At 67.3% G+C, this 56,923-nt stretch carries 51 protein-coding genes, 1 other RNA gene and 1 pseudogene (1 of these 53 cut by a window edge); 26 read left to right on the top strand and 27 right to left on the bottom strand.

Annotation, left to right across the window (positions count from 1 at the left end):
- The 5 genes in view from AB4Y92_RS22640 to AB4Y92_RS22620 are tightly spaced (at most 12 nt apart) and all read right to left on the bottom strand, a layout consistent with a single transcriptional unit that may run on beyond the window.
- Positions 1-1,876 carry the 5' portion of a type IV pilus secretin PilQ gene (locus AB4Y92_RS22640; RefSeq protein ID WP_441821706.1) on the bottom strand. The gene continues 251 nt to the left of window position 1, outside the view, so 1,876 of the gene's 2,127 nt are visible here — the first part of the coding sequence; its start codon is at positions 1,874-1,876; its stop codon lies off the left edge, out of view.
- 12 nt (positions 1,877-1,888) lie between these two features.
- Positions 1,889-2,440, bottom strand: a complete 552-nt coding sequence (locus tag AB4Y92_RS22635; RefSeq protein WP_057941765.1) for a pilus assembly protein PilP — start codon at positions 2,438-2,440, stop codon at positions 1,889-1,891.
- 1 nt (position 2,441) lies between these two features.
- On the bottom strand, positions 2,442-3,152 hold the full coding sequence (locus AB4Y92_RS22630; protein ID WP_441821705.1) for a type 4a pilus biogenesis protein PilO: 711 nt from the start codon (positions 3,150-3,152) through the stop codon (positions 2,442-2,444).
- Positions 3,149-3,988, bottom strand: coding sequence for a PilN domain-containing protein (locus tag AB4Y92_RS22625; protein WP_441821704.1), 840 nt, complete (start codon positions 3,986-3,988; stop codon positions 3,149-3,151). The genes AB4Y92_RS22630 and AB4Y92_RS22625 overlap by 4 nt, the downstream gene beginning before the upstream one ends.
- Complete coding sequence (locus AB4Y92_RS22620) at positions 3,988-5,046, bottom strand: type IV pilus assembly protein PilM (RefSeq protein WP_215056939.1); 1,059 nt, start codon at positions 5,044-5,046, stop codon at positions 3,988-3,990. The genes AB4Y92_RS22625 and AB4Y92_RS22620 overlap by 1 nt, the downstream gene beginning before the upstream one ends.
- A 578-nt stretch (positions 5,047-5,624) precedes the next feature.
- On the opposite strand from AB4Y92_RS22620, the gene AB4Y92_RS22615 reads away from it, so the two are divergent.
- From AB4Y92_RS22615 to AB4Y92_RS22605, 3 genes are all read left to right on the top strand, one after another.
- The gene (locus AB4Y92_RS22615) at positions 5,625-8,198 is read left to right on the top strand and encodes a penicillin-binding protein 1A (RefSeq protein WP_441821703.1); all 2,574 of its coding nucleotides are present in this window, start codon (positions 5,625-5,627) and stop codon (positions 8,196-8,198) included.
- A gap of 223 nt (positions 8,199-8,421) precedes the next feature.
- Entirely contained in the window at positions 8,422-9,075 is a 654-nt protein-coding gene (locus AB4Y92_RS22610) for a hypothetical protein (protein WP_441821702.1), read from the top strand.
- Positions 9,076-9,137: 62 nt separating this feature from the next.
- Positions 9,138-10,085, top strand: a complete 948-nt coding sequence (locus AB4Y92_RS22605) for a hypothetical protein (RefSeq protein WP_441821701.1) — start codon at positions 9,138-9,140, stop codon at positions 10,083-10,085.
- A gap of 138 nt (positions 10,086-10,223) precedes the next feature.
- On the opposite strand, the gene AB4Y92_RS22600 is transcribed toward AB4Y92_RS22605, so the two are convergent.
- The 8 genes from AB4Y92_RS22600 to AB4Y92_RS22565 form a co-directional block, all read right to left on the bottom strand.
- The gene (locus tag AB4Y92_RS22600) at positions 10,224-11,531 is read right to left on the bottom strand and encodes a citrate synthase (RefSeq protein WP_215056937.1); all 1,308 of its coding nucleotides are present in this window, start codon (positions 11,529-11,531) and stop codon (positions 10,224-10,226) included.
- A gap of 199 nt (positions 11,532-11,730) precedes the next feature.
- Positions 11,731-11,916: a hypothetical protein gene (locus AB4Y92_RS22595; RefSeq protein ID WP_441821700.1), complete on the bottom strand. Its 186-nt coding sequence runs from the start codon at positions 11,914-11,916 to the stop codon at positions 11,731-11,733.
- 333 nt (positions 11,917-12,249) lie between these two features.
- Positions 12,250-12,492: a type B 50S ribosomal protein L31 gene (locus AB4Y92_RS22590; protein ID WP_057941756.1), complete on the bottom strand. Its 243-nt coding sequence runs from the start codon at positions 12,490-12,492 to the stop codon at positions 12,250-12,252.
- A gap of 401 nt (positions 12,493-12,893) precedes the next feature.
- On the bottom strand, positions 12,894-13,835 hold the full coding sequence (locus AB4Y92_RS22585) for a nucleoside hydrolase (RefSeq protein ID WP_441821699.1): 942 nt from the start codon (positions 13,833-13,835) through the stop codon (positions 12,894-12,896).
- Positions 13,832-14,479: a DUF4166 domain-containing protein gene (locus AB4Y92_RS22580; RefSeq protein ID WP_441821698.1), complete on the bottom strand. Its 648-nt coding sequence runs from the start codon at positions 14,477-14,479 to the stop codon at positions 13,832-13,834. The genes AB4Y92_RS22585 and AB4Y92_RS22580 overlap by 4 nt, the downstream gene beginning before the upstream one ends.
- Positions 14,480-14,710: 231 nt before the next feature.
- A complete protein-coding gene (locus AB4Y92_RS22575; protein ID WP_441821697.1) occupies positions 14,711-15,349 on the bottom strand; it encodes a calcium-binding protein in 639 nt (212 codons plus the stop codon).
- 146 nt (positions 15,350-15,495) lie between these two features.
- Positions 15,496-17,613: an ATP-dependent DNA helicase RecG gene (gene recG, locus AB4Y92_RS22570; RefSeq protein WP_441821696.1), complete on the bottom strand. Its 2,118-nt coding sequence runs from the start codon at positions 17,611-17,613 to the stop codon at positions 15,496-15,498.
- Between the two features lie 72 nt (positions 17,614-17,685).
- Complete coding sequence (locus AB4Y92_RS22565; RefSeq protein ID WP_441821695.1) at positions 17,686-20,109, bottom strand: TonB-dependent receptor; 2,424 nt, start codon at positions 20,107-20,109, stop codon at positions 17,686-17,688.
- Between the two features lie 120 nt (positions 20,110-20,229).
- On the opposite strand from AB4Y92_RS22565, the gene AB4Y92_RS22560 reads away from it, so the two are divergent.
- Positions 20,230-20,355, top strand: a complete 126-nt coding sequence (locus AB4Y92_RS22560; RefSeq protein WP_441821713.1) for a DUF6053 domain-containing protein — start codon at positions 20,230-20,232, stop codon at positions 20,353-20,355.
- Between the two features lie 2 nt (positions 20,356-20,357).
- Here the strand turns inward: AB4Y92_RS22560 and AB4Y92_RS22555 are convergent, their stop codons facing one another.
- Positions 20,358-21,548 (bottom strand): SO2930 family diheme c-type cytochrome, encoded by a 1,191-nt coding sequence (locus tag AB4Y92_RS22555; RefSeq protein ID WP_441821694.1) that lies wholly within the window; start codon positions 21,546-21,548, stop codon positions 20,358-20,360.
- A gap of 3 nt (positions 21,549-21,551) precedes the next feature.
- Positions 21,552-22,796, bottom strand: coding sequence for a parallel beta-helix domain-containing protein (locus tag AB4Y92_RS22550; protein WP_441821693.1), 1,245 nt, complete (start codon positions 22,794-22,796; stop codon positions 21,552-21,554).
- 173 nt (positions 22,797-22,969) lie between these two features.
- Here AB4Y92_RS22550 and AB4Y92_RS22545 point away from each other — a divergent pair, with 173 nt between their 5' ends.
- The gene (locus tag AB4Y92_RS22545; protein ID WP_441821692.1) at positions 22,970-24,037 is read left to right on the top strand and encodes an AraC family transcriptional regulator; all 1,068 of its coding nucleotides are present in this window, start codon (positions 22,970-22,972) and stop codon (positions 24,035-24,037) included.
- A gap of 8 nt (positions 24,038-24,045) precedes the next feature.
- On the opposite strand, the pseudogene AB4Y92_RS22540 reads toward AB4Y92_RS22545, so the two are convergent.
- From AB4Y92_RS22540 to AB4Y92_RS22515, 6 genes and pseudogenes are all read right to left on the bottom strand, one after another.
- Positions 24,046-24,105: pseudogene (locus tag AB4Y92_RS22540) on the bottom strand (DUF6053 domain-containing protein); the annotation flags it as partial.
- Between the two features lie 82 nt (positions 24,106-24,187).
- Positions 24,188-24,571, bottom strand: coding sequence for a RidA family protein (locus AB4Y92_RS22535; protein ID WP_441821691.1), 384 nt, complete (start codon positions 24,569-24,571; stop codon positions 24,188-24,190).
- A gap of 171 nt (positions 24,572-24,742) precedes the next feature.
- Entirely contained in the window at positions 24,743-26,923 is a 2,181-nt protein-coding gene (locus AB4Y92_RS22530) for a RelA/SpoT family protein (RefSeq protein WP_441821690.1), read from the bottom strand.
- A gap of 486 nt (positions 26,924-27,409) precedes the next feature.
- Positions 27,410-27,709 carry a DNA-directed RNA polymerase subunit omega gene (gene rpoZ, locus AB4Y92_RS22525; RefSeq protein ID WP_036108756.1) on the bottom strand — a complete coding sequence of 100 codons (300 nt, stop codon included), beginning with the start codon at positions 27,707-27,709 and terminating at the stop codon, positions 27,410-27,412.
- Between the two features lie 204 nt (positions 27,710-27,913).
- On the bottom strand, positions 27,914-28,528 hold the full coding sequence (gmk, locus tag AB4Y92_RS22520; RefSeq protein ID WP_441821689.1) for a guanylate kinase: 615 nt from the start codon (positions 28,526-28,528) through the stop codon (positions 27,914-27,916).
- Positions 28,529-28,637: 109 nt separating this feature from the next.
- A complete protein-coding gene (locus tag AB4Y92_RS22515) occupies positions 28,638-29,498 on the bottom strand; it encodes a YicC/YloC family endoribonuclease (RefSeq protein WP_441821688.1) in 861 nt (286 codons plus the stop codon).
- Positions 29,499-29,566: 68 nt separating this feature from the next.
- Between AB4Y92_RS22515 and rph the strand changes: the two genes are divergently transcribed.
- Positions 29,567-30,331 carry a ribonuclease PH gene (gene rph, locus AB4Y92_RS22510; RefSeq protein ID WP_215056924.1) on the top strand — a complete coding sequence of 255 codons (765 nt, stop codon included), beginning with the start codon at positions 29,567-29,569 and terminating at the stop codon, positions 30,329-30,331.
- 248 nt (positions 30,332-30,579) lie between these two features.
- On the opposite strand, the gene AB4Y92_RS22505 is transcribed toward rph, so the two are convergent.
- Positions 30,580-30,708 (bottom strand): hypothetical protein, encoded by a 129-nt coding sequence (locus tag AB4Y92_RS22505; RefSeq protein ID WP_441821687.1) that lies wholly within the window; start codon positions 30,706-30,708, stop codon positions 30,580-30,582.
- On the opposite strand from AB4Y92_RS22505, the gene AB4Y92_RS22500 reads away from it, so the two are divergent.
- The 10 genes from AB4Y92_RS22500 to AB4Y92_RS22455 all read left to right on the top strand — a co-directional run bounded on the left by AB4Y92_RS22500 (position 30,707) and on the right by AB4Y92_RS22455 (position 39,419).
- Entirely contained in the window at positions 30,707-31,099 is a 393-nt protein-coding gene (locus tag AB4Y92_RS22500; RefSeq protein ID WP_441821686.1) for a VOC family protein, read from the top strand. The genes AB4Y92_RS22505 and AB4Y92_RS22500 overlap by 2 nt on opposite strands.
- Positions 31,096-31,689, top strand: a complete 594-nt coding sequence (rdgB, locus tag AB4Y92_RS22495) for an RdgB/HAM1 family non-canonical purine NTP pyrophosphatase (RefSeq protein ID WP_441821685.1) — start codon at positions 31,096-31,098, stop codon at positions 31,687-31,689. Before AB4Y92_RS22500 ends, rdgB begins: the two co-directional genes overlap by 4 nt.
- Complete coding sequence (locus tag AB4Y92_RS22490; RefSeq protein ID WP_441821684.1) at positions 31,686-32,261, top strand: hypothetical protein; 576 nt, start codon at positions 31,686-31,688, stop codon at positions 32,259-32,261. Before rdgB ends, AB4Y92_RS22490 begins: the two co-directional genes overlap by 4 nt.
- 53 nt (positions 32,262-32,314) lie before the next feature.
- Complete coding sequence (gene hemW, locus AB4Y92_RS22485) at positions 32,315-33,478, top strand: radical SAM family heme chaperone HemW (protein ID WP_441821683.1); 1,164 nt, start codon at positions 32,315-32,317, stop codon at positions 33,476-33,478.
- A gap of 251 nt (positions 33,479-33,729) precedes the next feature.
- Positions 33,730-36,048, top strand: a complete 2,319-nt coding sequence (locus AB4Y92_RS22480) for a DUF1631 family protein (protein ID WP_441821682.1) — start codon at positions 33,730-33,732, stop codon at positions 36,046-36,048.
- A complete protein-coding gene (locus tag AB4Y92_RS22475) occupies positions 36,045-36,395 on the top strand; it encodes a PilZ domain-containing protein (RefSeq protein WP_057941739.1) in 351 nt (116 codons plus the stop codon). The genes AB4Y92_RS22480 and AB4Y92_RS22475 overlap by 4 nt, the downstream gene beginning before the upstream one ends.
- Before the next feature lie 239 nt (positions 36,396-36,634).
- On the top strand, positions 36,635-37,996 hold the full coding sequence (pepQ, locus tag AB4Y92_RS22470) for a Xaa-Pro dipeptidase (RefSeq protein WP_441821681.1): 1,362 nt from the start codon (positions 36,635-36,637) through the stop codon (positions 37,994-37,996).
- 7 nt (positions 37,997-38,003) lie between these two features.
- Positions 38,004-38,324, top strand: a complete 321-nt coding sequence (locus AB4Y92_RS22465; protein ID WP_441821680.1) for a low molecular weight protein tyrosine phosphatase family protein — start codon at positions 38,004-38,006, stop codon at positions 38,322-38,324.
- A 75-nt stretch (positions 38,325-38,399) separates the two neighbouring features.
- Positions 38,400-38,831 carry a YybH family protein gene (locus AB4Y92_RS22460; RefSeq protein ID WP_057941736.1) on the top strand — a complete coding sequence of 144 codons (432 nt, stop codon included), beginning with the start codon at positions 38,400-38,402 and terminating at the stop codon, positions 38,829-38,831.
- A gap of 126 nt (positions 38,832-38,957) precedes the next feature.
- Complete coding sequence (locus tag AB4Y92_RS22455; RefSeq protein WP_441821679.1) at positions 38,958-39,419, top strand: nuclear transport factor 2 family protein; 462 nt, start codon at positions 38,958-38,960, stop codon at positions 39,417-39,419.
- A 6-nt stretch (positions 39,420-39,425) separates the two neighbouring features.
- Here the strand turns inward: AB4Y92_RS22455 and AB4Y92_RS22450 are convergent, their stop codons facing one another.
- Positions 39,426-40,022, bottom strand: a complete 597-nt coding sequence (locus AB4Y92_RS22450; RefSeq protein WP_441821678.1) for a short chain dehydrogenase — start codon at positions 40,020-40,022, stop codon at positions 39,426-39,428.
- A 103-nt stretch (positions 40,023-40,125) separates the two neighbouring features.
- Between AB4Y92_RS22450 and AB4Y92_RS22445 the strand changes: the two genes are divergently transcribed.
- Positions 40,126-41,022, top strand: a complete 897-nt coding sequence (locus tag AB4Y92_RS22445) for a LysR family transcriptional regulator (protein ID WP_441821677.1) — start codon at positions 40,126-40,128, stop codon at positions 41,020-41,022.
- Positions 41,023-41,251: 229 nt separating this feature from the next.
- On the opposite strand, the gene AB4Y92_RS22440 is transcribed toward AB4Y92_RS22445, so the two are convergent.
- Together AB4Y92_RS22440 and AB4Y92_RS22435 are read right to left on the bottom strand one after the other, a co-directional pair.
- Complete coding sequence (locus tag AB4Y92_RS22440; RefSeq protein WP_441821676.1) at positions 41,252-42,586, bottom strand: aminopeptidase P N-terminal domain-containing protein; 1,335 nt, start codon at positions 42,584-42,586, stop codon at positions 41,252-41,254.
- A 1-nt stretch (position 42,587) separates the two neighbouring features.
- Positions 42,588-43,136 (bottom strand): UPF0149 family protein, encoded by a 549-nt coding sequence (locus AB4Y92_RS22435; RefSeq protein ID WP_441821675.1) that lies wholly within the window; start codon positions 43,134-43,136, stop codon positions 42,588-42,590.
- Between the two features lie 409 nt (positions 43,137-43,545).
- On the opposite strand from AB4Y92_RS22435, the gene AB4Y92_RS22430 reads away from it, so the two are divergent.
- The 9 genes from AB4Y92_RS22430 to AB4Y92_RS22390 all read left to right on the top strand — a co-directional run bounded on the left by AB4Y92_RS22430 (position 43,546) and on the right by AB4Y92_RS22390 (position 54,259).
- Positions 43,546-48,162 carry an EAL domain-containing protein gene (locus tag AB4Y92_RS22430; RefSeq protein WP_441821674.1) on the top strand — a complete coding sequence of 1,539 codons (4,617 nt, stop codon included), beginning with the start codon at positions 43,546-43,548 and terminating at the stop codon, positions 48,160-48,162.
- A gap of 216 nt (positions 48,163-48,378) precedes the next feature.
- Complete coding sequence (locus AB4Y92_RS22425) at positions 48,379-48,600, top strand: TIGR02449 family protein (RefSeq protein WP_057941729.1); 222 nt, start codon at positions 48,379-48,381, stop codon at positions 48,598-48,600.
- Positions 48,601-48,637: 37 nt separating this feature from the next.
- Complete coding sequence (locus tag AB4Y92_RS22420; RefSeq protein WP_057941728.1) at positions 48,638-48,943, top strand: cell division protein ZapA; 306 nt, start codon at positions 48,638-48,640, stop codon at positions 48,941-48,943.
- A 194-nt stretch (positions 48,944-49,137) separates the two neighbouring features.
- A non-coding RNA gene (gene ssrS / locus AB4Y92_RS22415) (6S RNA) lies at positions 49,138-49,324 on the top strand.
- Positions 49,325-49,420: 96 nt separating this feature from the next.
- Positions 49,421-50,014: a 5-formyltetrahydrofolate cyclo-ligase gene (locus AB4Y92_RS22410; RefSeq protein WP_441821673.1), complete on the top strand. Its 594-nt coding sequence runs from the start codon at positions 49,421-49,423 to the stop codon at positions 50,012-50,014.
- A gap of 47 nt (positions 50,015-50,061) precedes the next feature.
- Entirely contained in the window at positions 50,062-50,532 is a 471-nt protein-coding gene (locus tag AB4Y92_RS22405) for an EVE domain-containing protein (protein WP_441821672.1), read from the top strand.
- A gap of 130 nt (positions 50,533-50,662) precedes the next feature.
- Positions 50,663-51,325 (top strand): ribose-5-phosphate isomerase RpiA, encoded by a 663-nt coding sequence (gene rpiA / locus AB4Y92_RS22400; RefSeq protein ID WP_441821671.1) that lies wholly within the window; start codon positions 50,663-50,665, stop codon positions 51,323-51,325.
- Positions 51,326-51,434: 109 nt separating this feature from the next.
- Positions 51,435-52,505 (top strand): ATP-binding protein, encoded by a 1,071-nt coding sequence (locus AB4Y92_RS22395; RefSeq protein ID WP_441821670.1) that lies wholly within the window; start codon positions 51,435-51,437, stop codon positions 52,503-52,505.
- Between the two features lie 251 nt (positions 52,506-52,756).
- Positions 52,757-54,259, top strand: a complete 1,503-nt coding sequence (locus AB4Y92_RS22390) for a DNA polymerase Y family protein (protein ID WP_441821669.1) — start codon at positions 52,757-52,759, stop codon at positions 54,257-54,259.
- A 75-nt stretch (positions 54,260-54,334) separates the two neighbouring features.
- Here AB4Y92_RS22390 and AB4Y92_RS22385 read toward each other — a convergent pair whose 3' ends face one another.
- Both AB4Y92_RS22385 and AB4Y92_RS22380 read right to left on the bottom strand, forming a co-directional pair.
- Positions 54,335-56,167, bottom strand: coding sequence for an ABC transporter ATP-binding protein (locus AB4Y92_RS22385; RefSeq protein ID WP_441821712.1), 1,833 nt, complete (start codon positions 56,165-56,167; stop codon positions 54,335-54,337).
- Positions 56,168-56,735: 568 nt separating this feature from the next.
- On the bottom strand, positions 56,736-56,923 hold a 188-nt coding region (locus AB4Y92_RS22380), incomplete at its 5' end, for a hypothetical protein (RefSeq protein ID WP_441821668.1).

Here is a 56,923-nt window from a genome sequence, read left to right as displayed (position 1 = left end):
CGATGAAGCCTTCGACCTCGTCCTTCTTGACGTTCATGTTCAGGAACACGCGGCCGTCGTTGGTGATGGTCGGGTTGACCTTCATCTCCATCAGCACGTCCTTGAACTGCACGTTCGGGATCGGAATGCTGTTGCCGCCCTGCTGCGGCGAGATGGTCACGTAGCCGACTTCCTTACCCTGGCTGATCACCGCTTCGCGCTGGTTGCTAGTGACCACGCGCGGGTTGGAAACCACTTCGCCGCGACCTTCGGTCTGCATCGCGCTGAACTCCATGTCCAGGTTCACGAACTTGCCGAGGATGGTGAACGCGAGCGCGCCGCCGGAAGTGGCTGCCTGGAGGTTGGTGTTGAGGCTGGCTGGGAACAGGAAGGCCGGGTTGGTGATGGTCTGCAGCAGCGAGCGGGCCTGATCGCGCAAGCTGGTGGCTTTGGCGTTATCGATGCCGTCGAACAATTTCGCGTCATCCGTCAGCTTATTGGCCTGTTGCGTAATCAGACCGTTCTTGGCGGCGGTGTTGCGGTAGTTGTTGATGCTCTCCAATGTACCGCTGGTGATCACATCGCCCTTCTGACCGGACACGCCGAAACGCGCGCCCAGATCGCGGGCGAAGCTTTCGTTGGCGATGACGATGCGGGCCTCGATCAGGACCTGATCGACCGGACGGTCGATGACCCGGATCAACTCCTTCATCTGCGCGACTTTCTTCGGGATGTCGCTGATCATCAGGGTGTTGGTGCGCTCATCGGCGACCAGGCGGCCACGCGGCGAGAGGAAGCCGTTTTCGTTGTTGCTACCTTCGCCACTGCTACCGCCGGCACTGCTACCGATGCCCTTGGCCTCGGTCAGCGCCTTATAAATCTGCGCGGCATTGTGGTAATTGACCTGCACGTACTCGGTGGTCAGATCGACACGGTTGTCGAGAGCGATGCGCGCATCTTCGCGATCCTGCTCGTACTTGGCGACTTCGGCCTGCGGCGCGACCCACACCACGTTGCCGCTGCGGCGTTTGTCGAGACCCTTGGCCTGCAGGACGATGTCCAGGGCCTGATCCCACGGCACGTTGACCAGGCGCAGGGTCACGTTGCCCTGCACGGTGTCGGCGGCGACGATGTTGAGGTTGGACTCTTCCGCGACCAGCTGCAGCACCGTGCGCACCGGCACGTCCTGGAAGTTGAAGGTCACCGGACGGCCGCCGTAGGTGCGGGCGACCGGGGCCGGAGCGCTGATGCTGCCGGAGGTCGGTGCCGCGCCGGACGCCGGCTTGGCGCCGCCGGCGGTGGCCGCCGCGCCTACCGCGCGATTGCCGCTCTGCGCCGTGCGCGGAACCACTTCGACGATGTAGTCGCGACCGGTCTGGTACGCCATCGTGTCGTAGGCGCCGCTGGTGTTGAGCACCAACTGCGCGCCGGTGCCGCTGGTGCGCGCGTCGATGCGCTGCACCGGCGTGGCGAAGTCGGCGACGTTGAGCGGACGCTGCAACGAAGCCGGCAGCTGCGCGTTGCCGACGTTGATCATCACCTGCGCGCCCTGGCTGCGCATGTCGGGCAATGCGCCTTCACCGCTGAAGCGCACGATCAGCTTGCCGGAGCCGCCGTCGCCGCGCTTGAAGTCGATGTTGGCGACCGAAATCGTGCCCGGCAATTGCTTGGACGGGTCGTTGCTCGGCGTCGGTGCCACGGCCGGCGCGGCCGCGATCGCGGCCGGCGGCTGGACGGCGGGTGCCGCCGGAGCCGTCTGCGGCGCCGCTTGCGCGGCGCTGATGCCGGCCAGCAGACCGACCACCAGTCCGGCCATGCGGGGCCCGGCCATGCGGGTGCCGGAGGCCATGGGGCGTCGGTCCGACGGCATGTTGTTGGCGTTGAATACGATCATCATGCTATCCCCTAATCATTGATCTTCCAGCGCCACGGAAGCCGGACGTTCCAGCCAACCGCCTGCGCCATCCGGCACCAGTTCAACCAAGTCGATGCGTTCCTCAGTCACGGCGGTCACACGACCGTCGTTCTGCCCCATGTACGCACCGGGTCGAACACGATAAGTCACTTTGTCGGGCGCCATGACCAGCGCCACGATACCGCTGCCGCGTCCGAGGGTGCCGACCATGTCGAGACCATCGAGCGGGAACTGTTCCAGCGGCTGCTTGCGTCGCGCCTTCTCCGGACGCGGACCCGATCCGGTGTCCTCGTCGGTGAAGGCGGTGCTGAACGGATCGCGCAGATCCTGCGCGGCGTACTCGAAGGTTTCGAACTGTTGCATGACCGGCAGCGGATCCAGCGGCGGCGCCGGCTTGGCCTTGATCTCGGCGACCCACTTCTCGAGATTGGGCGCCTCGCCGGGCGTGCTGGTGATGCTGCGGAAGCAACCGGTGCTGAGCAATGCCAGGCCGACCGCGCAGGCGGCGGCGAGCGAAGAGCGGTTAAGCACGAAGGAAGCGCGCATGTCAGGTGCCCTCCTTCTTGTCGCCAGCCGGCGCCGGAGCGCCGTTCGCGCCTGCAGCGCCGTCGGCCGGCTTGTTCTGCGCAGCCATCTCGTCTTCATCCAGATAGCGGTAGGTCTTGACCGTGCCGGCCAGCTCCAGGGGGCTGTTCGGGGTGATCCCGCCCAGCGCGTCCTTGTTGTTGCTGCCCTTGGGCTTCAGCGAGATGTCGTGCATGGTCATGATGACCACGCGCGGCAGCGAAGCCACGCCGCTGACGAAGGCGCCGAACTGGTGGTAGGTGCCCACCATGCGCAGCGCGATCGGCTTCTCGGCGTAGAACTCCTTCGGGACTTCCGCGCCGGGCTGGAACAGCTCGTTGGAGATGCCGGTGGCCAGCGCGGTCTGGGAGATGTCCACGATCAGGTCGGGCATCTCGGTCTTGCTGGGCAGCTGGCGCAGCATCTGCTGCAGCTGCTGTTCCATCTGGGTCAGCTGCTGCTTGAGCGGCTCCAGGTTGGCGGCCCGGCCCTGCTTGGTCTCGAAGGTGGTGCGCAGTTCGGTTTCCTTGCGCTCCAGGCCTTCCAGCTCGGTGCGCTTGTCGCTGACGAACAGCCACCAGGCCAGGCCGATGATCACGATGCCGACGACGGCGCAGAAGATGATCTGCGCCTGACGCGGCCAACCGCCGATGTTGTTGAAGTCCAAGTTCTTCATCGAAGCCTTTCTGCTCACGACGCGGCTCCTGTCTTGGTCGGGGCGGCCGGCGCGGGCTTGGCCGGGGTGGCGGCGGGCTTGGCGGCCTCGGGCGCGGGCTTGGCCGGGGCAGCGGCGGGCTGTGCGGTACCAGGCTTAGCCGTCGGCGCAGCCGCGGGAGCGGCGGCACCGGCAGGCGCGGCGGCCGGAGCGGAACCGGCCGGAGCTGTACCGCCCGCGGGCGCGGTGCCGGCTGCGGCGGCGGCCGCATCGGTCGGAGCCGCGACCGGCGCGTCCGGAATGCCGTCGCCGTCCTCGTCCTTGGGCGCGTTCGGGTTGGCCAGCTTCACCGTCAGCTTGAACTCGTACGGCAGACCCTTACCACCACCATCTTTCGCCTCGATGATGGTCAGGTCCGGCTTGCTCATCCAGCCGGAGACCTCGAGGTTGCGCATATAGGTACTGACGCGGGCGTTGGACTGAGCGCGACCTTCCAGGGTCAGCGTCTCGGCGTCCTGCTTGATCGCGGTCAGCACCGCGCCGTCGGGAATGGTGCGCACCAGCGAATCGAACAGGTGCACCATCTGCGAGCGGTTGGACTGCAGCTTCTCGATCACTTCCTTGCGCGCGAGCAGCTTGGCCTTCTTCTTGTCGAGCTCTTCGATCTCGGTGAGCTTCTTATCGACTTCCGCGATCTGCCCTTCCAGGAAGGTGTTGCGGTTCTGCTGGCCGCTGATTTCGCTGCTGTAGTAGAAAACGATCAGCACCGACAGCGCCGCGGCGGCCAGGGCCGACAAGGCGAGGATGGCGCCGAATTCCTTCTGTCGTGCTTTGCGGCGCTCGGCGCGCCACGGGAGCAGGTTGATGCGTGCCATCAGTCGAAGCTCCTCAGGGCCAGGCCGCAGGCAATCATCAGTGCGGGTGCGTCCTGCGCCAGCGCATGGGCCTGGACGCGCGGGCCCAGAGTCATGTGCGCGAGCGGATTGGCCACGGTGGTCGGTACGCCGAGCTGTTCTTCGACCATCTCGGCGATGCGCGGAATCGAGGCGCCGCCGCCGGCCAGGACGATCTGATCGACGCGGTTGAACTCGCTGCCGGCATAGAAGAACTGCAGCAGACGGCTGACCTGCTGGACCATCGCTTCCTTGAACGGCTCGAGCACCTCGGCCTGATAGCTCTCCGGCAACCCGCCCTGGCGCTTGGCCAGACCGGCTTCCTCGTAGCTCAGCCCGTAGCGGCGCATGACCTCGTCGGTCAGCTGCTTGCCGCCGAACACCTGTTCGCGGTGATACAGGCTGCGACCGTTGCGCAAGACGTTGAGCGTGGTCATGGTCGCGCCGGAGTCCACCAGCGCCACCAGTCCGTCGCGCGGACTGCTGAGCGTGTCTGCGAGCAGGGCGAAGGCGTTCTCGATCGCGAAGGCTTCCACGTCCATGACCCTGGGGGTCAGGCCGCCGAGCTCCAGCGCCGAGGCACGGACTTCGACATTCTCCGAACGCGAGGCCGCGAGCAGCACCTGGACCATGTCCGGGCTGCCCGGCATCGGGCCGAGGATTTCGAAGTCGTGGTTCACCTCGTCGATCGGATACGGCACGTAGTTGGCCGCCTCCAGCTCGATCTGCGACTCCAATTCGTCTTCGTCGAGATCGCTCGGCATGCCGATGACGCGGGTGATCACCGAAGAACCGGCGACCGCGGCGGCGGCGTGCTTCACGCGGGTCCCCGATCGAGCGACAGCGCGTTTGATCGCCTCGCCCACCGCTTCGACCTCGACAATGTTCTTTTCCACCACCGCATTGGGCGGCAGCGGTTCGACCGCATAATGCTCAACGCGGTAGCGATTGCCCACTCGTGAGAGTTGCAGCAACTTTACCGCGGTCGAGCTGATATCCACACCGACCAAGGCCGGCTGGCTTTTTGTGATGAGTCCCACAGTTATCTCCCCATGCCACAAGCGCTTACGCGCACTTCGTGTGGCCCCGGATTAGATAACGGACTTTTCACAGGCTGGCAACCACTTCTTTTGGGTTTGCCAACCCAGTCGTGCTTTTTTGACCCTTGGCGTCACGTGACCACCACCGTCAGTCCACAGGTCAAGTGCCAGATGCAACGAATCCGCCATGAGCCAGCGACATGCGATCGCAATCACGAGACGGGGCGTGCTCGCCAGGGCCCGGATGTCGCTCCAGGCCGCTGTTCACCGATCCTGCAATCGCCGCGCCGCCGCGATCCGTGCCGGCCGCTACAGTTCGCGCGGCCGCCTTAACGCGGCAATGCGCGGCCGCTCACAGGTCCGGCAACACCGTCGGCAAACCGGTGAGCCTGGGTGAGCCCCGCCCGGCGAGGCGCCGCCGCCTCGCGGCCAGGGCCGCGGCCCGACCCGCGCCCGGCCGCGACCGCCCCGGCCCGGCACAGCCCCCCGTTCCACACCGATACAAATCGGGATCGGGGTCGCGATCCGCGCTCCTCTATACTTGCCCGTCACGACCACCGACTCCGGAACCCGATTCGATGTCCCGTATTCGCCGTTGGCTGCGCTGGGCGCTCTACGCGTTCATCGGCGTGGCCCTGCTGGGCGCCATCGCGCTCGGCACCTTGTATTACCTGATCGTCCCCAAACTGCCCGACGTCGAAACCCTGCGCACGGTGGAACTGCAGGAACCGATGTACGTCTACGCCCGCGACGGCCGCCTGATGGCGCTGTTCGGCGAGACCCGGCGCTATCCGATCGCAATCGAAGACGTGCCCGAACGCCAGAAACAGGCGTTCATCGCGATCGAAGACTCGCGCTTCTACCAGCACCACGGCATCGACTACAAAGGCATCGGCCGCGCGATCTGGCTGCTGGCGACCACCGACGACAAGCGCGTGCCGGGCGGCTCGACCATCACCCAGCAGGTCGCGCGCCAGTTCTTCCTGAGCTCGGAATACAGCTACAAGCGCAAGCTCGGCGAAATGCTGCTGGCCATGCGCATGGAGCGCGAGCTGAGCAAGGACGAGATCTTCGAGCTGTACTTGAACAAGAGCTTCTTCGGCAACCGCGCCTACGGCGTGGGCGCGGCGGCGGAGTTCTACTACGGCAAGAAGATGAGCGAGCTGTCGCTCGACGAGATGGCCTCGCTCGCCGGCATTCCGAAGTTTCCCTCCAGCGGCAACCCGCTGAGCAATCCCGAGCGCGCCAAGCTGCGCCGCGACTACATCCTCGACCGCATGGCCGAGCAGCGCTTCATCACCGCCGCCGAAGCCGCCCAGGCCAAGGCCGTGCCGATGCACGCCACGCCGCACGAGCGCCCGGTCGAGGTTTACGCGCCGTACGTGGCCGAAATGGTGCGTCAGGAAATGGTCGCCCGCTACGGCGCCGAAGCGCTGACCAAGGGCTACCACGTCACCACCACCATCGACCCGACCCTGCAGATCGCCGCCGACAAGGCCATCCGCGACGGCCTGGCGGTGTACGACCGCCGCCACGGCTGGCACGGCGTGGAACAGCACTTCGACCTCGCCCCGAGCGAGGACGCCACGGCCACGCGCGTGCGCCTGCGCGGCATTCCGGCGCAGGCCAACCTGCTGCCGGCGGTGGTGTTGTCGACCAGCGGCTCGCAAGCCACCGTGGTCCTCGGCGACGGCACCGAGCTGACCCTGGACGACAAGCAGGGCTATGCCGGACGCAGCCCCGGCAGCCTGCTCAAGCGCGGCGACGTGGCCCGCATCGCGCGCCTGGAAACTCCGGCCAAGGCGGTCGCCGAAGCCAAGCCCGGCGACCCCGCCCCGGCCGCGCCGAGCGAGCCGCCGATTGTCAGCTATCGCCTGGATCAGCTGCCGCAGGCGCAGGCCGCGCTGGTGTCGCTGGAACCCAGCAACGGCGCCCTGCGCGCGCTGTCGGGCGGCTACAGCTTCGCCGGCGCCAAGTTCAACCGCGCCACCCAGGCGCGGCGCCAGCCCGGTTCGAGCTTCAAGCCGTTCGTCTACGCGGCCGCGTTCGAACGCGGCTACAACCCGGCCTCGATCGTGCTCGACGCGCCGGTGGTGTTCAAGGATCGCCGCGGCCATCTGTGGCGCCCGCAGAACGACAGCGGCAACTTCGCCGGCCCGATGCGGGTGCGCGAGGCGATGGTGCAGTCGCGCAACCTGGTCTCGGTGCGCCTGCTCGACGCGATCGGCGTGGACTTCGCGCGCAAGTACATCAGCCACTTCGGTTTCGAAGTCGAGCAACTGCCGCCGAACCTGTCGATGTCGCTGGGCACCGCCTCGCTGACGCCGCTGTCGGTCGCGCGCGGCTACGCCACCTTCGCCAACGGCGGCTTCCGCATCACCCCGTGGTTCATCGACGAGGTCAAGGACCGGGCCGGCGCGGTGGTGTTCAAGGAAAAGCCCGCCACCGCCTGCTCCGAATGCGTCGGCCGCGGCGCCACCGCCTCGGCGGCGTTGCCGGCCAACAACGTCGTCGACGGCTTCGACCTGGGCCCCTCGCCCGGCACCGACAGCGCCGACGCGAAGAAGCCCGATCCCAAGGACAAGAGCGCAAAGGACAAGGATAAGAAGCCGGCGGAACCGGCGAAGAAGCCGCTTACCCCGGCCGAAATCGCCGCCATGAACGTGGCCCCGCGCGCGATCGACGACCGCATCGCCTACCAGATCATTTCGATGCTGCGCGACGTGGTCAAACGCGGCACCGGCACCGCGGCCAAGGTGCTCGGCCGCGAAGACGTCGGCGGCAAGACCGGTTCGACCAACGACCACCGCGACGCCTGGTTCTCCGGCGTCGGCGGCCCCTACGTCACCACGGTCTGGGTCGGCCGCGACAACTACAAGTCGCTGGGCTACCGCGAATACGGAGGCAAGGCCGCGCTGCCGATCTGGATCGACTACATGCGCGTGGCGCTCAAGGATCAGCCGATCCAGCCCAACGAGCCGCCGCAGGGCATGGTCAAGGTCTCGGTGGCCGGCAACGGCGCGCTGATTCCCGACGGCGCCGGCGGCGTGATGGAGTGGGTCAAGGCGGAGGATCTGGAGCGCATGCAGACCTACACCGACTACGGCCACGAAGACGCCGCGCCCTCGGAAGAGTCCTTCGACATCTTCTGATCGCGACCGTCCGCACCCCGACGAAGGCCGCATGCCCCGCGCATGCGGCCTTTTTCTTTGCCCGCGCGCCGGCGCCGGCGCTCGTGCTTGCCCTATCTGGCGCCTGAATCCCCTGCCCCGGCCTGGACATTGCCGTGATAGACGAACGTGCTAGTTTTGGGGCTGCCGGCTTACCCGGCCGCGGCGAAAGCCCTCGCCGTGCCGTGCCAGCCCGGAGGTCGAGATGCACCAGGCCCGACAGCACGCACATCAGCATGCGCAGACCCGCATCCGCGAGCGCCGTCACCGCCTCGCCCACGAAGCCGCCCGCCTGATCGCCGAAAGCGGCATCCGCGACTACCACCTGGCCAAGCTGAAAGCCGCCGAACGCCTCGGCATTTTCGACGACGCCTCGCTGCCGCGTAACCGCGAGATCGAAGATGCGCTGCGCGAATACCAGCGCCTGTTTCAGCGCGAACACCTCGGCGGCCTGCGTCAGCGCCGCGAAGCGGCCCTGCGCGCGCTGGAGTTCTTCCGCGAATTCGAGCCGCGCCTGATCGGCCCGGTGCTCGACGGCACCGCCGACGCGCGCAGCCCGGTCGCGCTGCATCTGTACAGCGACGATCCCGAAGCGGTGCCGATGTTCCTCGAACACCACCGCATCCCGGCCGAAGCGCGCGACCGCCGCCTGCGCCTGGACCGCGAACGCAGCGAAGACTTTCCGGTCTGGGTGTTCAGCGCGGAAGAACTGACCTTCGACCTGACCGTATTGCCGCTGGACGTACTGCGTCAGGCGCCGCTGTCGAACGTCGATGAGAAACCGATGCGGCGCGCGACCGCGAGCCAGCTGCGCCAGTTGCTCGCCGACGAGGAAATTTCCGAGTTCGAACGCGGCTAGAGATTGCCGCCTCGCCCGCGCGGCCCACTCCCCGCGGGCAACATCAGCAAGCGAGCACAAGGATGCGCAGCGATCAATCGACGAAAATCCGCGCGAGCCGCGCGGCCACCGCGTTGTGCACCGCGATTGGCCTGTCGTGCCTGTCGGCGTTGAGCGCCGCCGCCATCGCCAAACCGCCTGCGAGCGCATCCGCGGCGCGCGCGAATCCCGTCACCGCCGCACCGGCCACGCTCGCCGAACTGATCGCCGCCCTGCGCGCCCGCGCCGCCGCATCGCAAGCCAGCCCCGCCGTGCGCGCCGACTATCAGGCGTTGCTGTCGGCGCAAGGATTGAGCGCGAGCCAGATGCCTTACGCCGACTACGCATATCTAAGGCTGTTGTTCGAGGCCACGCGCGACGGCGGTTACTGGAACCTGCATTGGACGATCACCGATCGCGAACCCAATTCGGACGCGATCTGGACCCAGTGGCGGGCGCTGCGTGCGGTCGGCCCCGGCCGGGTCAGCGCCAACGCGGAATGCGACGAAATCTCCGCGCTGTACGCCTTCCTGGCGCGACGCGGCGGAGTGCGCAACGTCGGCCTGTTCTGGCCGACCGGCAACCACACCGTCGCGGTCTGGAGCCTGCCGGGCGCGCCGCGTGAAGCGCGCATCGTGGTGCCGACCACGCAGATTTTTCTCAGCCAGTACGACAGCTTCGGGACCCGCGGCTTCGATCCGTGGAAGCAGCCGCGCATCTACGAGTACGGCCGTCGGGATGTGACCGACGACCTGCGCCTGCCGCCCGAACTGAGCGCTTTCTTCCTCGCCCAGGCCGCACGCTACGCCGACGCCTCGGGCCTGAGCCTGCAGCGCTTGCGCGGATTGCGCGACCGCGTGCTCGACGGCGCGATGAGCCGCGAGGAGGCCGTACAACACGCGCAGTCGCAGCGCCAACGCCTGCCGGCGGGCGCCGACCGGGATCAGTTGGCGTATGCGTATTTCATCCGGCAGATGCGCGAACCGGGATGATCGCTTGCGCTGTGTGGGCGATACGCGCCGGACTTAAGTGCCGACGCAACTCGACCGCGAACCAGTCGCGCCTCTGCCTCGCACAAAAGAAAACGCCCCGCGAACGGGGCGTTTTCAGTTATCGCGACAGCGAACGTCTCAGCGCTTGTCGGCGGCCACGTAGTCGCGCACGCCGTGACCGGTGTAGATCTGGCGCGGACGGCCGATCTTGTTCTCCGGATCGTTCTGCTGTTCCAGCCAATGCGACACCCAGCCGGCGGTGCGCGCGATGGCGAACATCACCGTGAACATTTCCACCGGGATGCCCAGCGCCTTGTAGATGATGCCCGAGTAGAAATCGACGTTCGGGTAGAGCTTGCGCTGGACGAAGTAATCGTCCTTCAGCGCCGCTTCTTCCAGCTTCATCGCCACTTCCAGCAGCGGATCGTTGACGCCGAGTTCGCCGAGCACGTCGTGGGTCATCTTGCGCACCAGCGCGGCGCGCGGGTCGTAGTTCTTGTAGACGCGGTGGCCGAAGCCCATCAGGCGGAAGCCCGATTCCTTGTCCTTGGCCTTATCGACGGCGGCCTTGACGTTCTCCGGACGGCCGATCTCGTTGAGCATCTTGAGCACGGCTTCGTTGGCGCCGCCGTGCGCCGGTCCCCACAACGCGGCGACGCCGGAAGCGACGCTGACGTAGGGGTTGGCGCCGGTCGAACCGACCAGACGCACGGTCGAGGTCGATGCGTTCTGCTCGTGATCGGCGTGCAGGATGAACAACAGGTCCATCGCCTTGGCGGCGACCGGGCTCAGCTGCAGCGGCTCGCTCGGCACTTCGAACAGCATGTGCAGGAAGCGCGTGGTGTAGTCCAGGCTGTTCTTCGGATAACGGATCGGCCAGCCGATCGAATAACGATGGCAGGCGGCGGCGATGGTCGGCACCTTGGCGATCAGGCGGATCGCGGCCAGGCGGCGCTGCTCCGGATCTTCCAGGTCCAACTCGTTGTGATAGAAGCTCGCCATCGAGCCGAGCATGCCGACCAGCATCGCCATCGGATGGGCGTCGTGGCGGAAGCCGTAGAGGAAGGTGCGGAAGGCCTCGTGCATCATCGTGTGATGCGTGACTTCGTGTTCGAACTTGCTGAACTCGGTCGCCGACGGCAGTTCGCCGTTCATCAGCAGGTACGCGACTTCGAGGAAGTTCGAGTTCTCGGCCAGCTGCTCGATCGGGTAGCCGCGATACAGCAGCACGCCTTCGTCGCCGTCGATGTAGGTGATCGCCGACTTGCAGCTGGCGGTCGCGGTGAAGCCGGGGTCGTAGGTGAACATCCCGGTTTCTTTCGGCAGCTTGGCGATATCGACGCAGGGCGCGCCGAGCACCGGATGCTGCACCGGCAGAGCGAAGTTCTTGTCGCCGGCGGTCACGGTGACCTGATCGAGGCGGGTTTTGTTGGAATCTTCGGACACGAAACACTCCTCAGTCTGCTGCCGCAGAGGGTGGCTGCGGCAGGAGGGGAACAGGGGGTCGCAAGCACGTTGCGATAGTGAATTATCGCACAACGCTCTCAGAGCCAAAGCTCGGACTTCGCCAGGGCCGGCGCCACCGGGGGCACGCAGCGTTTCGCGCCCGGGCCGGGAATCCGGGGTCGGCGGGCGCTTGCGGCGATTATTTGACCGTCTGGTTGCCGCGATGTGGCGGCAGGCGTGCCGGTGGGCGGCGGCGGGATGGTCGCAGGGCGGATTGCGGCTGGATTCGCGCGGTTTCGGGCTGGAACGGGGTCGGAATCGGGGCGGCCGCGGAAGTGGCGATGATTGCGGCGGGCGGGTTGCCGGAATGGTCGGCTTTGTTCATCGCCGGCGATCGGGATGGCGGCGATGTGGGCGCTCAGCAGGACGTGGCAGCGCTCGGTCGAAAGCTGCGCACGCGAACAGGGCGGCAGGCTTCGACCGGATCAGTGGAGATTGGCTCGCGCGCGAGCCGGGGCCGAAGCGATACCGGGCCCGTTTGATTCGAGGTGGACGCGCGCAGTCTGGCGCGGCCTGATCGGCATCGGCGTATACGCTCTCGACGACCTGCTCGAGCTAAGCCACGCAACGCCTGAAAGCGCGCAAACGCAAACGGCCGCCCTCGCGGGCAGCCGTTGTGCGTGCAGCGATGTGTTCCGAATTGCTTCGGCGACGCGAATTACTTCTGCGCGTAACGCTTGCGGAACTTATCGACGCGGCCGCTGGTGTCCATGATCTTGTGCTTGCCCGTATAGAACGGGTGCGAAGCCGAAGAGATATCGACTTTGATCAACGGATACTCAGCGCCATCGACCTTGATCGTTTCCTTGCTCGACAGGGTCGAACGGGTAAGGATCTGGAAGTCGGTGGTGACGTCCTGAAAGACGACGTCGCGGTATTCGGGATGGATGCCTGCCTTCATGGCACTCAACCTTAAGGTGTGCGGGAAAGTCGGGCAGTATAGCGGGGGTTGGGGGGTGGTGCAAGTGTGGGTTTTGGGAGCGTGGGCTTGGGGCGGCTTGCCCTGCCCGGTCGAGCTGCTGGCAGCCATCTGAACGTTCGGAGCGCCGGTAGAGCCCCTCTCCCGCTTGCGGGAGAGGGGTTGGGGTGAGGGCGCGGGCGGGCGCGGAAGTCTAATGAAAGCACTCGCGTCTGTGGCGTCTCCTCACCGGCGATTAGCCACTCTATTTATGAGAGGGGTAAATCGCTGCGCCTTGGGAGATGGGGCGAAGCCGCCCGGGGATGGGCGGCTTGGGGCTCTGGGCTTGTCTGGGACGACGAAGCGGTTGGCGTCTTCGGATCGTGTCGCCGGCTGCCTAACGCCTACGCGGGGGACGCGGATAGGGCGGCTTGGATCAGACGCTCGAAGCGCTGTTGATCGTATCTCATCAAAATAGCCGCCTTATCCGGCCTCCCCTCCTGCCGCCGCCAATCGACCACCGTCGCGCCGCGGCTGTGAGTGCCGTCCAGCTCGATCGACACCGGCCGCGACTGCACGTCCAGCGCGCCTTCGGGTTCCAGCGCGAACGCCATCGCCAACGCGTCGGCCGCATGCCAGTGATCGCCGCGGCGGTCGATCGACCACATCCGGGTCTTCTCCGAAATGCGCTCGTAGAACTGCCCGCGCGCGGAATCGGTCTTGAACCAACCGACCACGCGATCATGAAGCAGGCCGTGCGCGACCACCGCTTCCCAATCGGCCAGATCCAGATGCTCGAACGCCTCGAACACGATGTGCGCGGCTTCCGGATCGAAGTAGATGTTGAACTCCGCCGCCGGCGTGATGTTGCCCTGGCAGGTCACCGCGCCGCCCATCACCACCAAACGAGCGATACGTTGCGGCAAGGTCGGATCGAGCTTGAGCGCGAGCGCGACATTGGTCAGCGGCCCGAGCGCGACCAGCAGCAGTTTGCCGGCGTGTTCGTGCGAAAGACGGATGATCGCCAGCGCGGCGTGCTCGGCTTCGACTTGCCGCTTGGCCGCTTCATAGCCGACATCGCCGAAACCATCCTGCCCGTGCACATAACCCGCATCGGGCGAAGGATGCAGCAACGGCGCGTCGGCGCCGGCGAACACCGGGACATCGACACCGGCCACTTCGCACAGCTTCAGCGCGTTGGCGACGGTGTGTTTCAGGCCGACATTGCCGGCGGCGATGGTCAAGCCGACCAACTCGTGGCGCGGATCGTTGAACGCCATCAGCAAGGCAAGCGCGTCGTCCACGCCCGGGTCGGTATCGATAAGCAGGGGAATGCGGTCGGTCATGTAGTCACTCGTTCTGCGGAACTGTGCGCAGCGAACACCGCTGCGCCGGCCGGATCGGCCGATGAGGCCGAATCGGCCGGGATGGCGTGCAGCGCGCCTTCGTAGCGCAGCAGTTCGCCGAAGGGAAACAACGAGAACACGACAGCGAAGCGATAACGCTCGCCGTTTTCGTCGCGTTCGATGCGTTTGTAGGCGTCGGTGCGCGGAAACAGAAACAGCGGCAACGGCAGGCCGCGCACATCGACGCCGAGCAGGCGCCAGCGCCAACCGCCACCGTCGAGATCAACGCCGAGTTTCATCCGCGCCGGGCCGGTGGATTCCAGCCAATGGCCATCGGGATATTGGCCCACAGGCCTGAAGATCGAGAGCAGCTCGCTGCCGTCGTCGAAGCGTCGGCGCCACTGCATCTGCTGTTCGTCGTGGACGATATCGACCCGGAACCCACGCCGCGGCCGATCCACCGGAATGCCGAGCTTGCGCGCCAGCCGGCGCCCGATGCGCCCGGCCAGTCCGGTGCCGGTGGAGATGGCGATCTCCCCGCCCAGGGTGCCGCCGCTGCGGTGCAGCGCCTGCAGCAAGGGATGCAGCCGGTCGAAAGCCGGGCCGAACCATTGCGTTGCCGCGTTTTGAAGGGCTCCCGGCATCCGGGTGGGGCGCTCCAGCTGGCGGGCCACTATGCCAAATATCGGGGCGCTGTGGTAATCGGCCGTATCGCCCCGTTTCAGGACCGTCCCGCAGGGCGCGGCCGCGCGAGATCGATCGCGCGCACGGCGCCGGTTACGCCGAAACCAACGCCGCCGAAACGACGTTGGCCGAGACCGATCATCCAATCCCCGCGCGCCGCATCCAGGCGCGCGAGGACCGGATCGAAGGGATCAGATGCCCTGCCCCGGCGGCAGGCGCGCGAGGATTTCCGACACGTCCCAGGCCGCGCCTTCGTGGAACCAGATTTCATCGACGCCGCGCGGCCACGGATCTTCGCCGCCGGGGAAGAAGCCAACCACCGTCACCGCATCGCCGCTGCCGTAGTTCACGATCAGATCGGCGCCCACGCGCGCCAGCGTCACCTGCGCCGGGTCGATCCCCGCGCCGAAATGCACGACCTCGATGAATTGGCCGATGCTGTCGGCGCTGTAGACCCGATCCTGACCGTCGCCGATGTTGAAGTAGTAGAAATCGTTACCTTCGCCGCCGTACAGATGATCGGCGCCGCTGCCGCCGAACAGAATGTTGTCGCCGCTGCCGCCGTACAAGACATCGTCGTCGCCCAGGCCGTACAAAGTGTCGGAGCCGTCGAGCCCCTCGATGAGGTCAGACTGATTGCTGCCGTAAAGCACGTCGTCGCCGGCGGTGCCGGTTACGGTCGAAAACAAACCCGGCACGTTGCGCTGCAGCCGGGCTTTAACCGCGAGCGTCGCCGGACTCCAGGTGAAATCGCCGAAAGACCGCGTCTGCGCGGTCGCCGGAGCGGTAGCGCCGCCGGCGGTGGGCGGCTGATCGAATGCGATGGGCATGCAAGACTCCTGTCGATGGCCCGGTTGCTTCGGCGGCGGGCGCCGCCATCCCTGAGCACCCGTAGCCGTACCATTAGACCCAAAGCGGCTCGCCGACGCTGCGACTGCGCGAGGCCGGCGGCAAACTTCGCCGCCGCCTCCGAAACTCAAGCAGACGCGTAGCGCACCGCTCCGCCCACCCAACGCGACACGATGCGCTCGGCCAGTTCCGGCGAGGTCTTGAGCAAGCGCTCGCCGAGCTCCTGCACCAGCGGCAGCAGATCCGCGTCGCGGCCCAGGTCGGCGACGCGGAAACCCGCAAGGCCAGTCTGGCGGGTGCCGAGCAGCTCGCCAGGGCCGCGCAATTCCAGATCTTTTTCCGCGATGACGAAACCGTCGTGGGTCTGCCGCATCGTTTCCAGCCGCTGCCGCGCCAGCCCCGATAGCGGCGAGCGATACAGCAGCACGCAACTCGATGCCGCGCTGCCGCGGCCGACGCGGCCGCGCAGCTGGTGCAACTGCGCCAGGCCCAGGCGCTCGGCGTTCTCAATGATCATCAGCGATGCGTTGGGCACGTCCACGCCGACTTCGATCACGGTGGTGGCGACCAGCAGATCCAGCTCGCCGTCCTTGAACGCGCGCATCGTTTCCTGCTTTTCCTTCGCCTTCATGCGGCCATGCACCAGGCCGACCCGCAACGGCGCCAGTTGCACGGACAGTTCCTCGAACGTGGTCTGCGCGGCTTGCGCGATCACTTCGTCGGAATCGTCGATCAGCGTGCAGACCCAGTACGCCTGCCGCCCTTCGGCGCAGGCGGTGCGGATGCGCTGCACCAGTTCGGGACGGCGTTCCTCGCTGAGCGCGACGGTCTGCACCGGCGTGCGGCCCGGCGGCAGTTCGTCGATCGCCGATACGTCGAGGTCGGCGTAAGCGGTCATCGCCAGGGTGCGCGGGATGGGGGTTGCGGTCATCACCAACTGATGCGGCACGATCGCATCCTCGCCGACCGCGCCGCCGGCGCCCTTGTCGCGCAGCGCCAGCCGCTGGTGCACGCCGAAGCGATGCTGCTCATCGACGATCGCCAGCGCCAGATCGCTAAAGGCGACGCCTTCCTGCATCAGCGCATGGGTGCCGACCACGACCTGCGCTTCGCCGTTGGCGACTTGCGCCAGCACCGTCTTGCGCGCACGGCCGGTGACTTTGCCGGCCAGCCAGGCCACGCGCACGTCCAGGGGTTCGAGCCACTTACGCAAATTATTGAGATGTTGCTCTGCCAGCAATTCGGTCGGCGCCATCAGCGCGGCCTGGCGGCCGTGCTGGACGGCGAGCATCGCCGCCAATGCGGCCACCACGGTCTTGCCGCTGCCGACATCGCCCTGCACCAGTCGCAGCATCGGCGAAGGTTTGGCCAGATCGACGCGGATTTCGTCGAACACGCGCTTCTGCGCGCCGGTGAGCTTGAACGGCAGCGACTTGCGCAGGCGTTCGGCCAACGGCATCTGCTTGAGCGGGCGCGCCTTGTGCGCCTGCTGGCTGATGCGCTGACGGCGCAGGCTGAGGTGATGGGCCAGCAATTCCTCCAGCGCCAGCCGGCGCTGGGCCGGATGGCGGCCGTCGATCAACGCGGCCACGTCGGCATCCACCGGCGGGCGGTGCACGGTCAGCAGGGCTTCGCGCAGAGTCGGCAGTCGCAGGCGTTCGCGCAGTTCGCTCGGGATCAGCTCCAGCGACGCGTCGTCGGGCAGGCGGTCCAGGGCGAAGCCGATCAGGCGGCGCAGCGTCGCCGGGCCGATGCCTTCGATCGCCGGATAAACCGGATCGAGTTGCTCGCCCAGGGCGATCTCGTTTTCGTCCTCGAGCACGCGGTAACTGGGATGGACGATCTCCAGGCCGTTCTGCCCGGGTTTGGGCGTGCCGTACAAGCGCACGCGCGCGCCGATGCGGAACTGCGCGACCTGGGCGGCGCGGAAATGGAAGAAGCGCAGCACCACGGTCGCGCGCGAATCGTCGCCGACCGCCACGCGCAACATCGGCCGGTATCGAAAGCCGCGATCCACCGCCTCCACCCGCCCTTCGATCTGAGCCGCGACACCGGGCTGCAGCAGGCGGATCGGGGTGATCTGAGTGCGGTCCTCGTACTGGCGCGGCAGATGCAGCCAGAAATCCTGCAGGCTCACCAGCCCGCGCGCGGCGAGCTTTTCGGCCACGCTCGGCCCGACCCCGGGCATGCGGGGCAGCGGTTGGGTGTGGAGATCGACGGAGGGCCCGTCCTTACGGCTCGGCATGACCTAAGGATAGGGCGGGAATCGGGAATGGGGAATCGAGAATCGGAACTCCCGATTCCCGATTCCCCACCGTCAGTACTTCGCGGTGAACTCGATCCCGTACGTGCGCGGCTCGCTCACCCGCGCGCCGACCGTGCCGAGCACGTTCTTGCCGTAGGTGCCCAGCGCGTTGATGTACTGGTTGTCGAACAGGTTGTTGCCGTAAGCGGCCAGGCCCCAGCGGCCCTGCGGCGAGGTCCAGCCGATACGCAGGTCGGTGCGGTTCTGCGCCTCGCCCAGGTCCAGCGCCGGGCTCACCCCGCAGCGGTTCTGCGCGCGCGACTCCTCGCTGCAACGCACCTTGCCGCGATAGGCGTGGCGCAGCGACACGCGCACATCGCCGTGCTCGCCCAGCTCCCACACGTAATGCGCGCCGCCGGCCGCGGACCAGTACGGCAGGCCGGTCGGATCGCCGCTGGCGTCGATGCCGTCGGAGGTCACGTAGTTCTTGTAGGTCGAATCGATGAAGCTGGCGTTGAAGTCCAGGCCGAAGTGATCGGTGGCCTGCCAGCGCATGTCGAAGTCCAGGCCGTAGGCTTCCAGGTCGGAGGTGTCGATGACGAAGCGCGGGATGTCGGTGCTGCTGTCCAGCCGCACCGCCTGGCGGTTGTCGTAGACGTAGTAGAACGCCGATGCGTTGACCTGCAGGCGCTGCGCCGGGAACGCCTTCTTGATGCCGGCCTCGAAGTTCCACACGTCTTCGTTCTCGAAGCTGCTGCCGATCTGCAACGAGTTGAAACCGCCGGCCTTGTAGCCCTTGGCCAGCGACGCGAACACCATGGTGTCGTCGTTGAAGTGGTAATCGACGACGAAGCGCGGGCTCAGGTCGCTCCAGCTGTCGGAGGTGCGGCGCAGGATGCCCTTGTTCAACATCGCCGGCGGATCGATGAAGGCCACGTCGAACACGAAAGCTTCGCGCGGCAAGCCGACCAGATCGAAGAAGCCGATCGCCTGCAGCTGATCCAAGGTCGCATCCAGCGTCGGCGCGTAGCGAGGCGTGTTGAGCCACGAGAACTTCTTCTCATCGCGGGTGTAGCGCAGGCCCACGGTCAGGTTGAGTTTGTCGGTCGCGTGCCAGATCACGTCGCCGAACACCGCATAGGCCTTGGTGTCGAGCGTGTTGCGGAAAGTCTCGTTCCAGCGATGGCCGAGCAGGGTCAGCGGAATGCCGTTGGCCTGCAGGATATCGTCGAAGAAGCCGAACAGGCGCCCGTCCGGCGTCGGCGCCAGGCCCAGGTTCTGCACGATGGTGTCGACCGAGTCGGTCATCGCATTGACTTCGCTGGTCTGCCGCGCGCGCTCGTCGAAATAGCTGGCGCCGGCGACCCAGTCGAGTTTGTCCGTGCTGCCGGCGAACTTGAACTCCTGGTAGTAGCTGCGGTTGCTTTCGGTATTGGTCGAATCGACGTAGAGATAGCGGCGATTGGTGCCGTCCTCTTCGACCCGGTTGACCGAGTCGTAATCGCGCCAGGACGTGGTCGAGGTGAAACCGCCCCAGTCGAAGCTGTGATCGACGATCAGGGTCACGCCGTCGAACCGCCGCGATTCTTCGTTGCCTTCGGCGTCGCTGACGGTGGGAATCTTGCGCGGGTCCAGATACGCCGATTCGTCCACCGGCAAGGTCGGCAGGCCCGGCGCCGGCGGCAGCGCGACGATGCCGGTGGTCGCTTGACCGAGCTGATCCAGGCTCTCGTGATCCCAACTGATCAAGGCGCTGGTGCGCTCGCCGAAGCGGGTCTTGAACGCGGCGCGCGTGGCCCAGTTGTTTTCCGGGTTGAGGTCGCGGCCGGTTTCGGCGTCCTGGATCCAGCCGTCGGCGTGATTGATCAAGGCGTTGAAACGGAACGCCGAATCCTCGCCGGTCGGCAGGTTCAACATGCCATCGACGTATTGCTTGCCGTAGTTGCCGATGCGCAGCCTGGCCTTGACTTCGGTGGCGGCGGTATCGGGCTTGCGGGTGATGATCGAGATCGCGCCGGCGGCGGTGTTGCGGCCGAACAGCGTGCCTTGCGGGCCCTTGAGCACTTCGATGCGTTCCACGTCGGTGAACGGCAGCAGCACGCCGCCGCCGCGGCCGGCGTACACGCCATCGACGTAGACGCCGACCGCGGGATCGGTGCCGATGCCGAAGTCGTCCGTGCTGATGCCGCGCAACTCGAATCCGGGCTGGGTCGGCTGCTGGCTGTCCACCACCAGGCCCGGCACGAAGCTGTCCAGATCGCCCAGGTCCTGCGCGGCGACGTCGTCGATCAGCTGATCGGTCACCACCTGCAGCGCGATCGGCACGTCCTGCAGTTCCTGCTCGCGGCTTTGCGCGGTGACGGTGATCTTGTCCAGTTCCTTCGGCGCCGATTGTTGCGCGAAGGCGGCCGGCGCGGCCAGGGCGAAGGCGCCTCCGCACAACGCGGTCAGCACGGTGTTGGTCGCGATGACCAAGCGGTGTTTACGCAGCGACATCTCAAGCTCCCCTCTCGTTGTCGTGGATAAGAACGCATGCATCGTTAGCGTTCTTGTTTGATCTTTCGGTGTCCGGATTCCTTTCGAATTACGGTATTCGGCGATAACGCGAAATCTTTTGTGGGAGGGGCTTCAGCCCCGAGGCTCTTCGATCAGGCTTTTCGAAAGTCGCTTGCGACCGGAGCGAAAAGCATCGGGGCTGAAGCCCCTCCCACAAAAGATGCCGCGGCTGTTTCGCCATGTTGAGATCATCCGCACTGCCCCTGCTGCGCGGCGATCCAGTCGCGGATCAGTTTTACTCCTTCTTCGTGCACGACGCTGCGCCCCAGTTCCGGCATCATCACCGACGGATCGTCGCTGAGCATGCGGAAGGTCAGGATCGATTGGTCGGGCTTGCCCGGCACCACATCGTGACGCCGGTCGCCGGTGCCCTTGCCCGCCGCGATCGGCAGCTTGCAGCGGCCCAGCCGCAACGGTTCCTGCGTGGCCGCGTCCAGCCACAGCCCGGAGGTGTTGCCCGGGCCTTTCGGGTTGTGACAGTGGCCGCAGTTGATGTCGAGGTAAGCCCGCGCGCGCGCTTCCAGCGGCGCCTTGGCGTCGCGCCAGTTGGCGTCGCGCGGCGCCGACTGCGGCGGCGGCGCGCCATGCAGATAGCCGACCTGGGTCCAGCGCGCGATCTGGTTGGCCAGGCCGTCGTCGTAAGCGAAGTCGCGATTGAGATGGCGCGCGCGCGGGCCGAGCGGATGCAGGGCCTTGGTCTTCATGTCGGTGGCGTGGCAACCGGCGCATTGGTTCTGATCGGGCACCTGGTAGTCGGCGCTTTCGCGCTTGCCGCCGGCATCGACCAGGTCCAGCGATACCAGCTCGCCGCCGCGCATCAACTTGGCCCGGGTCTGCTCCGCGTTCCAAACATAAGGCAGCGCGAACCAGCCGTCCTTGCGCCGCAGCAACAAGCGCGTTTCCACCAATCGCACCTTGCGTAGGTCGAGTCCGCCGCCGCGCAGGTCCGGGCCGTCGTCGGCGCTGCGCAGCACGCTGTCGCCTTCGCCGCGCGGGTAGTAGAAGGTCTTGCTGAAGACGGTGCCGACCGGAAAGTCGAACTCTTGCTGCGGGTCGTACGCCGCCGCCTGCCCCTTCGGCATCCACACCGTGCGCAGCTTGTGCGCGTAGTCGGAAAACAGCGGCGTGTTGAGGTCGTAGGGCAAGACGTCGGAATTCAATTGCAGGCGGCCACCGGCGATTCGCAGCACATTCCAGTCGGCCAGATCCTCCGGCTGCCCTTCGGCGAAGAAATGCACCGCCTGCCAAGGCGAATCCGCGGCGATGCCGGCGGGCGCCCGCGCCGCCGGTCCGGTTTCGTCCGCGGCCGGTTTCGCGCAGGCCGCCAGCAACAACGCCAACAACAAGATCGCCGCATGACGCATCGTGATTAGGCGCATCGATCAGCCGCGCTTGAGGTCGATCGCCGGCAGCTTCGGCAGATCGCAGGCGTAGGGCTTGGTGTCCTGGCTCGGGTTCTTGTAGCCGCCGGGACCGTCGGCGTTGACCACGCCGGACACGTCGCGGATGCAGATCTGCGGGCCGGTCTTCAACGCCGCGTTGGCGTAGCCGTCCCACAACACATCGGGGAAATGCCCGCTCAGGCCGTAGATCGCGGTCTTGAGCGCTTTCAGATCCAGCCCATCCGGCGAATCGCCGCCGCCTTTCAAACGGTTGCCGTAGATCGAGATGCGCTCGGGATACGGATCGAAATCCTTCGCCGCCTTGTCGTCCTTGTAACCGGTGGAATAGACGCTGGAGACGATGATGTTGGTGGTGGCGTTGTCGCTGATGTCGTTGTCGAAGATCTCGACATCGTCGTTGGAATTCACCACCACGCCGCTGCCGGCCGGCACGCTCGACACCGGCGTGCCCTTGGCGCCGAAGTTGGCGGTGTTGTTCTTGAACACCTTGTTCTTGAACACCCGGATCGCGCCGCCCTGCTGCGACAGCGCCGGCATGTTGAATACCAGGATGCCGCCGGTGTTGTTGGTGGCGATGTTGTCGTACACATCGGCATTGATGGTGTTTTCGATCTCGATGCCGGCGACGTTGAACTCGGCGCGGCTGTTGCGCACGATCACGTCGCGCGACTGGCCGACGTAGATGCCGGCGTCGGACGCGCCGATCGACACCGAATTTTCGATCAGCACGTTGCGGGTCTTGACCGGGTACAGGCCGTAGGCGCCGTTCTTGGTGCTCGGGCCACCGGTCCATTCCACCCGCACGTTTCGGATGGTGATGTTTTCCGCCTCGTTGACCTTCAGGCCGTCGCCCTTGCTGTCCTCGATGGCGATGTTTTCCAAAGTGAAGTTGCTGGCGTTGACCAGCAACCCCTCGGCGCCGGCCTTCTGGCCCTTGAAACTCAGCACCGACTTGTCCGGACCGGCGCCGCGGATGGTCACCCCGTCCACGCGCAAGGTCAGGCTGCGGTCGAAGGTGTAGCGGCCGGCCGGCACTTCGATCACCTCGCCGGGCTTGGCGTCGAGCAGGCGGGTGCGGAAGCTTTCGGCGAAGGCGGCGTCGCCGGCGGCGACCTGCGCGGTCGGCGTGTGCTGGGCCTGCTCGGGACCGCAGCCGGCGGCCAGGGCGGCCGCGGCGGCAACGGCTAGGACGGAAGCACGGATCGGCTGGATCGGCTGGCTCATGGGGTCCCCGTGATGTTGGCGATCGGGCGCGGCCGCGCGGGTTGCGGCGCGCGACGGCCCGAAGGTGGCTGAACGACGAGTCTCCGCCGCCGGGGTGAGCGCGCGTGAGGGCGAATGCGGCACACTAAGGGGGGATTCGCGGTCAACCGTGCGGCCAAGTATCGTGAGGGGCGATGCCTCAGCCATCCGATCCGGACAACACCAGCGTCAAGGGCGACATCTCGCTGATGTCGCCGAACCTGCTGTGGGGCTTATTGGAGACCGCGGACCGGATCGGCGCGCCCAGCGACGACTGGTTCGTCGGCACCGGCCTGAGCCGCGCCCAGGTCAGCGACCCCGGCGTGCGCCTGCCCGACCGCCCGACCGCGGTGGCGATCGAGCGCGCGCTCAAGGTGCTGCCGTCGAGCATCGGCCTGGACATCGGCCGCGGCCAGCACGTGGGCAATTTCGGCCTGCTCGGCCTGGCCATGACCACGGCGGCGACCTTCGGCGAAGCCTTGCAGATCGGCCTGCGTTTCACTCCGGTGGTCGGCAGCCTGATGCGCTTCGTCGAAAGCGCGTCGGAGGCCGGCACGCTGGCCCTGGCCGGGCAGATGACCCTGGCGTTTCCGTCGATCCACCGTTTCGTCACGGAAGAATTCTTCAGCAGTTGCCTGGCGCTGGGGCGCGGGCTGGTCGGCGAGAGGCTGCGGCCGCTGCGCCTGGAGTTCAGTTATCCGGCGCCGGAGTACCGCGCCAGTTATCAGGACGTGTTCGACTGCCCGATCGCCTTCGATCAGCCGCAGGACCGGCTGGTGCTGGACGAAAGCTGGCTGATGGTGCCGTTGCCGACCCACAACCCGATCGCCTCCAAGCAAGTGCTGGCGCTGTGCGAAGCGCAGATGCCCCGCGGCCCGGTGCCCGGCGAAGTGTCGGCGGCGGTGGAGCGTTTGCTGCGCGCGCAGTTGCCGCAGGACCCCAAGCTGGCCGGCATCGCCGCGCAATTGCATGTCAGCGAACGCACCTTGCGCCGGCAATTGACCGGCGAAGGCAGCAGCTTTCACGAGATCCACGACCGCCTGCGCATCGACCGCGCCTACGCGCTGCTGCGCGAACGCGGCCCGACCATCGCCAGCGTCGGCGCGGCGATCGGCTACAAGGACCCGCGCGATTTCCGCCGTGCGTTCAAGCGCCTGACCGGGGAAACGCCGCGCGCGCTGCGCGAGCGTTTGTGGGTGGAGATGGCGCGCGAGCGTAAGTAGGTTCGCGCAGCGAACCGGTGTTTGGTGGGAGGGGCTTCAGCCCCGATGCTTTTCGCTCGGATCGCGATGAAGTTTCAGGCGACCTGAGCGAAAAGCATCGGGGCTGAAGCCCCTCCTACAAGAGCGCTTATGCTGCCGGCGCGCGCTGACTCAGCGCAGCACCATCACTGCATCGACTTCGAACGCGACGCCGCGCGGCAATGCCGACACTTCCACGGTCGAGCGCGCCGGGTACGGCGGATTGAAGTACTCGCCCATCACCGCGTTGACCTTGCCGAACGCGCCCAGGTCGGTGAGGTACAGGCCCAGGCGCGCGATGTCGGCCAGCGAACCGCCGGCGGCTTCGCACACCGCCTGCAGGTTGCGGAAGGCGCGATGCGCCTGCGCCTCGATGTCGCCTTCCACGACCAGTCCGCTGGACGGGTCGAGCGCGATCTGACCGGACAGATACACGGTGTCGCCGACGCGCACGGCTTGCGAGTACGGGCCGATCGCGGCCGGGGCTTGGTCGGTTTGGATGATTTCGCGGGACATTTGAGAGCCGGGAATTGGGAATGGAGAATCGGGAATCGTAAGGGCAAAAGCCGGGGCGTGGGGTCCGGGATCGCAAAGCGGGCCTGGCCCGCAGTTTGGCGGCCGCGTAACCGGCCGATCTCGCAAAGCCTGCTCTTACGACTCCCGATTCTCCATTCCCCATTCCCGGCTTTACATCCGCTGCACACCCAGCACCACCGCCAGCCTGCGCACCCGCCGCATCACATCGGCCAGGTGCTTGCGATCGTGCACTTCGATGGCGAAACGCATGATCGCGATATTGGCGTCGCGTTCCAGGTATTCCACGCGGTCGATGTTGGATTCGGCTTCGGCGATCGCGGCGGCGACCTGGGCCAACGAGCCGGGGCGGTTGTCGACTTCGATGCGCAGCGCGGCGGCGAAATCGCCGGAGACCTGACGGTCCCAGCCGATCGCGACCCAGCGGTCGGGCGATTTGCGGTAGTCGGCGAGGTTCGGGCAATCCATGCGGTGCACCACGATGCCCTTGCCGGCGGTGTGGTAGCCCATGATTTCGTCGCCCGGCAACGGCAGGCAACAGTTGGCGAAGCTGATCACGCCGCGCTCGGCGCCGGTGATCAGGATCTTGTCTTCGGGCAGGCGCGGACGGTCGATGGCGCGGCCGCGGGTCTTGCCCGGCGCCTCGCGCGCCAGCGCCAGCGCGACCTGATTGGGCATGCGGTTGCCCAGCGCGATGTCGGCCAGCAGCGCTTCCAGGCGCGGGTAGCGGTTTTCGCTCAGATACACCTCAAGGCGCAACGCCGAGATGCGGTCCAGCGAGGTTTCCAGCACTTCCAGCGAGCGGTCGAGCATGCGATGGCCCAGCTGCACCGCGTCTTCGTGTTCGAGCTGCTTGAGCTGCTGGCGGATCGAGGTGCGCGCCTTGCCCGATACCACGAACTCCAGCCACTGCGGCTTGGGCGTGGACGACTTGGCGGTGATGATCTCCACGCGCTGGCCGCTGGCCAGCTTGGTGCGCAGCGGAACCAGCTTGCCGTCCACGCGCGCGGCGACCGCGCGGTTGCCGACGTCGGTGTGCACGGCGTAGGCGAAATCCAGCGCGGTGGAATTGCGCGGCAGCGACATGATGTCGCCCTTGGGCGTGAACAGGTAGACCTCGTCCGGGAACAGATCGACCTTGACGTTTTCGAGGAATTCCAGCGACGAACCAGTCGCGCGCTGCGACTCCACCAGGCTGGCGATCCAACTGTGCGCACGCGACTGCGCGCTGTTCGGGCCTTCGCCGCCGTGCTTGTACGACCAGTGCGCGGCGATGCCGCGTTCGGCGATCAGGTCCATGTCCTCGGTGCGGATCTGCACTTCCACCGGCGAGCCGTAGGGCCCGAACAGCACCGTGTGCAGCGACTGGTAACCGTTGGCCTTCGGGATCGCGATGAAGTCGCGGAAGCGCGAATCCAACGGCTTGTAGGCCGAATGCACGACGCCGAGCGCGTGATAGCAGTCGGGCACGCTCTTGACCACGACGCGGAAGCCGAACACGTCCATCACCTGGGTGAAGCTCTTATGCTCGTGATGCATCTTGGTGTAGATGCTCCACGGCGATTTCACCCGGCTGATCAAGCGATGTTGAAGCTTCTCCTTCGCCAGCCGCTGGGCCAGATGCGCTTCGATCTGCACCAGCGACTCGCGCCGCACCACCGGCTGGGTGCGGATGCGTTTTTCGATGACCGCGTGCCGCCACGGATGCAGGGCGCGGAAGCCCAGGTCCTGCAGCTCGGCCTTGATCAGGTTCATGCCCAGGCGCTGGGCGATGGGCGCGTAGATCTCCAGCGTCTCGCGGGCGATGCGTTCGCGCGCTTCCGCGCTCTGCGCGCCGAGGGTGCGCATGTTGTGCAGGCGATCGGCGAGCTTGATCAGGATCACGCGCAGGTCGCGCGCCATCGCCAGCAGCATCTTGCGGAAGCTTTCCGCGGCGGCTTCCTGGCGGTCGCGGAACTGCAGCTTGTCGAGCTTGGTGACGCCATCGACCAGTTCGGCCACGGTCGGGCCGAACTCGGTGGCCAGGCATTCGCGGGTGACCGGGGTGTCTTCGATGGTGTCGTGCAGGATCGCCGCGACCAGGGTTTCCACGTCCAGGCCCTGGTCGGCCAGCACCTTGGCGACCGCGACCGGATGGGTGATGTAGGGCTCGCCGGACTTGCGCGTCTGCCCGGCGTGCGCGGCCGCGCCCACGGCCCAGGCGCGGCGCAGCAGCAGGCGCTGGGTTTCGGGCAGGTAGTGCGCCGCCAGCTCGAGCTCGCGCACGTAGTCCGGCAGCTCCGTGTCGTCGGGAGCGGCGGGATAGGTGTTCAACGCGGGCTCGGCAGGTGTCATAACGGAAATTTACGCGTGCGGCAGCGCATGGCGCAACGCATTACGTACTTTGAATGTGGCGGCGGCTCAGGTCGGCGCAAGTACGCCGTCACGGCTTGCGCAGTTGGGGGCTGTCTGGTTCAGCCGGGCAAGGGCTGCGCCGGGATGCGCGGACGGATGCGGGTGCGGCGGAATCGCGGGTTGCGCTTCAGGTATACAGCAGGCGGGCGCTGGAAGTCGCTGGGAATCGTGCCCGGGCCTCTTTTGCGGGAGGGAGGTCTTTTATGAGAGGGAGGTCTTTTGTGGGAGGGAGCTTTAGCCCCGATGCTTTTGGCTCCGACCTGGATGAGGTTTCGGGCGACTTGAGCCAAAGGCATCGGGGCTGAAGCCCCTCCCACAACAGACTTCGCGGCTGCGCGGCTTGACGGGCGCGCAAACGAAAACGGCCCCGCCGAGGCGGAGCCGTTTCGGTACCGCGGCCCGCGCGGAGAGCGCGGGACGGGTGGTTCAGTCGTCGCCCTTGGACAGGTCGTCGTCGGCGACCACTTCGGCCGCGGCCCATTCCAGGGCTTCGCGTTCCTTGCGCTCGCGCTCGGCCTTCTCGACCGCGTCGATGTATTCGGGGTTGACCTGACGCGCGGCGATTTCGCGCAGCGCCAGCACGGTCGGCTTGTCGTTGGCTTCGCTGTTGTCCAGCTGCGGCTCGACGCCGTTGGCCAGCTGGCGGGCGCGCTTGGCGGCCAGCATGACGAGTTCGAAGCGGTTATCGACCACTTCCAGGCAATCTTCGACGGTGATGCGGGCCATGGGGCTCCTGCGGCCGGTGCGGCCGTCTTTAGTGACGCGGATGGGGACCGGGAAGTCTAGCCACTATGCGATTCCATGGCAAGATTTATGGTCTTTAGACTTTATGAATCAGCCACTTAACGATCCGAAGGCGGGGCCGTCCAGGTCGCTCGCGCCGAATCGGCGGCAGCCAGGGCCGCCCGCGCCGCGATCCGGCCCCGACCCTCAATCGGCCAGCAGCGCCGTGATCAGCCGCGAATGCCGCGCCACCTGCGGCTCCAGGCGCAGGCGGCTGGCCTGAAAGATCGCACACATCTCGTCCACCGCGGTGTCGAAGATCTCGTTGACGATCACGTAGTCGAACTCGCCGTAGTGCGACATCTCCTCGCGCGCGGCGGCCAGGCGCTGGCGGATCACTTCCTCGCTGTCCTGCCCGCGCGAACGCATGCGCGACTCCAGCGCCTGCCGCGACGGCGGCAGGATGAACACGCTGACCGCGTCGGGCACCTTGGCCCGCACCTGGCGCGCGCCCTGCCAGTCGATTTCCAGCAGCACGTCCTTGCCGGCCGACAGGAACGGCTCCACCGACTGCCGCGCCGAGCCCTTCCAGTCGCCGTGCACGCGCGCGTGCTCGAAGAAATCGCCGGCCTCGACCATCGCCTCGAATTCCTGCGCGCTGACGAAGTGGTAGTGCTCGGCATGCCGCTCGCCCGGACGCGGCTGGCGCGAGGTGAACGAGATCGACAGGCGGATGTCCGGATCGCGCGCGAGCACCGCGTTGACGATGCTGGATTTTCCGGCTCCCGAGGGAGCGGCGACGATGTAGAGAGTTCCGCGCATTAGGACTCGAGAATCGGGAATCGGGAATGGAGAATCGGCAGAGCGGCAATCGCGAACGGCGTCAGCGGGAGCTCTTTACGATTCCCGATTCCCCATTCCCGATTCCCGGCTATTCGATGTTCTGGATCTGCTCGCGAACCTGATCGATCAGCACCTTGAGCTCGACCGCCGCGGCCGAGCTGCGCGCGTCCACCGACTTGGAGCCCAGGGTGTTGGCTTCGCGATTGAATTCCTGCAGCAGGAAATCCAGGCGCCGGCCGACCGCTTCGCGCAGCTTGAGCACGCGCCGCGCTTCGGTGACGTGCGAGTCCAGGCGGTCGAGTTCTTCGTCCACATCGAGCTTCTGCAGCCAAATCACCAGTTCCTGCTCGAGGCGGCCGTTGTCGGCCGGCTGGGCCAGATCGGCCAGCCGCGCTTCCAGCTTGGCGCGCTGCCCGACCCGGATCGCCGGCATCATCGTGCGCACATCCAGGGCGATCTTGGCGATCGCGTCCACGCGCTCGCCGATCACCGCCGCCAGCTTGCCGCCTTCGCGTTCGCGCGAGGCGACGAATTCGTCGAGCACGCTGTCCAGCAGCGCCAGCGCCTGTGCCTGCAATTCGGCCGGATCGGTGCTGGGCGCCTGCAGCACGCCGGGAAATTGCAGCAGGTCGGTGAACTCGGTGCGCAGCGCCGGAAAGCGCGCCGACAGGTCGATCGCCAGATCGCTGAGTTCGCGCAGCCGGGTCGGATTGAGCTGCAGCGCGTCGCCGCCTTCCGGCGGACGCAGGCGCAAGGTCAGATCGAGCTTGCCGCGGCCGATGCGCGCGCCGATGCGTTCGCGCAACGCCGGTTCCAGCACGCGCAGCTCATCGGCCAGGCGCACGCCGAGCTCGAGAAAGCGGTGATTGACCGAGCGCAACTCGCAGCCGAGCGTGCCCCAGGGTGTCGCGCGTTCGCCGCTGGCGAAGGCGGTCATGCTGCGAATCATTCGCGAATTCCGAGCCTACAGGGAGCGAATGGTAAACTCGCCGGCCCTCAAACGGTAAATCCGCGCTTATGACCGGTCCCAAAGCCGCACCCGCCCAGGCTCCGGCCGGCCCGCTCGCACGCCCCAGCGGGCGCGTCGCGGACCAGATGCGCGAGGTCACCATCCAGCGCGGCTACACCCGCCACGCCGAGGGATCGGTGCTGGTCAGCTTCGGCCAGACCCAGGTGCTGTGCACCGCCAGCGTCGAAAACAAGGTTCCCGGCTTCCTGCGCGGCAAGGGCGAAGGCTGGGTCACCGCCGAGTACGGCATGCTGCCGCGCGCCACCCACACCCGCAGCGACCGCGAGGCCGCGCGCGGCAAGCAGGGCGGCCGCACCCTGGAAATCCAGCGCCTGATCGGCCGCGCCCTGCGCGCCTGCATCGACCGCAAGGCGCTGGGCGAACGCACCATCACCCTGGACTGCGACGTTTTGCAGGCCGACGGCGGCACCCGCACCGCGGCGATCACCGGCGCCTACGTGGCCCTGGTCGATGCGGTGCGCTGGCTGCAGGCGCGGCGCGAGATCACCCGCGATCCGATCTTCGGCGCGGTCGCGGCGGTGTCGGTCGGCGTGTACCGCGGCGTGCCGGTGCTGGATCTGGACTACGCCGAAGACAGCGACTGCGACACCGACATGAACGTGGTGATGAACGACGGCGGCGGCTTCATCGAGCTGCAAGGCACCGCCGAAGGCCATGCCTTCCGCCGCGAAGAACTCGACGGCCTGCTGGCGCTGGCCGAAGCCGGCATCGCCGAACTCGTGCTCAAGCAGCGCGAGGCGCTGGCGGTTTAAGCGCGCGATATCCGCGGGCGGATCGGGAGGCTTCCCGATTCGCCTCGCGGCGCGCGCGCCGCATGTCCCACGACACACCACGCAAGCTTCGAAGCCTTCGGCGCGACAGCGCCCATCCCGATTCCCGATTCCCAAATCCCGAATCCCGAATCCCGTTTTCAGCACAACCCCCCGATCACGCGCGCTCACATCCGCGTAATCCGTCGCAAATTCCGCTGCCCGCGCTGAACTTCCCGCCGCTTGCGCGATCATTGTCGCAAGCCGTTCGACATCGCCTCGATCCGGCGCCGCTTCGACGGGGCCGGCACGGCCTCGCGTTTTCGACCGCCACCGCCGCCGGCCGCGCGGCGGGCGCGGTCCCGCACGAGAATCGTCATGAATCGCAGCATCGGCAGCATCACCCTGGTCGTCGCCGACTACGACCAGGCCATCGCCTATTACACCCAGTCGCTCGGCTTCGTGCTGCTGGAAGACATCGACCAGGGCGGCGGCAAGCGCTGGGTCCGGGTCGCGCCGGCCGACGGCGCGCAAACCGCCTTGCTGCTGGCGCAGGCCTCGGGCGAGAGACAACATGCGCGCGTCGGCGACCAGACCGGCGGCCGGGTCGGGTTTTTCCTGCACACCGACGACTTCCATCGCGACCACGCCGCCATGCTTAAACGCGGCGTGCGCTTCGTGGAATCTCCACGCGTCGAGACCTACGGCACGGTCGCCGTATTTGAAGACCTGTACGGTAATCGCTGGGATTTGCTGGAACTTAAGGCATGAGATTAGTGCTGGCCAGCAGTAACGCCGGGAAGCTGGTGGAACTGCGCGACCTGCTCAGCGACACCGGCATCGAACTGGTGGCGCAAACCGATCTGGGGGTCGAAGACATCGAGGAAACCGGTAGCACGTTCGTCGAGAACGCGCTGCTGAAGGCGCGCCATGCCTGCGCGGTCACCGGCCTGCCGGCGCTGGCCGACGACTCGGGCATCTGCGTGGATGCGCTGGGCGGCGCGCCGGGTCTGTATTCGGCGCGCTATCACCGCCACGGCGACGCGCAGGGCAATATCGATAAGCTGCTGAGCGCGCTCAAGGACGTCCCCGACGATCAGCGCGGCGCGCATTTCTATGCGGTGATCGTGCTGCTGCGTCATGCCGGCGATCCGCGTCCGATCATCGCCGAAGGCGTGTGGCACGGCCGCATTCTGCATCAGCGCCAGGGCGATCGCGGCTTCGGCTATCAGCCGGTGTTCTTCGATACCCAGCATCAGGTGTCGGCCGGCGAAATCGACGACGCGCTGAAGAACCGCGTGAGCCATCGCGCGCTGGCGCTGGCGGCGTTGCGCGACAGGCTCGCCGAGGTCGCGCGATGAACCGGATGCTGCGCGCCGCCGCGCCGCCGCGCCGGGCCTTCCGCACCGGCGGCCACACCGTGCTGCTGGTGGCGGTGCTGTACCTGATGGCGCTGCCGATCGCGATCTGGATCCGCCAGGACGGCCTGCGCGCCGGGGTCAACAATTTCAGCACCGAGATCGAACTCGCCCTGGGCCTGCTCGCGGTCCTGGTCGGGCTGATCGCGGCCGCCGCGGTCCAGCGGGTCAGCGTGGACGCCTCCGCGGGCGGGCTGATCCGCTACGCCAACATCACCAGCGGCCATCGCGCCCGCGCCTTCGAGCCGCACGAAGTGGTCGGCATGTCCCTGCACCGGGCCAAGGACGGGCGCCTGCGCCTGACCTCGACCCTGGAGCTGCGTCTGGCGCCGTCGGAGCACCGGGGCTGGACCACGGCGACCATTTTCGACGGCGATATGTCCGGCGACGGCCGCGCCGAACCGCTGGCCACGATCATGCGGCTGGTGGTCCAGGCCCGTCCGGACGTGTCCCTGGACGCCAATCTGCGCGCCCTGCTGGCCGCCCGCCGCTACGGGGCGGCGCTCGACCGGTAAGCTATCGGCTCCCCTCCGACCGATACCGGGCCCTGGCGCCCGGCCCCGCGCTGTTGACTCCTGCCCTGACCACCCCGCCGCTGTCGCTGTACGTGCACCTGCCCTGGTGCGTGCGCAAATGCCCGTATTGCGACTTCAACTCGCACGAGGGCCGCGGCGCACTGCCGTTCGACGCCTACGTCGATGCCCTGATCGCCGACCTCGAACACGACCTGCCGCTGGTCTGGGGCCGCACCGTGCACAGCGTGTTCTTCGGCGGCGGCACCCCGAGCTTGTTCCCGCCGGAGTTCATCGAGCGCTTCCTGCAGGGCGCCAGCGCGCGCCTGCGCTTCGCGCCGGGCGCGGAGATCACCCTGGAGACCAACCCGGGCACCGCCGAGCACGGCCGTTTCGAGCTGTACAAGGCCGCCGGCGTGAACCGTCTGAGTTTCGGCATCCAGAGCTTCGACGACGGCTGCCTGAAGCGGCTGGGCCGCATCCACGACAGTGCCGACGCCGATTCGGCGGTGAAGCTGGCCCAGGACGCGGGCTTCGACAATCTCAATCTGGACCTGATGTACGCCCTGCCCGGCCAGACCCTGGCCATGGCCGAGACCGACCTGCAGCGCGCGTTCGCCCTGGATCCGGCGCACATCTCGCACTATCAGCTGACCCTGGAACCCAACACCGTCTTCGCCGCGCGGCCGCCGCAGGACATTCCCGACGAAGACGGCGCCTGGGACATCCAGGAGCATTGCCAGGCCCTGCTGGCCGAACACGGCTACGGCCAGTACGAGGTCAGCGCCTACGCCCGCCCCGGCCGGCGCTGCCAGCACAACCTCAATTACTGGCGTTACGGCGATTACCTCGGGATCGGCGCCGGCGCCCACGCCAAGATCACCCTGGGCGCCGAGCAGGACATCCTGCGGCGCTGGAAGCTCAAGCATCCGACCCAGTACCTGGCCGCGGCCGGCACGCCGGCGGCGATCGGCGGCGACGACCGCATCGCGCCGCAGCGGCGGCCATTCGAATACATGCTCAATGTGCTGCGGCTGGTCGAGGGCTTCTCGCTGGACTCGTTCGAATCCTGCACCGGCCTGTCGCGCCAGGACATCGAGCCGCAGTTGCAGGCGGCCTATGCCCACGGCTGGCTGGAACGCGACGGCGACCGGGTGCGGCCGACCGAGCTGGGCCGGCGTTTCACCAACGATGTGGTCGGGCTGTTCCTGTCGCAGTAGCCGCATCCGCGTAGTGCCTGAACGCCGCCGTCGGACGCGGCGGCGCCTGGACGCCCCGCCGCACCGGCGCCGTGGAATCACGGCTTCGCCACGGTGCCGCGGCCAGACTGCGGCGTGGCCGTTGCACGCACCTGAGAACGTAACTGCCAATGGCCGCCTCCCGTCGGCTGCACGCTGCGCCCGGACCTTTCGGGCTGGCCTGCGCCGGGGGAGGCGTGGTTATATCTCGCGGTCGTCAGCACCGAAATCCCATGTCCGTCACGTTCGACCCACTGGACGCTTCACCGCGGGCCACCTTGGCCACGGCCGCATTGCCTCGCCGCGTTCGCCGTTTGCTGGAACAGCTGTACGCGCTGGTCAGCGACGAAACCGCGCCGCAACTGGAACGGATGCTGGCCGAGTTCGAACAGCAGTTGTTCCGCCAAGCCGATCAGGCGCGCAATCCCGGGCTGCAGTCGGGTTATCTGGAGACCCTGCGGCTGGTGCGGTTGCGGCGGTCGGATCTGATTCCGCGTTATCTGCTGGCGTTGGAGAGTTCGCTGACTCGGTTGCGGGATCCGGCGAGAGATGCGGCGGGTGGGGTTTCGCGTCTTGCCGCTAACGCCGCGCCTGTGTTTCGTGAGCTTCGGTTGGTGGACGACAGCGAAGTGGACGAAAGCACGGTGCTGCGCAGCATCGCCAGCCGCCACGAATCGCGCGCCGGGCTCGGCCTGTTGCTGTTGGGCCAGCGCTTCGGCGTGCTCGCCGGTGCGCCCGCGTTCGACAGCGAGCGCCTGCCGGTCGGGCCGCAGCGGCTGATCCGCAGCTTCGCCGAGGCCTGCCAGCCGCTGCAGATCAGCCTGGAATCGCGGCTGGATCTGTACCGGGTGTTCGATCAGCAGGTGATGCTGGGCTACGCGGCCCTGGTCGAATCGATGAACGCCCTGCTGACCCGCGAGAACGTGCTGCCGAGCCTGTCGTTCGTGCCGCTGCGCGCGCGTCCGACCGCGCAGACGGCGGCGCCGGCCGCGGCCGAGATCGCGCGAGGCGAATCCGCCGCCGGCAGCCCGCCGCAAACCCCGGCCGCAGCCGCGACCGGCGCGGCGCGCCCGCACACCGCCTGGTCCGGCCAGGCCGGCGCGACGCCCGCCGCCGACGCGCTCGACTTCGCGACCTTGCAGCAGTGGCTGTCCGAACGCCGCGAACTGGTCGACAAGCTGCGTCCGCGCACGCCGGCCGCGCAAGCGCCGGCGCCGGCCGAACCGCTCGACACCGCCGAATTGCTCAACGCGCTCAACCAGATCAAGGACGAAGGCCCGCGCGGCCCGCAGCCGCTGCGCAAGATCGCCGACCTGCGCCAGGCCTTGATCGCGCGCAGCCGTCCCGGCGACGGCGCGCCCGCGCCGGCCACCTTGTCGCGCGAAGACGGCGACGTGTTCGAACTGCTCGGCCTGCTGTTCGAGGAAATCGACCAGCGCCTGCGCGGCGACGCGATGATCTCGACCCTGCTCAACCGCCTGCAGGCGCCGCTCCTGCACGCGGCCCTGCAAGACCGCTCGCTGCTGGCCCACGACGGCCATCCGGCGCTGCAACTGCTCAACACCGTCGCCGAAGCCGGCGCGCGCTGGACGCCGACGGAAGACGTCGACCCGCAGCTGCACGAGCCGCTGCGGCAAGCGGTCGATCACGTGATCGAGCATTACCGCGGCAGCCCGGACGCGTTCGACTCGGCCAACCAGCGCTTGCAGGATCATCTGCAAACTCTGGCGCGCAAGGCCGAGGTGACCGAGCGCCGCCACGTCGAAGCCGCGCGCGGCAAGGAAAAACTCGAACTGGCCAAGCGCCGCGCGTTCGAAGCATTGGAAACCAGCACCGCCGACCAGCGCCTGCCGCGCTTCGTGCAGACCTTGCTGAGCCAGGCCTGGGCCGACGTACTCACCCTGACGTTGCTGCGCCACGGGGAAGAATCCGAAGCCTGGAAGCGTCAGCTGGAAATCACCCAGCAGATCGTCGCCGCCAACCAGAGCGGCGCCGGCGCCGCGCCGCCGCGCGGGCTGGATGCCGACATCGAACACGCGCTGACCTTGGTCGGCTATCACGCCGACGACGCCGGCGCGATCTCGCGCCAGCTCACCGTCGGCCCGGCGCTGAGCGATGAAGCCGCCTCGCGCACCGAGCTGGCGATGAAACTGCGCCAGCGCAGCCGCCTGGGCGAAGACAGCCCGCCGATGCCGCGCGCGCCGATGCCTTCGCGCGACGCGCACGAGCAGGAATGCTGGGAACGCATCCGCGCGCTGCCGTTCGGGACCTGGTTCGAATTCGTGCAGAACCAGCAGGGCGACGCGGTGCGGCGCCGGCTGTCGTGGTTCAGCCCGGTCACCGACAACGCCTTGTTCGTCAATCAGCGCGGCCAGCGCGTGGGCGAGCAATCGCTGGACAGCCTGGCGCGGATGATGGCGCGCGGACAGGCGCGGGTGGTCGAGCAGGAACGCAATCGCCTGGTCGATCGCGCCTGGCACGCCGCGCTCGACGTGCTGCGCGGCTTCGGCGGCGCGCGCAAAAACGCCGACGCCGACGGAGCGCGGGCATGAACGAAGAATTCCGCCGCACCCGTCGTCGCCGCATCGTCGAGACGGTGCAGGTCGTGGACACCATGACCGAGACCGTGATCGGTCATCTGGGCAATCTGTCCGAGACCGGGATGATGCTGATCGCCAGCGCGCCGCTGACCGACGATGCGCTGTACCAACTGCGTTTCCACCTGCGCGACGCGCCGCAGCACGCCTCGCCGATCGAAGTCGGCGCGCACCTGCTGTGGCAGGACCGCGCCAGCGTGCCCGGCCAGACCTGGACGGGTTTTCGTTTCATCGCCATGCCCGAGGACGGGATGCTGCATTTGCGGCAGTGGCTGGATTCGCCTGGGGCGAGTTACGAGTAACAGCTCCCTTCTCCCGCTTGCGGGAGAAGGTGCCCGAAGGGCGGATGAGGGCGCGCGAAACTCGGCTGACGACGCAACCGGCTACCCCGCGCGCCCTCACCCCAACCCCTCTCCCGCAAGCGGGAGAGGGGCTTCGTACCTGGGACTTGGTCGCTCGCCGCCGACAGCCCCATCGCACCGGCAAATCCCCCTCCCCCGCAATCCGGCAAAATAGCCCGGTTCCCCTCAGGCCCGCCCGCATGAACGCCTCCGCCCGCACCGCCGATTCTTCTGCGTCCGCCGCCGCCATCGACGCCCTGTACGCGCAGCACATCGCCGAACTGCACCGCCGCACACAACAAGCGCTGAGCCGTGGCGGCTTCGACCATCTGGTCGTGCCCAGCGGCAACCTGCATTACCAATTCTTCGACGATCGCGACTATCCCTACGCGGTCAACCCACAGTTCAAGGCCTGGCTGCCGCTGACCCGCAATCCGGGCAGTTGGCTGATCGCCACGCCGGGCCGCAAGCCCACGCTGATCTATCTGCAGCCCTTCGATTACTGGCATGTGGTGCCGCAGGCGCCGAGCGGTTATTGGGTCGAGCACTTCGACGTGATCGTGATCCGCAAGCCCGAGGAAGCGCTGGCGCATCTGCCCAAGGACGCCGCGCGTTGCGCGATCCTCGGCGAGCCGCAAAGCGCGCTGGGCGGCTACACGCCGAACAATCCGCAACCGGTGGTCGATTACCTGGAATACCACCGCGCCTACAAGACGCCCTACGAAGTGGCGATGATGCGCGAAGCCACGCGCAAGGGCGTGCGCGCGCACCGCGCCGCCGAGGCCGCGTTCCGCGCCGGCCTGAGCGAATTCGACATCCATCTGGCCTACTGCGGCGCCGCTCGCCAGGACGCCAACGACCTGCCCTACGGCAACATCATCGCGCTCAACCACAACGGCGCGGTGCTGCACTACATGGAGCTCGACCGCGAAGCGCCGGCGCAATCGCGCAGCTTCCTGATCGACGCCGGCGCCAGCCACCACGGCTACGCCTGCGACATCACCCGCACTTACGCGACCGATGCGCGCGACGAATTCCAGGCGCTGATCGACGCGGTCGATGCGGCGCAGCTGAAGATGTGCGATCAGGTCCGCGCCGGCACCGACTACAAGCGCATCCACCTCGACGCGCATCTGGCGCTGGCGGGCATCCTCAAGGACTTCGGCGTGCTCAAGACCTCGCCGGAAGCGGCGGTGGCGACCGGCGTCAGCGGCGTGTTCTTCCCGCACGGCATCGGCCACGGCATCGGCCTGCAGGTGCACGAGGTCGCCGGCTTCGCCGCCTCCGATCGCGGCGGCCGCATCGACAAGCCCGCCGGCCATCCGTATCTGCGCCTGACCCGCGTGCTGGAGCCGGGCATGGCGGTGACGATCGAACCGGGTTTGTATTTCGTCGATCTGCTGCTCGACGGCTTGCGCCAGGGCGAGCACGCCGACAGCGTGGACTGGGCCCGCATCGAGCGCTTCCGCCCGTTCGGCGGCATCCGCATCGAAGACGACGTGGTCTGCACCGACGCCGCGCCGATCAATCTGACCCGCGACGAATTCGCCGCCACGGCCTGAATCGCGCATGCGCCGGGTCCTGTTCGTGTGCAGCCAGAACAAGCTGCGCAGCCCGACCGCCGAACAGGTGTTCGCCGGCCGAGGCGACCTAGAGGTCGCCTCGGCCGGTCTGAATCACGACGCCGAGCAACCGCTCGGCGCCGAACTGGTCGAGTGGGCGCAGCTGATCTTCGTCATGGAAAAAGCCCAGCGCAACAAGTTGCAGCACAAGTTCAAGGCGCAGCTGCGCGGCAAGCGCGTGGTCTGCCTGGATATTCCCGACGACTACGAGTACATGGCGCCGGCGCTGGTGCAGTTGTTGCTGGCGCGGGTGCCGAAGCATTTGTGATCGCCCGTCGCGGCCTGTCCGTGTTGAACTTCGTCGTAGATCCACGACCTCTTCATCCACCACCGGAGCACCGGCATGACCGACGCGCACGATCCCGTCCTGCACACGCTGCAAGCCTACGCGGCCGCGGTACTGGCCAAGGATGTCGAAGCCCTGGTCGCGCTCTACGACGACGACGTGCATCTCTTCGACATGTGGAGCGACTGGTCGATGCGCGGCATCGAGCCGTGGCGCGCGATGGTGCGCGACTGGTTCGGCTCGCTCGGCGATGAGCGAGTGGTGGTCGGCATCGACCAGGCGCAGGCGACGCTCGGCGCCGATCTGGCGATCGGCCACGCGATCCTGAGCTACACCGCCTTCGCCGCGAACGGTGAACGGCTGCGCTCGCTCAATAACCGCATCACCCTGGGACTGGCGCGGCGCGACGGCGGGTGGAAGATCGTCCATGAGCACACCTCGGCGCCGATCGAGCATCGGACCACGAAGGCGATCTTGCAGCGCGAGTGAATTTTTCAATCGGCGGGCGGGCGAAGTCTCGCGTCATCGCAAACATCGCGATGACCTTGTCCGATTCCGGCGAGCGCCGCGTCGAGGCGCCGACTAGCCTGACGCGAACCCGTCAGGAGCGAATCCATGTCCCGTCCTTCTGCCCTCGCAGGCGCTTGTCTGTTCGCCGCTTCCCTCGCATCGCCGTTCGCGGCGACGGCCGGGCAACGCGAAGATCTGGCCGCAATCGAAGCGCTCGACATCCGCTATCAGGCCGCGGTCAAAGCCAACGACGCGGCGACGATGGCGGACATCCTCCACGACGATTTCGTCCTGATCAGCGGCCGCGGCCAGGTCAGCGACAAGGCCGCGCTGCTGCGCGAAGCGCGCGAAGCGCGCACCGTCTACGAACGCCAGGACGCCAGCGAACGCCGCGTGCGGGTGTGGGGCGACACCGGCGTGGTCACCGCCTTGCTGTGGCTCAAGGGCACGACCGATGGCGTGCCGTTCGAATACCGGCTCTGGTACAGCGACACCTACGCGCGCACCGCGCAGGGTTGGCGCTACGTGCTCGGGCAGGCGTCACTGCGTCTGCCCGATGCGCCGTGAGCGCGATCACCAGACCTTGAACACGCGTCCGCTCTGGATGCCTTCGACGCTGCGCTGATACGCCAGCGCCGCGCGCGCGGCGGTGACCGGTTCGAACCCCGGGAAGAACGCGCCGTAGGCTTCCCACGATTCGCTCAGCACGTTCGGGCTGACCGCGTTGATGCGCAGGTCGCGCTTGAGCTCCAGCGCGGCGCCTTGCACGAAGCCTTCCAGCGCGCGGTTGACCGCGCTGGCATTGGCGCCGGCGCGGATCGGCTCTTCGGCGACGATGCCGGTGGTCAGGGTGATCGAACCGCCGTCGTTGAGGTGATGCTGGCCCAGCAGCGCCAGGCGCACCTGGCCGAGCAGCTTGTCGTTCAAGCCGATGGCGAAATCGGCCGGGCGCATCGATTCCAGCGGGCCGAAGTGCAGCACGCCGGCCGCCGACACGATCGCATCGAGCTTGCCGGTCTTGGCGAACAGCGCCTCGACGCTGGCGTCGTCGGTGATATCGACCGGGTAGTCGGCGCTGCTGCGGCCGGCGGCGAGGATGTCGTGGTTTTTCAACGTGTCGGCGATGGCGCGGCCGAGGGTGCCGCTGGCGCCGATGAGCAGGATCTTCATGGAGGTAGTCCGGGTTGGGAAAGCAGGCGCTCAGTCTGCGCGCCGGGGCGTGCACGGTGAATACGCTAGGATTTCGCGCTCCCCTAACTCCGGGTTAGCCCACGTGGACAAGTTGCGCAGCATGGCCGTGTTCGTCGCGGTGGCCGATACCGGCAGTTTCGCCGCCGCGGCGCAGGCGCAGCATCTGTCGGCGGTGATGGTCGGCAAGCACATCCGCCAGTTAGAAGAACACCTGGGCGCGCGCCTGCTCCAGCGCGACACGCGCAAGCAGCGGCTGACCGAAGTGGGCGTGGCGTTTCTGGAGGAGGCGCGGCTGATTCTGGAACAGGTCCGCCGTGCCGACACCGTGGCCGAGCGCCTGCGCGACGACCGCCGCCCCAGCGGCCATCTGCGCGTGACCGCGCCGCTGACCCTGGGCGGCGCGGCGATCGCGCCGGTGATCACGCAGTTCCTGCGTATCTATCCGGACGTGTCGCTGGATCTGGCCCTGGCCGATCGCATGTCCGACCTGATCGCGGAGGCCTTCGACGCCGCGATCCGGATCGGGCCGTTGCCGGATTCCGATCATCTGATCGCGCGGCCGCTGCGGCCGTACCGGATGACCGTCTGCGCCTCACCGGATTATCTGCGCGAGCGCGGCACGCCGACCGATCCGCGCGAACTGGTCGATCACAGTTGCCTCAACCATCTGCTGTGGCATCGCGACGCGGGCTGGCGTTTCGGCAGCATCGGCCCGGAACCGCTGCGGCTGAGCGGGCGGTTCGCGTCCAATCACGGCGAAGCGCTGCGGCGCGCGGCGCTGGACGGGTGCGGCATCGTCCTGCAGCCGGAGGTGCTGTTGGCCGACGATATCGCCGCCGGGCGATTGGTGCGTTTGTTCGAGCACGACTTGCCGCCGCCGCGGCCGGTGCATCTGCTGTATCCGCGCGATCGGCAGCCGTTGCCGAAGCTCAGTCGGTTTATTGAGTTTGTGTTGGAGCGGTTGGGGCCGGAGGTATAGAAAAGCGGCGGCACCCGCCTTGCTTCGCCCCAACCCGAAGAATTCCCCCCTTTGAAAAAGGGGGGCTAGGGGGGATTTGCTTTTGCTTTTCGCTTTTGCGAAGAGCAACAACAACGGCAAAAGCAAATCCCCCCTAGCCCCCCTTTTTCAAAGGGGGGAACTGCATTCGCAGGGAGGAATTGCATTCGAAGCGCGTCGGAGATCTCGACGCGGCTTCCCCACCAAGCAATCAAGCCGCCCGCCGCCGCCCCATCAAAGCCTCAATCTCATCCGCACTACGCGCCAGCTTGTCCGTCAGCACGTCATGGCCGTCCTTCGTGATCGCCACATCGTCCTCAGTGCGTATCCCGATTCCGCGCCACTTCGCATCGACGCTGGTGTCGTCGGCCGCGATGTACAAACCCGGTTCGATGGTGAACACCATCCCCGGCTCCAGCAGCCGCGAATCGCCGTCGATGCGGTACTCGCCGACGTCGTGCACGTCCAGGCCCAGCCAATGCCCGGTCTTGTGGCGATAAAAACGCTTGTAGCTGCCGTCGGCGAGGTTGCGTTCCAGCTTGCCCTTCAGCAAGCCAAGACGCAGCAGCCCTTCGGTCAAGGTTTCCACCGCCGCCTGATGCCCGGCCTCGTAGGCCACGCCCGGGCGCGCCTGGGCCAGCGCGGCGGCCTGGGCGGCGCCGACCAGGTCGTGCAGCGCGCGCTGCGGCGCGGTGAAGCGGCCGTTGACCGGAAAGGTGCGGGTGATGTCGGCGGCGTACCCGCGGTATTCGGCGCCGGCGTCGATCAGGACCAGATCGCCGTCGCGCGAGGTCGCGGCGTTGGCGCGGTAATGCAGCACGCAGGCGTTGGCGCCGGTGCCGACGATGCTGCCGTAGGCCGGGTCGGCGTCGAAGCTGCGGAACACGCATTCGATCTGCGCCTGCAGCTCGTACTCGCGCACGCCCGGGCGCGCGGCGCGCATCGCGGTTTCGTGCGCGAGCACGCTGATGTCGGCGGCGCGCTGCAGGAACCGCAGCTCGTCGCGATCCTTGAACAGGCGCAGCTCGTCGAGCAGATGGCCCAGTTCCAGGAACTCGTGCGGCGGTTGCGCGCCGTGGCGCACCATCGCGCGCACGCGGTTGAGCCAGCCGATCAGCTTGAGGTCGAACTCGGCGTCGCGGCCGAAGTGGTAGTACACCCGGGTGCGGCCTTCGAGCAGGCCCGGCAGGATGTCGTCCAGGTCGGTGATCGGATAGGCGTCGTCCAGGCCGAAGGCCTCGACCGCGCCTTCCGGGCCGTAGCGCGGGCCGTCCCAGGCTTCGCGATCGGCGTCGCGCTCGCGGCAGAACAGCAGGGTCTCGCCGTGGGCGCGGCCGGGCACCAGCACCAGCACCGCTTCGGGTTCCGGGAAGCCGGTGAGGTAGCTCAGGTCCGAATCCTGGCGGAACGGGTAATGGGTGTCGCGGCTGCGGATCAATTCGTGCGCCGAGGGCACGACCACGATCGCGTCGGGGCCGGCCATCTCCATCAACTGCCTGCGGCGGCGCGCGTAGGCCTTGCCCGGCATGGTCAGTGCCGTGTGCATGTCAGTTCAGCCGTTGCCGGTGTTGCGCCGCCAGGGCGACGTCGCCGTGCAGGCCCAGGGCCACGATGCGGACGAACTCTTCCAGTTCGGTCAGCGCTTCTTCGTCTTCCTCGTCGCCTTCGTCCTGCGGTGCGGTGGCGGCGAACTTGGCCAGATCGGTCAGCGCTTCGCGGCTTTCCTCGGACAAGGTCGGGGCCGAGCCCGCGGCCAGGCCGAAGCCGCCGAGGAAACCGCGGCACCAGTCGAACAAGGCGCCGCTGCGCTCGGTCATCGAGGCGTCGTGGTCGGGCAGCAGCAGGACGAAACCGTATTCGGGATCGACCATCTGCGCGGCGCTGACCAGGCGCAGGCGGTCGAGCGCGCCGTTCGCGGGCGGGGTGGCCACCGAGGCGTCGGCGAGCACGCGCGCCGGCCATTCGCGCACCGAGGCACCGCCGCCGGCGAGCCAACCGCACAGTGCGCCGTGCAGTTCGGCGGCGGAGGTGCTGAGCGAGAGGTCGCGGCTCTCGGCTTCGACTTCGGAAAACAGGGGCAGTTGGGTCTCGGCCACAGGCATGCAATCGGAGGGGATGGGGCAGTTTAGCAATGCCCGGCGCGCATGGCGTCGAAAGCGGGCGCTGGCAGCGCGGCGGCTGACGCGCGGCGCGGTCCGTGGCCCGCGGGCGGTGCGAATGGCGCTGCGCTCGATCCGCCGGGCATTCGATCGCCATGACCGAGCCGGCCGCGTTCGCTCACTCAAGCCAAGCGCGCAGGCCCTGAGCGCAACGCGCCGCACCGCGGCCCTCACGCGTCCTACACACGCATGCGCACAGCGAAGTACGCCGGCACAAATCGCCCGATCCCGCACCGTCGCCGCGTTCGAATCCTCCCGCATAGCCGAAAAAGATGAGTCGCAGTGCTTGTTGCCGCCACGACCGCCTGCCTACACTGCGGCTCTTGCGCCTCACGCCACGGTGTCCGTGCGTCACTCGTCCTTCGCCCGTCTGCTGACTGCCGGACTGCTCGCCTCGCTGTGCTGGGCCGCGGCGTGGCCGCAGCGTGCGGCGGCGGCGACGCGCGACTTCTACTTCTCGCGCCTGGGCAGCGAGCTCGGGCTCAGCCAGAACTCGGTCACCGCTTTCACTCAGGACGCGCACGGCTTCGTCTGGGTCGGCACCCAGGGCGGCCTGCATCGCTACGACGGCCAGCGCTACGTGCCGTACCGCCACGATCCGCGCGATCCGGCCAGCCTGCCCGACAGCTACGTCACCGCGCTGGCCCTGGACGGTCAGCGTGCGCTGTGGATCGGCACCCATTCGGAATACCTGGCGCGGCTGGATCTGGCCAGCGGCAGCATCCACCGCTACGGCCCGCCCGATTCGCAGGCCGGTCGCCAGGTGGTGTCGCTGATGCCGTGGCGCGATCAACTGCTGATCGGCACTCTGGCCGGGCTGGAACGGCTGGACCCGCAGACCGGCGCGCGCGAGCTGATCCTGGCGGTGCCCGGCGAACCCAGCCGGCAATCGCCCTGGCAGGGGCTGGCGCAAGGCCGCGACGGCAGCGCCTGGTTCGCCAGCGCCGCCGGCCTGCACCGGATCGCCGGCAACGGCCGGATCGACCGCATCGGCGCGCCGATCGCGCTGCGCAGCGTGATGATCGACCACCGCGGCCGGCTCTGGGCCGGCGCCGCCGAGGGCCTGTACCGGCTCGACGGCGGCACCGGCGTGTTGATCAAGGTCGAGGACGAAGCCCTGTCGGCGCTGCGCGATGCGCGCGCCATCGTGGAAGCGCCGGACCGGCGGATCTGGATCGCCGGTTACGGCAACGGCCTGTACCGGCACGATCCCGACAGCGGCCACAGTCAGCGCGTGCATGCGCAGTCCGGGGTCGATGCGACCTTGCCCGAGGACACCATCGACACGCTGATGGTCGATCACGGCGGCCTGCTGTGGGCCGGCGGCCAGTACCGCGGCGTCGCGGTGGCCGATCCGCGCGGCACCCGTTTCAGCTACGTGCTGGACCTGGACGACAACCGCGCCACCGGCCTCAGCACCGGCGCCGGCGCGGCGTCCGATGCCAGCGTGCGCAGCCTGGCCCAGGACGACAGCGGCGCGATCTGGATCGGCACCGACAACGCCCACCTGCGCCGCTACGACTTGTCCGGCGATCACTTCCAGGACATGAGCGCGATGCTCCCGGCCGGCACCGACGTGCGCCGGATTACCGCGATCGCGCGCGAACCGCAGATCGACAACGCGCCCGCGCCGCAAGCCGGCGACGCCAAGCCGCTGATCAAGCCCTCGCCGGGCCGGCTGTGGCTGGCCACCGGCGCCGGCCTGCTGCGCCTGGAGCCGGGCACCCAGCGCATCGAGAACGTCGATCTGCGCGGTTATCGCGACGCCGCGCTACGTTCGCTGATCTTCGCCCGCGACGGCAGCCTGTGGCTGGGCGGCGACGACGTCGGCGCCCTGCACTATCTGCCCGAATCCGGCGTGCTGGTGCGCTACGCCTACCGCGAGGGCGATCCCAAGGGCCTGAGCCATCCGCGCGTCAACGCGATCCTGGAAGACCGCAAGGGCCGGGTCTGGTTCGGCACCGGCGACGGCCTGGACCTGCTCGATCCCAACACCGGTTACCTGCGCCACTACCGCCACGTCACCGACGAAGCCGACAGCCTGCCGGGCAATTTCGTGCGCGCGGTGCACCAGTCCGCCGACGGCGCGATCTGGGTCGGCACCCAGGCCGGCCTGAGCCGGGTGGTCGAATTCGGCGACGGCCGCATCCGCTTCGAGCATCCGCTGGCCGAAGTGCTGGGCGATCATCCGGTGCCGGTGGTGTTCTCCATCGCCGAGCGCCCGGCCGGACGGCTGTGGCTGGGCACCGACGCCGGCATCCTGCGCTTCGACACCGGCGCCTCGCTGGTGCGCCGCTACGGCCTGGCCGACGGCCTGCAGGATCTGGAATTCAACGCCGGCGCGGTCGCCACGCTGGCCGACGGCCGGCTCGCCTTCGGCGGCGTGCGCGGGCTGAACCTGTTCGATCCCAACCGCATCATCGATTCGCGCTACACCCCGCCGGTGCGTCTGCTCGGCGCCTGGATCGGCTCGGACACCAGCGCCGGTTCCAGCGCGCTGTGGCAGTCCTCGCGGCTGGAAATACCCGACGGCGCCGGCATCCTGCGCCTGCGCATCGGCGCGCTGGATTTCGGCCCCAACACCGGCATCCGTTATCGCTATCGCATGGACGGGTTCGACCGCGATTGGATCGACAACGGCCCGCGCCAGGACATCACCTACACCCGCCTGCCGCCGGGGCACTATCTGTTCCGCGCCCAGTCCACCAATCGCGACGGCGTGTGGAACACCCAGGAACTGCGCATCACAGTCAGCGTCGATCCGCCGCTGTGGCGGCATCCGCTGGCGATCACCGCCGCGGCCCTGGCGGCGTTGGCGCTGCTGCTGAGCTTCGGCTGGCGCTGGCATCGCGCGCGCCAGCGCGAACGCGGCTACTTCACCCAGATCCGCGAACGCGAAGAACGTCTGAAGCTGGCGCTGTGGGCCTCGGGCGAACAGTTCTGGGACTACGACCTGCAACGGCGCGAGCTGCACCGCATGCGCGTGGACGATCACAACGCGCAGTCGCCGGAAATCGGCGTGCAGGCCGACATCGCGGACGATCACGAAATCCATCCCGACGACCTGCCGCGCGTCACCGAGCTGCTGCGCAAGCATCTCAAGGGCGACGCCGCGCTGTTCCTGTCCGAGCACCGCATGCGCACGCCGCGCGGCGACTGGGGCTGGGTGCGCGCACGCGGCCGGGTGGTCGAACGCGACGGCGAAGGCCATCCGGTGCGCGTGGCCGGCACCGGCCGCGACGTCACCGCGGTGCGCAGCGCCGAGCGCGAGCGGCGCATCTCCAGCGAAGTGCTGCGCTCGATGGCCGAAGCGGTGGCCGTGTTCGATCGCGACTTCGTCTTCGTCTCGATCAATCCCGCGTTCTCGCGCATGACCGGTTACCCCGAGAACGAAGTGATCGGCCAGACCACCGGCCTGCTCGACAGCCGCCAGCACGATCCGGAGTTCTATTCGGACATGCGCGACGAGTTGCAGCGCAGCGGCCGCTGGTCGGGCGAGATCTGGCAGCAGCGCAAGGACGGCAACGAATTCCTGTGCTGGCTGCAGGCCTCCATCGTCCTCGACAGCAGCGGCCAGCGCGGCCACTACGTCGCCGTGCTCACCGACATCACCGACCAGAAGCGCGCCGAGCAGGAACTGCGCTATCTGGCCAACTACGACACCCTGACCAGCCTGCCCAACCGCACGCTGCTGTCGGAGCGGCTGTCGCGGGCGATCGTGCGCGCGCGCCGCCACGGCCACCGCATCGCGCTGCTGTTCCTGGATCTGGACCGCTTCAAGGACATCAACGATTCGCTCGGCCACGCCGCCGGCGACCGCATCCTGCGCGCCGCCGCCGTGCGCCTGCAGGAAACCGTCGGCGCCGAGCACACCGTCGCCCGCCTGGGCGGCGACGAATTCACCGTGGTCCTGGAAAACCTCGACACGCCCGAGCAGGCCGAGGACGTCGCCCGCCGCCTGATCAAGGCCTTCGAAGCGCCGCTGGATTTCGACCAGCGCCACGACGTCGCCATCTCGCCGTCGATCGGCATCAGCATCTATCCCGATCACGCCCAGGTGCCGACCGACCTGCTCAAGCACGCCGACACCGCGATGTACCAGGCCAAGGCCGCCGGCCGGCGCACCTTCATGCGCTACACCGAGGCGATGGACATCGAGATCCGCCAGCGCGCGACCATCTCCGCCGCGCTGCGCAAGGTGCTCGACCGCAACGAACTGCGGTTGGTGTTCCAGCCGCGCCTGTCGCTGCCCGAAGCGCGCATCACCGGCGTGGAAGCGCTGCTGCGCTGGCAGAGCGCGGAGTACGGCAACATCCCGCCGACCCAGTTCATCCCGCTGGCGGAAGAAAGCGGGCTGATCCTGGAAATCGGCGAGTGGGCGATGCGCGAGGCCTGCAACCGCCTGCGCCTGTGGCGCCTGCAGGGCCTTGACCAGCTGTCGATTTCGGTCAATGTCTCGGCGATCCAGCTGCTGCGCGGCGATCTGCCGAAGATGGTCGCGCGCGCCCTGAGCGAAAGCGCGATCCCGCCGTGGCGGCTGGAGCTGGAACTGACCGAAAGCGTGGTGATGTCCAACGCTGCGCACACCTCCAACACCATGCAGGCGCTGCGCGAACTGGGCGTGGCGCTGGCGGTGGACGACTTCGGCACCGGGTATTCCTCGCTGGCCTACCTCAAGCGCCTGCCGATCAACACTTTGAAGATCGACAAGGAATTCATCGGCGACCTGACCCGCGACCCGGACGATGCCGCGATCACCAGCACCGTGATCACCATGGCGCATTCGCTGGGCCTGAACGTGGTCGCCGAGGGCGTGGAGCTGGAAGAGCAGATGGAATTCCTGCGCGCCCACCATTGCGACGAAATCCAGGGCTACTGGCTGGCCAAGCCGCTGGAGGCCGACGACTGCCTGGCGTTCATCCAGCAGTGGCGGCCGCCGGAGAGCGTGCGCGCGGCGCTGTAGGGCCGGATTCGGGATTCGGGATTCGGGATTCGAAAATACTGGCCCGCCGGGGCGGTCCGCGGCGGCAGTCCCGGGCGCCGCCATGGATACGATCGCGCACGGATTAGACCGGTCGCCCGGCTGCCTGAACGCCCCCCGGGCTCACCGCCGGCCCAGACCCGGCCGGCCCCGCCGTCCGCCTTGACCGCCCCCGCCCCGGCCTGCCATCGTGCCGGGATGGACCGCGCCGAACTCATCGCCGAACTGCAATCCGTGCTCAGCCGCGTCGATGAACTCGGCGAACGCGTGCGCAAGCTCAGCGAAGAGAACCGCAGCCTGCGCCAGCAACAGGAACAACTGGTCGGCGAACGCTCCGCCCTGCTGGCCAAGAACGAACAAGCGCGCACTCGCGTGGAAGCGATGATCGCGCGCTTGAAGTCGCTGGAACAGCACACGTGAAGCCAGTACCCCCGAACTCGCCCATGGGCCTGCCTGTATGAGTACGACGAGCGAAGCCGTCAGCATCCGCCTGCTCGACCGCGAATACACCGTGGGCTGCGAGCCCAACGAACGCGACGACCTGCTCGCCGCCGCGCGCATGCTCGACAGCAAGATGCGCGAAATCCGCGGCAGCAACCGCATGGCCGCGCTCGACCGCGTCGCCGTGCTGGCGGCGCTGAATTTCGCCCACGAACTGCAGCAACTGCGCGGCGACGGCGACAACCGCGACCGCGAAATCTCGCGCACGCTCGACGAACTGCATCGCAAGCTCGACAGCCTGTTCGACGCCGCGATCCGCTGACGCGGCGCGGCTCTCGGCGCGGCGGCGAACACCGCGCCCTGTCAGCGCTTCGTCCGCGCCATTGCGACGCCGCGCGACCCACGTCACGCAAGTCCCCGTTCATCCGCGCTCGCGCAATCAAGTGCGTGAACCGCAACGCAGCATCGCCGACGAGCGGATTCGCCTGAGCGCGCTCGCGCGCTATACTGCGCGCACGTCCTCTGCTGTGCGCGACGGCGTGCGCAAACATTCGCCTTGTCCCTTAATGACGACACCGGGGGCGCGCCGGAAGCCTGGAGTGCAAGTCCGCCTCGCAGCGGGAAGCCCGAAGGCCTCCAAGCGTTCCCACTTGAACCCTGGGTTCAAGGTCGTTTCGCAAGCATCGCCATTGGCGGAGGACTACTAATCCCGGAACGGGCGCGAGATCACCACAGGTGATTCCGCGCCCGTTTCCGTATGCCCGCGCTTTACGCGCCCCCGCCAGGATCCCCCGATCGCATGACGGACGACCGTTCGACGCTGCGCCGCGCATTGCGCGCACAACGACGCAATCTCCCCGCCGCGGTGCGCATCAGCGGCGCCGAGGCGCTGGCTGCGAACCTGCTCGCCCTGCCGTTCGCGCCGCAATCGGGCTACGTCGCCGGTTACTGGGCGATGGACGGGGAAATCGCCCTGCACGCCTGGCAATTGCGCCTGCCCAAGGACTGCATCTACTGCCTGCCGGTGCTGCACGAAGATCAGCAACTGCGCTTCGCGCCGTGGCGGCCGGGCGATGCGCTGGTGCCCAATCGGTTCGGGATTCCGGAGCCTTCGTTGGCTGAAACCTCCTTGCTTCTGCCAGAGCAGCTGAGCCTGATCGTCCTGCCGCTGGTGGGATTCGACGCCCGCGGCCACCGGCTGGGCATGGGCGGCGGCTGGTACGATCGCAGCCTCGCCTTCCGCCAGCGCAGCCCGGCGCCACCCTGGCTGGCTGGCGCCGGCTACCAGGCGCAGCGCGTCGAGCAAATCGAAGCCGCCGACTGGGACGTCGCCCTGGACGCGGTATGCACCGAAGCCGGCATCCTGGATTGCCGCTCCGCGCTGTACGTTTGACCTTCCCCCGATGCCGCCCCCGCCGCATCCGAACTGAGCCGCCCCGTATGACTGCACGCCGCCGCTATTGGCTGATGAAATCCGAACCCGACGCCTTCTCCATCGACGACCTGGAGCGCGTGCGCACCGAGCCGTGGAACGGCGTGCGCAACTACCAGGCGCGCAACTACATGCGCGACGGCATGAAAGCCGGCGACGGCGTGCTGTTCTACCACTCCAACACCGCCGTGCCCGGCATCGTCGGACTGGCCACCATCGCCGCCGAAGCCTATCCGGACCCGACCCAGTTCGATCCGAAATCCGATTACTACGACCCCAAGAGCACCCGCGAAGACCCCCGTTGGCTGTTGGTGGACGTGGCGTTCGAGCGCAAGTTCAAGCGCACCGTTTCGCTGGACGAGATCAAGGCCCGCGCCGAGGAACTCGGCGAAGACTTCGCCCTGACCCGCCGCGGCAACCGCCTGTCGGTGCTGCCGGTGTCGGCGGCGCAGTGGAAGTTGTTGTTGTCGATGGAGTGATGGTGCCGGGAATCGGGAATGGGAAATCGGGAATCGTCAAAGCGTCCCGCTACCATCCGATCTCCGCGCAAATTCACGCCTCTGGCTTTTACCGATTCCCAATTCCCCATTCCCGATTCCCGACCTCAAAATGACTGAAGCCAAACGCCTGGCCGGCGAAAAAGCCATCGACTACATCGAAGACGGCATGATCGTCGGCGTAGGCACCGGTTCCACCGTCGCGTTCTTCATCGAGGCGCTGGGCCGGGTCAAGGAACGCATCAAGGGCGCGGTGTCCAGTTCCGAGCAAAGCACCGCGCGGTTGAAGGCGCTGGGCATCGAAGTGCTGGACCTCAATTCCACCGGCCCGCTGTCGCTGTACGTGGACGGCGCCGACGAATGCGATCCGCGCAAGCACCTGATCAAGGGCGGCGGCGCCGCGCTCACCCGCGAGAAGATCATCGCCGAGGCCAGCGCCAAGTTCGTGTGCATCGTCGATCCAGCCAAGCGCGTGGACGTGCTCGGCAAGTTCCCGCTGCCGGTGGAAGTGGTGCCGATGGCGCGCAGCATGGTCGCGCGCGAAATCCTCGCCATGACCCGCGGCCAGCCGGTGTGGCGCCAGGACGCCAACGGCGCCGGCGTGGTCACCGACAACGGTAACGTCATCCTCGACATCCACAACCTGGCCATCACCGATCCGGTGGCGATGGAATCGGCGATCAACCAGATCCCCGGCGTGGTCAGCGTCGGCCTGTTCGCGCGCCGCCGCGCCGACATCGTCATCGTCGGCGGCGAGCCGCCGCTGGTGCTGTAAGCTTCACCGCGCGACGAGCACGGCCGCTGCTGCGGCCGTGCTCAGCAACCGTTTTCTGCCGTGGCGACCGTAGCCGCGGCGACAACCCGGGCGAATCGCCCACATCATCGTGAGTACCGACACCCAGCGTTACCCCGCTTCACTGAGCCAGCAGATCTACGACCTGCCTGCCCTGATCCTCAATGCGCGTCTGGCCGATGCGCTCGAACGCGGCATCGCCCGCTACCCGATCCACCGCTCGCTGCGCTTCGCCGCACGCACCGGCATCAACGCGGTGTTCGACGATCTCGCCGCCAACCTCGACCTGACCGGGCAACGCCCCGGCAGTCGCAGCCTCATCCTCGACGGCGAAGGCCTGTTCGTCGAAGCCCATGCCGGGCACAAAGCCGATTACTGCTCCTTCCATTTCGGCATTTGGGCCGATTCGGTCGCGCGCGTCGAAGGCCTGATCCAGGCGATCGAGACGCGAGTCGCGCAAGTGCGCATCGACGAAGCGATGTTCTCGATCGACTGGCATTTTCTCGGCGGCCGCGGCGAGCTGCAGAGCACCAGCATCGAAGAACTGGCCGACGACGAATTGCACGACGAGGCTTATCCCGAAATCGGCGATGTCGCCGGCTTCATCGATCGCTACCTGCGCGCGAAAGAAACCGTGCTGGTGCTGCAGGGGCGCCCCGGCACCGGCAAGACCCGGCTGATCCGCGCCATCCTCGGCGAGATGTCGCGCCGCAACGGCGGCAGCGCACAGGCCTTGTACACCGGCGACAAGAAAGCCTTGGAGTGCGACGCGATCTACGTCAAGTTCATCACCGGCGACGACCACGCCTTCGTCGTGGAAGATGCCGATCATCTGCTGCGCCCGCGCGCGCAAGGCAACGAACACCTGCATCGTTTCCTCGCCATCGCCGACGGCGTGGTGCGCGGACAGGGTCGTAAAATCATCTTCTCCACCAACCTGCCCAACGTCGGCGATCTCGACGACGCGCTGGTACGGCCCGGACGCTGCTTCGCCCGCATCGACGTGCGCGAGTTGCTGCGCAGCGAAGCGACGGCGCTGATCCACCGCCTGGCATCTCGACGCGGCTTCGACGCCGAAATCGCACTCGCCGCTCTCGCCGCCGCCGGCGGCAAGACCCACTCGTTGGCCCAAATCTACCAAGCCATGGACCGCGCCCAATAGCGACCTCGCGTTTGCGCCGCTCCCGGCTGTGGGAGCGGCGTAAGCCGCGAGCATGTACCCGCCCGCTCAGTCGCAACTCCATTTCGCAGCGACGCGGCGCACTACGCCCCAAGCCCGCGAATTCCGCTAACCACTTGATCCAAAATGCGATCTCACCCCATGCGATCGCCGCCGCCGAAGCTGAATCCGGCCAGCGAATGCGCCACCCCGCATACAGAGCGATACTGAATTCCCCTACGCGACCCACCGCCGTGACCCTGCGCTGCCTGTTCGTCGACTTCAACTCGTACTTCGCCTCGGTCGAGCAGTTCGACCATGAGGCCTTGCGAGGGCGTCCGGTCGGCGTGGTGCCGGTGATGGCGGCGACCACCTGCTGCATCGCCGCCAGCCGCGAAGCCAAGCTGCACGGCGTCAAGACCGGCACGCCGGTGCACGAGGCGCTGGAGCGTTGCCCCGATATCACCATCGTGCAGGCGCGGCCGGCGCGTTACGTCGAACTGCACCATCAGCTCATCGCCGCGATCCAGGACTGCATCCCGATCGACGGCAAGCCGCTGTCGATCGACGAAGTCGCCTGCCGCCTGATCGGCCGCGAGCGCCAGCGCGACAACGCCGTGGCGATCGCGCACAAGATCAAGCAGACGCTGATCGATCGCGGCCTGAGCCCGGCGATCCGCTGCTCGATCGGCATCGCGCCGAATACGTTCCTCGCCAAGACCGCGTCGGACATCGAGAAGGTCGATGGCCTGACCGTGGTCGAACTCGCCGATCTGCCCACCGCGCTGCATGGCATGGGCTTGCAGGATCTGTGCGGGGTCGGCCCGTCGATGCTGCAACGCCTGATCGACGCCGGCATCGAGACCGTCGAACAACTCACCGCCGCGCCGCGCGAACATCTGCGCGCGATCTGGGGCGGCATCGAAGGCGAGCGCTTCTGGGCGCAATTGCGCGGCATCGAGCCGCCGTCGCGTCAACGCAAGGCGGTCGCCTCGGTCGGCCATTCGCATGTGCTCGATCCGCAGTTGCGCAGCGCCGCGGGCATGCGCTCGGTGTTGTTCAAGCTGCTGGCCAAGGCGGCGATGCGTTTGCGCATGGAACAGTGCAAGGCGCGCGGCCTGAGCATTCACATCCGGTTCGTCGGCAAGGAGCAGCGCTTCAGCCGCGATCTGTCCTTCGCCCCGCTCGACGACACGCCGACCTTGCTGCAACTGATGGCCGAAGCGATCGAACCGCTGATGCGCGCCGCAGGCAATGGCCGCTGGAAGGTGAAACGGTATCCGCCGCTGTCGGTGGCGGTGTCGCTGATCGATCTGCAACCTTGCGCTGCCGACACCGCCTCGTTGTTTCCCGAGCGCCAGCGCAATCAGGCGCTCACCCGCGTGCTCGATCAGGTCAATCAACGCTACGGCAACAACCGCCTGTACTTCGGCGCGATGCAGGACGCGCTGGTGCACGGCGCCGCGCCGATGCGCATTCCGTTCCAGCACATTCCCGACGAAGCCAGCGAAGCCGATCTGGGCGCGGCGACGCTGGTGGCCGATCCGAGCATGGACGAGCTGTGGCTGCAGCGCGAGCGCCAGTTCAAGGCGATGGCGGAGACCGCGCATCGGCAGGCGCGTGAACGCAGCGCCGGCTCGCCCAAGCCCGCACCCGCGGCGCCCGCCCATCAGCCGTCCGGTGTCGGCGGTTGGGTACGCAAACGCCGCACTTCCGACGACGAAGGCGGCGTCGGCACCACCGGCTCGTTGTTCTAAGAAAACCCTTGAAATCAAGGCGTAGAGCCCCTCTCCCGCAAAGCGGGAGAGGGGTTGGGGTGAGGGCGCCCCAGGTTACGCATCCACCGCCACGAAGCCCCCGGTCTGCCGCTTCCACAACCGCGCATACAAACCTTCGCGCGCGATCAGCTCTTCGTGCGTTCCGGTTTCGATGATGTGGCCCTTGTCCATGACCACCAACCGGTCCATGCGCGCGATCGTCGATAGCCGGTGCGCGATCGCGATCACCGTCTTGCCTTCCATCAACGTTTCCAGGCTTTCCTGGATCGCCGCCTCGGCTTCGGAATCCAGCGCCGAGGTCGCTTCGTCCAGGATCAGGATCGGCGCGTTCTTCAACAACACGCGCGCGATCGCCACGCGCTGACGCTGCCCGCCGGACAACTTCACGCCGCGCTCGCCGACCAGGGCCTCGTAGCCCTCGCGGCCTTCGCCGTCGACCAGACGCGGGATGAACTCGGCCGCCCGCGCCTTGCGTGCGGCTTCGAACATCTCCTCGTCGCTCGCGTCCGGACGGCCGTACAGCAGGTTGTCGCGGATCGAACGGTGCAACAGCGAGGTGTCCTGCGTGACCACGCCGATCTGCGAACGGAGGCTTTCCTGAGTCACGCCGGCGATGTCCTGGCCGTCGATGAGGATGCGCCCGCCTTCCAGGTCGTACAGACGCAGCAGGATGTTCATCAGGGTCGATTTGCCCGCGCCCGACGGACCCACCAGGCCGATCTTTTCGCCCGGTTTCACCGCCAGATCCAGATCGGCGATGAGCCCGCTGTCCTGCCCGTAGTGGAAGTGCACGTTCTCGAAACGCACGCTGCCCTCATCGACCTGCAACGGTTTCGCCTGTTCGCGATCGACCACCGTCAACGGCCGCGAAATCGTCTCGATGCCGTCCTGGACCGTGCCGATGTCCTCGAAGATCCCATTCACCGTCCACATGATCCAGCCGGACATGTTGTGGATGCGGATCACCAGACCGGTCGCCAGCGCGATCGCGCCGACGCTGATCGAGCCCTGATGCCACAGCCACAGGGCCAGGCCGCAGGTGCCGACGATCAACAAACCGTTGAGCGTGGTGATGCTGATGCCCATCATCGTGGTCATGCGGGTCATGTCGCGCGAGCGCTGGGTCTGCTCGATCATCGCCTCGGCCACGTACTCCTCTTCACGCCGCGAATGCGCGAACAGCTTGAGCGTGGCGATATTGGTGTAGCCATCGACGATGCGTCCCATCAACTTCGAACGCGCGTCCGATGCGCGCCACGAGCGCAGCTTCACCCTCGGCACGAAGTAGAACAGCAAGCCGATGTAGATCACGATCCACACCGCCAGCGGCGCCGCCAGCCATACATCGGCCTGGGCGAACAGATAGATCGCCGAAGCCGAATACACGATCACGTACCACAGCGCGTCGAAGGTCTGCGTGGTGGATTCGCGCAGCGACGGGCCGGTCTGCATGATCCGGTTGGCCACGCGGCCGGCGAAATCGTTCTGGAAGAAGCTCAGACTCTGCCGGAGCATGTAGCGGTGGGTTTGCCAGCGCACCAGGTTGGTCATGCTGGGGTGCACGGTCTGGTTGAGCAGCAGATCGTGCAGGCCCAGGCACAGCGGACGCACGATCAACATCACCGCCGCCATCCACAGCAACTCGTCGCCGTGCTGCACGAACAACTGCGCCGCCGGCGTGGTGTTGACCAGGTCCACGACCTTGCCGAGGTAGTCGAACATCACCACTTCGACGATCGCGACGAAGAAACCGACCACGGTCAGCATCACGAAGATCGGCCAGGCCTGTCTTATGAAGTGCCAATAGAACCGCGCGACCGAACGCGGAGGCATCGCCTCCGGCGCGGGCCGGAACGGATCGATCAACGATTCGAACCAATTGAAAATTTTCATGGCGTAGTGCCTTTTGAACTTAGGAACGACTCCCGGGCGCGCGCATCGTCCGAAGTCGCGGCCGAAAGCCGCACGGGACGAGCAACGCACGCGAGCGAACAAGCGCCGCATCGGCGCGAGGCAACGGATCGGGAGTGAGGCGGCGGACGCGCGCGTGCGATCCAGGGCCAAAGCGCCCGGGAGCGGTGAACGGTCTGCCAAGGGCGGCCCGGGACGACCCGGAGACCGCAAGCGCCGACTTAGCGGCGGACCTTGCCTGTGGTGGTGAACTTCATTCGACGACTCTCCTTTTCCGACTTAACGATCGATGCCGTCAATGCGCGGCAACGATCGGTGGCGCGGCCCGTCCCGTCGGGACGATGCGGCCGGCAAGCTGGCGCCCCAGGCGGCAGCGGGGCGAGTGTACCCGGACTTGGCGGCGACATGCCGCCGCGGCGCTGAACTGGCTGGTTTCTTTTTGTACATGGCCGGATTCGGCACGGTTCGGTGTCAAGACGTCGATCGGCGGGAACCGGAGCGAGCGGGAGCGTTCAAGGATTCGACGGAAGCGCCATTCAAGGATTCATCGGATCCGCAGGAATCGCCATGCGCGGCGGTAGTCGATTAACTCCGCGCGGGAATTAACTCCCGAAGTAACTGGAACCACGGAAGTAACTCGGGCGAAGTGGCCGGTGGTAGTAAGTTTCCCGCGCGCAAAGAAAAACGCCGCAACCAGTGGTTGCGGCGTTTTAGGGTAAAGCCCCTGGCGAT

The sequence above is a fragment of the Lysobacter sp. TAB13 genome (assembly GCF_052113885.1).
Lineage (GTDB): Bacteria > Pseudomonadota > Gammaproteobacteria > Xanthomonadales > Xanthomonadaceae > Lysobacter > Lysobacter gummosus.
This window is presented reverse-complemented; position numbering and strand designations above follow the sequence as displayed.

Bases quoted from the DNA above. Each gene is read 5' to 3' on its own strand.
- AB4Y92_RS22635 (WP_057941765.1), bottom strand. From the start codon at position 2,440: ATGCGCGCTTCCTTCGTGCTTAACCGCTCTTCGCTCGCCGCCGCCTGC.
- AB4Y92_RS22625 (WP_441821704.1), bottom strand. From the start codon at position 3,988: ATGGCACGCATCAACCTGCTCCCGTGGCGCGCCGAGCGCCGCAAAGCA.
- AB4Y92_RS22615 (WP_441821703.1), top strand. From the start codon at position 5,625: ATGTCCCGTATTCGCCGTTGGCTGCGCTGGGCGCTCTACGCGTTCATC.
- AB4Y92_RS22610 (WP_441821702.1), top strand. From the start codon at position 8,422: ATGCACCAGGCCCGACAGCACGCACATCAGCATGCGCAGACCCGCATC.
- AB4Y92_RS22605 (WP_441821701.1), top strand. From the start codon at position 9,138: ATGCGCAGCGATCAATCGACGAAAATCCGCGCGAGCCGCGCGGCCACC.
- AB4Y92_RS22595 (WP_441821700.1), bottom strand. From the start codon at position 11,916: ATGAACAAAGCCGACCATTCCGGCAACCCGCCCGCCGCAATCATCGCC.
- AB4Y92_RS22590 (WP_057941756.1), bottom strand. From the start codon at position 12,492: ATGAAGGCAGGCATCCATCCCGAATACCGCGACGTCGTCTTTCAGGAC.
- AB4Y92_RS22585 (WP_441821699.1), bottom strand. From the start codon at position 13,835: ATGACCGACCGCATTCCCCTGCTTATCGATACCGACCCGGGCGTGGAC.
- AB4Y92_RS22580 (WP_441821698.1), bottom strand. From the start codon at position 14,479: ATGCCGGGAGCCCTTCAAAACGCGGCAACGCAATGGTTCGGCCCGGCT.
- AB4Y92_RS22575 (WP_441821697.1), bottom strand. From the start codon at position 15,349: ATGCCCATCGCATTCGATCAGCCGCCCACCGCCGGCGGCGCTACCGCT.
- recG (WP_441821696.1), bottom strand. From the start codon at position 17,613: ATGCCGAGCCGTAAGGACGGGCCCTCCGTCGATCTCCACACCCAACCG.
- AB4Y92_RS22565 (WP_441821695.1), bottom strand. From the start codon at position 20,109: ATGTCGCTGCGTAAACACCGCTTGGTCATCGCGACCAACACCGTGCTG.
- AB4Y92_RS22555 (WP_441821694.1), bottom strand. From the start codon at position 21,548: ATGCGCCTAATCACGATGCGTCATGCGGCGATCTTGTTGTTGGCGTTG.
- AB4Y92_RS22550 (WP_441821693.1), bottom strand. From the start codon at position 22,796: ATGAGCCAGCCGATCCAGCCGATCCGTGCTTCCGTCCTAGCCGTTGCC.
- AB4Y92_RS22545 (WP_441821692.1), top strand. From the start codon at position 22,970: ATGCCTCAGCCATCCGATCCGGACAACACCAGCGTCAAGGGCGACATC.
- AB4Y92_RS22535 (WP_441821691.1), bottom strand. From the start codon at position 24,571: ATGTCCCGCGAAATCATCCAAACCGACCAAGCCCCGGCCGCGATCGGC.
- AB4Y92_RS22530 (WP_441821690.1), bottom strand. From the start codon at position 26,923: ATGACACCTGCCGAGCCCGCGTTGAACACCTATCCCGCCGCTCCCGAC.
- rpoZ (WP_036108756.1), bottom strand. From the start codon at position 27,709: ATGGCCCGCATCACCGTCGAAGATTGCCTGGAAGTGGTCGATAACCGC.
- gmk (WP_441821689.1), bottom strand. From the start codon at position 28,528: ATGCGCGGAACTCTCTACATCGTCGCCGCTCCCTCGGGAGCCGGAAAA.
- AB4Y92_RS22515 (WP_441821688.1), bottom strand. From the start codon at position 29,498: ATGATTCGCAGCATGACCGCCTTCGCCAGCGGCGAACGCGCGACACCC.
- rph (WP_215056924.1), top strand. From the start codon at position 29,567: ATGACCGGTCCCAAAGCCGCACCCGCCCAGGCTCCGGCCGGCCCGCTC.
- AB4Y92_RS22500 (WP_441821686.1), top strand. From the start codon at position 30,707: ATGAATCGCAGCATCGGCAGCATCACCCTGGTCGTCGCCGACTACGAC.
- AB4Y92_RS22505 (WP_441821687.1), bottom strand. From the start codon at position 30,708: ATGACGATTCTCGTGCGGGACCGCGCCCGCCGCGCGGCCGGCGGCGGT.
- rdgB (WP_441821685.1), top strand. From the start codon at position 31,096: ATGAGATTAGTGCTGGCCAGCAGTAACGCCGGGAAGCTGGTGGAACTG.
- AB4Y92_RS22490 (WP_441821684.1), top strand. From the start codon at position 31,686: ATGAACCGGATGCTGCGCGCCGCCGCGCCGCCGCGCCGGGCCTTCCGC.
- AB4Y92_RS22480 (WP_441821682.1), top strand. From the start codon at position 33,730: ATGTCCGTCACGTTCGACCCACTGGACGCTTCACCGCGGGCCACCTTG.
- AB4Y92_RS22475 (WP_057941739.1), top strand. From the start codon at position 36,045: ATGAACGAAGAATTCCGCCGCACCCGTCGTCGCCGCATCGTCGAGACG.
- pepQ (WP_441821681.1), top strand. From the start codon at position 36,635: ATGAACGCCTCCGCCCGCACCGCCGATTCTTCTGCGTCCGCCGCCGCC.
- AB4Y92_RS22465 (WP_441821680.1), top strand. From the start codon at position 38,004: ATGCGCCGGGTCCTGTTCGTGTGCAGCCAGAACAAGCTGCGCAGCCCG.
- AB4Y92_RS22460 (WP_057941736.1), top strand. From the start codon at position 38,400: ATGACCGACGCGCACGATCCCGTCCTGCACACGCTGCAAGCCTACGCG.
- AB4Y92_RS22455 (WP_441821679.1), top strand. From the start codon at position 38,958: ATGTCCCGTCCTTCTGCCCTCGCAGGCGCTTGTCTGTTCGCCGCTTCC.
- AB4Y92_RS22450 (WP_441821678.1), bottom strand. From the start codon at position 40,022: ATGAAGATCCTGCTCATCGGCGCCAGCGGCACCCTCGGCCGCGCCATC.
- AB4Y92_RS22440 (WP_441821676.1), bottom strand. From the start codon at position 42,586: ATGCACACGGCACTGACCATGCCGGGCAAGGCCTACGCGCGCCGCCGC.
- AB4Y92_RS22425 (WP_057941729.1), top strand. From the start codon at position 48,379: ATGGACCGCGCCGAACTCATCGCCGAACTGCAATCCGTGCTCAGCCGC.
- AB4Y92_RS22420 (WP_057941728.1), top strand. From the start codon at position 48,638: ATGAGTACGACGAGCGAAGCCGTCAGCATCCGCCTGCTCGACCGCGAA.
- AB4Y92_RS22410 (WP_441821673.1), top strand. From the start codon at position 49,421: ATGACGGACGACCGTTCGACGCTGCGCCGCGCATTGCGCGCACAACGA.
- AB4Y92_RS22405 (WP_441821672.1), top strand. From the start codon at position 50,062: ATGACTGCACGCCGCCGCTATTGGCTGATGAAATCCGAACCCGACGCC.
- rpiA (WP_441821671.1), top strand. From the start codon at position 50,663: ATGACTGAAGCCAAACGCCTGGCCGGCGAAAAAGCCATCGACTACATC.